This window comes from Kitasatospora sp. NPDC058243 (genome assembly GCF_042882025.1).
Taxonomy (GTDB): domain Bacteria; phylum Actinomycetota; class Actinomycetes; order Streptomycetales; family Streptomycetaceae; genus Kitasatospora.
The window spans coordinates 1-44,835 of record NZ_JBHVWW010000008.1; the positions used below are offsets into that span (position 1 = coordinate 1).

Annotated in this window: 38 protein-coding genes, 1 tRNA gene and 2 pseudogenes; 21 read left to right on the forward strand and 20 right to left on the reverse strand. The window is 73.7% G+C overall.

Going from position 1 to position 44,835, the window contains the following annotated elements:
* From ACFVX9_RS08090 to ACFVX9_RS08130, 9 genes and pseudogenes are all read left to right on the forward strand, one after another.
* Window positions 1-763: pseudogene (locus tag ACFVX9_RS08090) on the forward strand (DNA polymerase III subunit gamma and tau); the annotation flags it as partial.
* Window positions 764-884: 121 nt separating this feature from the next.
* Entirely contained in the window at window positions 885-1,223 is a 339-nt protein-coding gene (locus tag ACFVX9_RS08095) for a YbaB/EbfC family nucleoid-associated protein (RefSeq protein ID WP_063348649.1), read from the forward strand.
* A 181-nt stretch (window positions 1,224-1,404) separates the two neighbouring features.
* Window positions 1,405-2,004 carry a recombination mediator RecR gene (gene recR / locus ACFVX9_RS08100; RefSeq protein ID WP_063348650.1) on the forward strand — a complete coding sequence of 200 codons (600 nt, stop codon included), beginning with the start codon at window positions 1,405-1,407 and terminating at the stop codon, window positions 2,002-2,004.
* Window positions 1,997-2,746: a DUF5063 domain-containing protein gene (locus ACFVX9_RS08105; protein WP_244293422.1), complete on the forward strand. Its 750-nt coding sequence runs from the start codon at window positions 1,997-1,999 to the stop codon at window positions 2,744-2,746. The genes recR and ACFVX9_RS08105 overlap by 8 nt, the downstream gene beginning before the upstream one ends.
* A 390-nt stretch (window positions 2,747-3,136) precedes the next feature.
* Window positions 3,137-4,417, forward strand: coding sequence for an aspartate kinase (locus tag ACFVX9_RS08110; protein WP_063348651.1), 1,281 nt, complete (start codon window positions 3,137-3,139; stop codon window positions 4,415-4,417).
* A complete protein-coding gene (locus ACFVX9_RS08115) occupies window positions 4,414-5,493 on the forward strand; it encodes an aspartate-semialdehyde dehydrogenase (RefSeq protein ID WP_380479282.1) in 1,080 nt (359 codons plus the stop codon). The genes ACFVX9_RS08110 and ACFVX9_RS08115 overlap by 4 nt, the downstream gene beginning before the upstream one ends.
* A gap of 344 nt (window positions 5,494-5,837) precedes the next feature.
* Complete coding sequence (locus ACFVX9_RS08120; RefSeq protein WP_063348653.1) at window positions 5,838-6,383, forward strand: SigE family RNA polymerase sigma factor; 546 nt, start codon at window positions 5,838-5,840, stop codon at window positions 6,381-6,383.
* Window positions 6,376-7,563 carry a hypothetical protein gene (locus ACFVX9_RS08125; protein WP_387980980.1) on the forward strand — a complete coding sequence of 396 codons (1,188 nt, stop codon included), beginning with the start codon at window positions 6,376-6,378 and terminating at the stop codon, window positions 7,561-7,563. Before ACFVX9_RS08120 ends, ACFVX9_RS08125 begins: the two co-directional genes overlap by 8 nt.
* A gap of 188 nt (window positions 7,564-7,751) precedes the next feature.
* Entirely contained in the window at window positions 7,752-8,543 is a 792-nt protein-coding gene (locus ACFVX9_RS08130) for an SURF1 family protein (protein WP_380377262.1), read from the forward strand.
* Between the two features lie 52 nt (window positions 8,544-8,595).
* Here the strand turns inward: ACFVX9_RS08130 and ACFVX9_RS08135 are convergent, their stop codons facing one another.
* The 4 genes from ACFVX9_RS08135 to ACFVX9_RS08150 form a co-directional block, all read right to left on the reverse strand.
* A complete protein-coding gene (locus tag ACFVX9_RS08135; protein ID WP_387980982.1) occupies window positions 8,596-9,156 on the reverse strand; it encodes a hypothetical protein in 561 nt (186 codons plus the stop codon).
* Window positions 9,153-11,126 (reverse strand): S9 family peptidase, encoded by a 1,974-nt coding sequence (locus ACFVX9_RS08140; protein WP_387980984.1) that lies wholly within the window; start codon window positions 11,124-11,126, stop codon window positions 9,153-9,155. Before ACFVX9_RS08140 ends, ACFVX9_RS08135 begins: the two co-directional genes overlap by 4 nt.
* Window positions 11,127-11,299: 173 nt before the next feature.
* A complete protein-coding gene (locus ACFVX9_RS08145; protein WP_387980986.1) occupies window positions 11,300-12,856 on the reverse strand; it encodes an MFS transporter in 1,557 nt (518 codons plus the stop codon).
* 77 nt (window positions 12,857-12,933) lie between these two features.
* On the reverse strand, window positions 12,934-13,311 hold the full coding sequence (locus tag ACFVX9_RS08150) for a nuclear transport factor 2 family protein (RefSeq protein ID WP_350881950.1): 378 nt from the start codon (window positions 13,309-13,311) through the stop codon (window positions 12,934-12,936).
* Between the two features lie 192 nt (window positions 13,312-13,503).
* Here ACFVX9_RS08150 and ACFVX9_RS08155 point away from each other — a divergent pair, with 192 nt between their 5' ends.
* Window positions 13,504-16,242 (forward strand): AAA family ATPase, encoded by a 2,739-nt coding sequence (locus ACFVX9_RS08155; protein ID WP_387980988.1) that lies wholly within the window; start codon window positions 13,504-13,506, stop codon window positions 16,240-16,242.
* A gap of 238 nt (window positions 16,243-16,480) precedes the next feature.
* On the opposite strand, the gene ACFVX9_RS08160 is transcribed toward ACFVX9_RS08155, so the two are convergent.
* Both ACFVX9_RS08160 and ACFVX9_RS08165 read right to left on the reverse strand, forming a co-directional pair.
* Window positions 16,481-16,554: transfer RNA gene (locus ACFVX9_RS08160), tRNA-Pro, on the reverse strand.
* A 100-nt stretch (window positions 16,555-16,654) separates the two neighbouring features.
* Window positions 16,655-17,599 carry a metallophosphoesterase gene (locus ACFVX9_RS08165; RefSeq protein WP_063348659.1) on the reverse strand — a complete coding sequence of 315 codons (945 nt, stop codon included), beginning with the start codon at window positions 17,597-17,599 and terminating at the stop codon, window positions 16,655-16,657.
* A 180-nt stretch (window positions 17,600-17,779) separates the two neighbouring features.
* Between ACFVX9_RS08165 and ACFVX9_RS08170 the strand changes: the two genes are divergently transcribed.
* The gene (locus tag ACFVX9_RS08170) at window positions 17,780-18,235 is read left to right on the forward strand and encodes a GatB/YqeY domain-containing protein (RefSeq protein ID WP_063348660.1); all 456 of its coding nucleotides are present in this window, start codon (window positions 17,780-17,782) and stop codon (window positions 18,233-18,235) included.
* 157 nt (window positions 18,236-18,392) lie between these two features.
* On the opposite strand, the gene ACFVX9_RS08175 is transcribed toward ACFVX9_RS08170, so the two are convergent.
* On the reverse strand, window positions 18,393-20,819 hold the full coding sequence (locus ACFVX9_RS08175; RefSeq protein ID WP_079135766.1) for a transglycosylase domain-containing protein: 2,427 nt from the start codon (window positions 20,817-20,819) through the stop codon (window positions 18,393-18,395).
* A 423-nt stretch (window positions 20,820-21,242) separates the two neighbouring features.
* Between ACFVX9_RS08175 and ACFVX9_RS08180 the strand changes: the two genes are divergently transcribed.
* Window positions 21,243-21,566, forward strand: a complete 324-nt coding sequence (locus ACFVX9_RS08180; protein WP_030240986.1) for a WhiB family transcriptional regulator — start codon at window positions 21,243-21,245, stop codon at window positions 21,564-21,566.
* Window positions 21,567-21,754: 188 nt separating this feature from the next.
* Here the strand turns inward: ACFVX9_RS08180 and ACFVX9_RS08185 are convergent, their stop codons facing one another.
* Together ACFVX9_RS08185 and ACFVX9_RS08190 are read right to left on the reverse strand one after the other, a co-directional pair.
* Window positions 21,755-23,008, reverse strand: coding sequence for an ArsA family ATPase (locus ACFVX9_RS08185; RefSeq protein ID WP_380377251.1), 1,254 nt, complete (start codon window positions 23,006-23,008; stop codon window positions 21,755-21,757).
* The gene (locus tag ACFVX9_RS08190) at window positions 23,005-24,087 is read right to left on the reverse strand and encodes an ArsA-related P-loop ATPase (protein ID WP_063348661.1); all 1,083 of its coding nucleotides are present in this window, start codon (window positions 24,085-24,087) and stop codon (window positions 23,005-23,007) included. The genes ACFVX9_RS08185 and ACFVX9_RS08190 overlap by 4 nt, the downstream gene beginning before the upstream one ends.
* Window positions 24,088-24,295: 208 nt before the next feature.
* On the opposite strand from ACFVX9_RS08190, the gene ACFVX9_RS08195 reads away from it, so the two are divergent.
* The 5 genes from ACFVX9_RS08195 (at window position 24,296) to ACFVX9_RS08215 (ending at window position 26,939) form a co-directional block, all read left to right on the forward strand.
* Window positions 24,296-24,454 carry a DUF4177 domain-containing protein gene (locus tag ACFVX9_RS08195; RefSeq protein WP_167745864.1) on the forward strand — a complete coding sequence of 53 codons (159 nt, stop codon included), beginning with the start codon at window positions 24,296-24,298 and terminating at the stop codon, window positions 24,452-24,454.
* Window positions 24,451-24,918 carry a RidA family protein gene (locus tag ACFVX9_RS08200; RefSeq protein ID WP_350881963.1) on the forward strand — a complete coding sequence of 156 codons (468 nt, stop codon included), beginning with the start codon at window positions 24,451-24,453 and terminating at the stop codon, window positions 24,916-24,918. The genes ACFVX9_RS08195 and ACFVX9_RS08200 overlap by 4 nt, the downstream gene beginning before the upstream one ends.
* Before the next feature lie 64 nt (window positions 24,919-24,982).
* Window positions 24,983-25,849 carry an NUDIX hydrolase gene (locus tag ACFVX9_RS08205; RefSeq protein WP_380479269.1) on the forward strand — a complete coding sequence of 289 codons (867 nt, stop codon included), beginning with the start codon at window positions 24,983-24,985 and terminating at the stop codon, window positions 25,847-25,849.
* Window positions 25,850-25,935: 86 nt separating this feature from the next.
* Window positions 25,936-26,109, forward strand: a complete 174-nt coding sequence (locus ACFVX9_RS08210; protein ID WP_159398479.1) for a hypothetical protein — start codon at window positions 25,936-25,938, stop codon at window positions 26,107-26,109.
* A complete protein-coding gene (locus tag ACFVX9_RS08215) occupies window positions 26,106-26,939 on the forward strand; it encodes an MBL fold metallo-hydrolase (RefSeq protein ID WP_387980992.1) in 834 nt (277 codons plus the stop codon). Before ACFVX9_RS08210 ends, ACFVX9_RS08215 begins: the two co-directional genes overlap by 4 nt.
* Window positions 26,940-27,053: 114 nt before the next feature.
* Here ACFVX9_RS08215 and ACFVX9_RS08220 read toward each other — a convergent pair whose 3' ends face one another.
* The 5 genes and pseudogenes from ACFVX9_RS08220 to ACFVX9_RS08240 all read right to left on the reverse strand — a co-directional run bounded on the left by ACFVX9_RS08220 (window position 27,054) and on the right by ACFVX9_RS08240 (window position 31,821).
* A complete protein-coding gene (locus ACFVX9_RS08220; protein WP_030240972.1) occupies window positions 27,054-27,728 on the reverse strand; it encodes a Crp/Fnr family transcriptional regulator in 675 nt (224 codons plus the stop codon).
* Window positions 27,729-27,880: 152 nt separating this feature from the next.
* A pseudogene (locus tag ACFVX9_RS08225) lies at window positions 27,881-28,069 on the reverse strand (transcriptional regulator); the annotation flags it as partial.
* Window positions 28,070-28,134: 65 nt separating this feature from the next.
* Window positions 28,135-28,752 (reverse strand): RraA family protein, encoded by a 618-nt coding sequence (locus tag ACFVX9_RS08230; protein WP_380479263.1) that lies wholly within the window; start codon window positions 28,750-28,752, stop codon window positions 28,135-28,137.
* A gap of 130 nt (window positions 28,753-28,882) precedes the next feature.
* Window positions 28,883-30,286 carry a glutamate-cysteine ligase family protein gene (locus ACFVX9_RS08235; RefSeq protein WP_063348666.1) on the reverse strand — a complete coding sequence of 468 codons (1,404 nt, stop codon included), beginning with the start codon at window positions 30,284-30,286 and terminating at the stop codon, window positions 28,883-28,885.
* Window positions 30,283-31,821 carry a flavin monoamine oxidase family protein gene (locus tag ACFVX9_RS08240; protein WP_380377244.1) on the reverse strand — a complete coding sequence of 513 codons (1,539 nt, stop codon included), beginning with the start codon at window positions 31,819-31,821 and terminating at the stop codon, window positions 30,283-30,285. The genes ACFVX9_RS08235 and ACFVX9_RS08240 overlap by 4 nt, the downstream gene beginning before the upstream one ends.
* A gap of 147 nt (window positions 31,822-31,968) precedes the next feature.
* Here ACFVX9_RS08240 and nth point away from each other — a divergent pair, with 147 nt between their 5' ends.
* The 4 genes from nth to ACFVX9_RS08260 all read left to right on the forward strand — a co-directional run bounded on the left by nth (window position 31,969) and on the right by ACFVX9_RS08260 (window position 35,691).
* A complete protein-coding gene (gene nth, locus ACFVX9_RS08245) occupies window positions 31,969-32,844 on the forward strand; it encodes an endonuclease III (protein WP_380377243.1) in 876 nt (291 codons plus the stop codon).
* Window positions 32,841-33,608 (forward strand): CoA pyrophosphatase, encoded by a 768-nt coding sequence (locus ACFVX9_RS08250; protein WP_063348669.1) that lies wholly within the window; start codon window positions 32,841-32,843, stop codon window positions 33,606-33,608. The genes nth and ACFVX9_RS08250 overlap by 4 nt, the downstream gene beginning before the upstream one ends.
* Before the next feature lie 46 nt (window positions 33,609-33,654).
* Complete coding sequence (locus tag ACFVX9_RS08255; RefSeq protein ID WP_063348670.1) at window positions 33,655-34,839, forward strand: MarP family serine protease; 1,185 nt, start codon at window positions 33,655-33,657, stop codon at window positions 34,837-34,839.
* A gap of 150 nt (window positions 34,840-34,989) precedes the next feature.
* Entirely contained in the window at window positions 34,990-35,691 is a 702-nt protein-coding gene (locus tag ACFVX9_RS08260; protein WP_063348671.1) for a metal-dependent hydrolase, read from the forward strand.
* Window positions 35,692-35,800: 109 nt separating this feature from the next.
* Here ACFVX9_RS08260 and ACFVX9_RS08265 read toward each other — a convergent pair whose 3' ends face one another.
* From ACFVX9_RS08265 to ACFVX9_RS08290, 6 genes are all read right to left on the reverse strand, one after another.
* Entirely contained in the window at window positions 35,801-36,010 is a 210-nt protein-coding gene (locus ACFVX9_RS08265; protein WP_387980996.1) for a hypothetical protein, read from the reverse strand.
* 144 nt (window positions 36,011-36,154) lie between these two features.
* Window positions 36,155-37,174, reverse strand: coding sequence for an alpha/beta hydrolase (locus tag ACFVX9_RS08270; RefSeq protein ID WP_363370492.1), 1,020 nt, complete (start codon window positions 37,172-37,174; stop codon window positions 36,155-36,157).
* Window positions 37,175-37,268: 94 nt separating this feature from the next.
* Window positions 37,269-37,745, reverse strand: a complete 477-nt coding sequence (locus tag ACFVX9_RS08275) for a phage holin family protein (protein WP_063348673.1) — start codon at window positions 37,743-37,745, stop codon at window positions 37,269-37,271.
* A gap of 187 nt (window positions 37,746-37,932) precedes the next feature.
* Complete coding sequence (gene nhaA / locus ACFVX9_RS08280) at window positions 37,933-39,309, reverse strand: Na+/H+ antiporter NhaA (protein ID WP_079135771.1); 1,377 nt, start codon at window positions 39,307-39,309, stop codon at window positions 37,933-37,935.
* Window positions 39,310-39,712: 403 nt separating this feature from the next.
* On the reverse strand, window positions 39,713-41,668 hold the full coding sequence (acs, locus tag ACFVX9_RS08285; RefSeq protein ID WP_063348674.1) for an acetate--CoA ligase: 1,956 nt from the start codon (window positions 41,666-41,668) through the stop codon (window positions 39,713-39,715).
* A gap of 242 nt (window positions 41,669-41,910) precedes the next feature.
* Window positions 41,911-44,340: a SulP family inorganic anion transporter gene (locus ACFVX9_RS08290; protein ID WP_387980999.1), complete on the reverse strand. Its 2,430-nt coding sequence runs from the start codon at window positions 44,338-44,340 to the stop codon at window positions 41,911-41,913.
* Between the last annotated feature and the right edge of the window lie 495 nt (window positions 44,341-44,835).

The window sequence follows — 44,835 nt, forward strand, 5'->3', positions numbered from 1 at the left end:
GCCGCCGGCCCAGGCCGCCGAGGCCGTCGAGGCCACCCCGGCCCCGGTGTCCGCCCCCGCTCCCGCTCCTGCCCCCGCGGCGCCCGCGCCCGCCCCGGCCGGGCAGCCCGCCGGGCCGGCTTCGGCCGCCGCGCAACAGGGCGCGGCGCAGGTCCGGCAGCTGTGGCCGCAGATTCTGGAGGCGGTGAAGAACCGCCGCCGCTTCACCTGGATCCTGCTCAGCCAGAACGGCCAGGTGGCCGGGTTCGACGGCAGCGTGCTCCAGGTGTCCTTCATCAACGCGGGCGCCCGGGACAGCTTCGTCGGCAGCAACAGCGACGACGTGCTGCGCCAGGCGCTGACGGACGCGCTGGGTGTGGACTGGCGGATCGAGTGCATCGTCGACCCGTCCGGGGGCGGTTCCCTCGGCGGCGGTACGGCCGTCGGCGGCGGTGGTCTGGGCGGTGCCGCCCCGAGCGGTGGCGGTTGGGGGGCCCCGGCCCGTCCGGCGGCCGCCGCGCCGCCGGCTCCGGCTCCGGTGCCCGCACCGGTCCGGTCGCAGCCGTCCCCGCAGGTGCAGGCCGCCCCGGCGCCCGCGCCGGTCCAGGCCCCGCCGCCGGTGGCCGCGCCGCCGGCCCGTCCGGTGCGCGCGGTGGCGCCGGAGGACGACGTCCCGGAGGAGGACGACCCGGACCTCAACGAGGAGGCGTTCTCCGGTCAGGAGCTGATCATCCGGGAGCTGGGCGCGACGGTTCTGGAGGAGATCCACCACCGCGGCAACTGAGCGACGGCCCGCCCCGGCAGCACGTAGGCTCGGCCGTGACGACGCGAGCGGGACTGCAAACGGACGTGACCGCAGGCAGGACGGCGACGCAGGACAGCAAGCACGAAGCGAGGAGTGAGCCGTGTTCCCCGGTGGTGGCCAGCCCAACATGCAGCAGCTGCTGAAGCAGGCGCAGAAGATGCAGCAGGATCTCGCGCAGGCGCAGCAGGAGCTGGCGGAGACGAAGGTGAGCGGTTCGGCGGGCGGTGGCCTGGTCGAGGCCACGGTGACCGGTGCCGGTGAGCTGGTGGCGCTGACCATCGCCCCGGCGGCCGTCGACCCGGAGGACACCGAGACCCTGGCCGACCTGGTCCTGGCGGCCGTGCGGGACGCCAACCAGTCGGCGCAGAAGATGCAGGCCGAGCGCATGGGCCCGCTGACCCAGGGCCTGGGCGGGGGCATCCCCGGTCTGCCGTTCTGACCTGGGGGAGCCCCTGGACAGGGGTTCCGACCAGGCAGGTCTGAGGTCCTGAAGTTCTGAAGTTCAGACAACGGACCCATGTGATTTATGTGGGAGTCGGGCGTCGGGCGGTGTGTCCGACGCCCGATTCGTTGGATGATGGCACCGGAGCACCACCGACCATCCGAGGGAAGGCGCGACGTTGTACGAGGGCGTGGTTCAGGACCTGATCGACGAACTGGGCAGGCTGCCCGGCGTCGGGCCCAAGAGCGCCCAGCGGATCGCCTTCCACATCCTGCAGTCCGACCCGACCGACGTGCGCCGTCTCGCGCACGCGCTGCTGGAGGTCAAGGACAAGGTCCGCTTCTGCGCGGTCTGCGGCAACGTCGCAGAGGCCGAGCAGTGCCGGGTCTGCCTGGACCCGCGCCGCGACCTCGGCGTCATCTGCGTGGTCGAGGAGTCCAAGGACGTCGTCGCCATCGAGCGCACCCGCGAGTTCCGCGGCCGCTACCACGTGCTGGGCGGCGCGATCAGCCCCATCGAGGGCGTCGGCCCGGACGACCTGCGGATCCGCGAGCTGCTGGCGCGCCTCGCGGACGGCACGGTCACCGAGCTGATCCTGGCCACCGACCCCAACCTGGAGGGGGAGGCGACCGCCACCTATCTGGCCCGGCTCTGCAAGCCGATGGGCCTGAGGGTGACCCGGCTGGCGAGCGGCCTGCCCGTCGGCGGGGATCTGGAGTACGCGGACGAGGTCACCCTCGGTCGTGCCTTCGAAGGGAGACGACTGCTCGATGTCTGACCGGACGCTCAACCAGCAGCCCCACACGCCCCACCAGCCGTCCCACGGGCAGGCCCACCAGCCGGCCCCCGGACAGCCGCACGGGGAGCCGCAGAGCCACCCCCCGCACATCCATGCGCACGGTTCGGAGCCGGACGACTTCGCCGTGCAGATCGCCGACTCGGTGGAGAGCTTCGTGCTCGCCGTCACCGAGGTCGCCAAGGGCGACGAGCCGGGCAGCGCGGTCTCGCTGCTGCTCCTGGAGGTCTCGCAGCTGCTGCTGGCCGGTGGCCGGCTGGGCGCCATCGAGGACGTCGTCCCGGAGGACCGCTTCGAGCCCGACGCCGGGCCGGAGCCGGACGGCGAGCAGCTGCGCGAGCGGCTGGCCGAGCTGCTCGCGCCGATCGACGTCTACCACGAGGTCTTCGACCCGTACGGTCCGCCGGAGAAGCCGAACGCCTTCCGGATCTCGGACGACCTGGCCGGCGTGGTCGGCGAGCTGCAGCACGGGCTGACCCACTACCGCGAGGGCCGGGTCAGCGAGGCGCTGTGGTGGTGGCAGTTCTCGTACCTCTCCAACTGGGGCACGACCTGCACGGCGGTGCTGCGGGCGCTGCAGTCGCTGATCGCGCACGTCCGGCTGGACAGTCCGATCGGCGCGGTGCCGGACGGCGCCGACACCGACGACGACGGGCTCACCGACGAGCAGCTGGAGCAGCAGGCCGGCGACCTGATGGCGGCCGAGCTGGGCCTCGGGCGGTAGCACCGCCCTCCGGTGCCCGTGCCCTTCCGGCACGTCCGTGCGATTCCGGCACGCCTGAACGTCGCCCCGGCGCGCGCCGGTTTTCGGTGCGCCCCCGGCAGTCATCGGCTGATTGTGACGAATGCCTCAGCATTCCGCGCGGAAAAGAAATCCCGACGGATCGCCGTCCGTTGATCCGCCGATTCTTCGGGGCGGTGGCGAATTGCCCGCAGACCTGCCGGTGGTGCCGCCCGTTTCGCCGACCACCTGCTGAAACGGGCGTCTCATCATATGGAAAGCGCCGGTTGTGGCACCCCTGCTCGGTAGACTGGCGCCGACCGCACAGCCCCTTTTCCCCGGGGGTGCGGGGGCCTGGTGCCCCCGGAAGACGACACAAGTCGAGGAGCGCACGTGGGCCTTGTCGTGCAGAAGTACGGCGGCTCATCCGTTGCGGATGCCGAAGGCATCAAGCGCGTTGCCCGCCGAATCGTTGACGCCAAGAAGGCCGGCCATGAGGTCGTCGTCGTGGTGTCCGCAATGGGCGACACGACGGACGAGCTCATCGAACTCGCGGAGCAGGTGTCACCGCTTCCTGCCGGCCGTGAGTTCGACATGCTGCTGACCGCTGGAGAGCGCATCTCCATGGCGCTGCTGGCCATGGCGATCAAATCGCTGGGGCACGAGGCGCAGTCCTTCACGGGCAGCCAGGCCGGCGTCATCACCGACTCCGTCCACAACAAGGCGCGCATCATCGACGTGACGCCTGGTCGCATCCGCACCGCCCTGGACGAGGGCAACATCGCGATCGTGGCCGGCTTCCAGGGCGTGTCGCAGACCAGCAAGGACATCACCACGCTGGGCCGCGGCGGCTCGGACACCACCGCCGTCGCCCTCGCCGCCGCGCTCAAGGCCGAGGTCTGCGAGATCTACACCGACGTGGACGGCGTGTTCACCGCCGACCCGCGCGTGGTGGCGAAGGCCCGCAAGATCGACTGGATCGCGTACGAGGACATGCTGGAGCTGGCGTCGTCCGGCTCCAAGGTGCTGCTCGACCGCTGCGTGGAGTACGCCCGGCGCTACAACATCCCGATTCACGTACGCTCGTCCTTCTCGGGTCTTCCCGGGACGATCGTCAGCAACGAGAACCCGCACAAGCCCGAAGGGGGCGAGATGGAGCAGGCCATCATCTCCGGAGTCGCCCACGACACGTCCGAGGCCAAGGTCACGGTCGTCGGCGTGCCCGACAAGCCGGGCGAGGCGGCCCGCATCTTCCGCGCCATCGCGGATGCCGAGGTCAACATCGACATGGTGGTGCAGAACGTCTCCGCCGCGTCGACCGGGCTGACCGACATCTCCTTCACCCTGCCCAAGGCGGAGGGCCAGAAGGCCATCGACGCGCTCGGCCGGGTCAAGGAGGGCATCGGCTACGAGTCGCTGCGCTACGACGACGCGATCGGCAAGATCTCCCTGGTCGGCGCGGGCATGCGCTCCAACCCGGGCGTCACCGCCGCCTTCTTCGAGGCGCTGTCCGCCGCGGGCGTCAACATCGAGCTGATCTCCACCTCGGAGATCCGCATCTCGGTCGTCACCCGCGCCGAGGACGTGCCGGAGGCCGTCCGCGCCGTGCACAGCGCCTTCGGACTGGACAGCGAGACGGACGAGGCCGTCGTCTACGGAGGCACCGGGCGATGACCCGGCGGCCGAACCTCGCCGTCGTCGGCGCCACCGGCGCGGTCGGCGAGGTGCTGCTCGGCCTGCTCTCCCTGCGCCAGGACGTCTGGGGCGAGATCCGACTCGTCGCCTCCCCGCGTTCGGCCGGCCGCAAGCCGGTCGTGCGCGGGGTGCCGGTCGAGGTCGTCCCGCTGGCCGAGGAGGCCTTCGAGGGGATCGACGTCGCCGTGTTCGCCGTCCCCGACGAGGTCTCCGCCCAGTGGGCGCCGATCGCGGCCGCCAAGGGCGTCGTGGTGGTCGACGACTCCGCCGCCTTCCGTACCGCCGAGGACGTGCCGCTGGTCGTCCCCGAGGTCAACGCGGCCGCGCTGCGGCTGCGCGCCCGCGGCATCGTCGCCAGCCCCGCCAGCACCACCCTCGCGATGATCGCGGCCCTCGGCGCCCTGCACGCCGAGTACGGGCTCGTTCAACTCGTCGTCGCCTCCTACCAGGCCGCCTCCGGCGAAGGCCGGATCGGCGAGGCGGCGCTGCGCGAGCAGACCGCCCTGGTGGCCGGCACCGAGGTCGGCCGACAGGCGGGCGACCTGCGCGCGGTGATCGCCGACCACGGGCCGTTCGCCGCCCCGCTCGCGCTCAACGCGGTGCCCTGGACCGGCTCCCTGGTGGACGGCGGCTGGTCCTCCGAGGAGGTCGGCATCCGCGCCGAGGCCCGCAAGATCCTCGGCCTGCCCGGCCTCAAGGTCTCCGCGACCTGCGTCCGCATCCCGGTCGTCCGCACCCACGCGCTGGCCGTGCACGCGCTCTTCGAACGCGAGGTCACCCAGGAGCACGCGCAGCAGATCCTCCGCGACGCCCCCGGAGTCGTGCTGTACGACGACCCGGCGGCCGGCGAGTTCCCCACGCCGAACGACGTGGTCGGGACGGACCCGGTCTGGGTCGGGCGGGTGCGCCGGGCCCTCGACGAGCCGGCCGCGCTCGACCTCTTCCTCTGCGGCGACAACCTGCGCAAGGGCGCGGCGCTCAACCTGCTGCAGATCGCGGAACTGGTGGCCGGTGAGCTGACGGTGACACAGGAAGGCGCGCCGGAAGACGCGTAGGAGGAAGCACAGGGGAGGCCCGGGAAGAGGCCTGGCGGGGAGGCCCGGGAGAGACCCTGGAAGGCCTGGAGCCGCCCGCTCCCGGGCCCGTCCGGCCCCCGATCCGAGGAGGGCGTGTCCGCTCCTCGACACAATCTGTCCGGAATCCCGATGGAATCCCCTGGAGGCCTCTTCCGCCGATGCGGAAGAATGGCCCCCGGGCTGGGCAACCATGACAGGGGATCGAGTGTCCAACGGGCGTGGCGAACGTGATGGTGGGAGCAGGGGCGGGCATCCCGGCGAGATCCGTGGTGGCCTTCCCCTCGCGCGCCCCGTGGCCGGCGAGTAGGCCGGAAGACGACCAGATGACCGCGGTCGCACCCGGTGCGGCGGGCTCCGGTGCCGGTACCGACGCGGGTACCAGCGAGGACCTGCTCACCGAGACCTACCAGGCCCACTACGGCTCCCTGCTGCGGCTCGCCGCGCTGCTCCTGGACGACCTCTCGACCTGCGAGGACGTCGTCCAGGAGGCGTTCATCCGGGTGCACGCCGCCCGGCGCCGGGTCCGCGAGCCCGAGAAGACCCTGGCCTATCTGCGGCAGACCGTCGTCAACCTGTCCCGCTCGACCCTGCGCCGACGGATCCTCGGCCTGCGCCTGCTGCCCAAGCCCATGCCTGACATGGCCAGTGCAGAAGAAGGCGCTTACGATGCGCTGGAGCGCGACCAGTTGAAGGCCGCGCTGCGTGGTCTGCAACGCCGTCAGCGGGAGGTTCTGGTGCTGCGTTACTTCGTGGACATGACGGAGGCGCAGGTCGCCGAGACCCTCGGCATCTCGCTCGGATCGGTGAAGGCCTACGGTTCGCGCGGACTCGCCGCCCTGCGCACCCAGATGGAGGCCGGACATGGCTGACGGCGCCGGGCGGCGGCCCTCGGGCGGTGAGGGCGACGGGCTCTCCGCCGAGGAACGCAGCGTCCGCGACCTGATGCGCAGCGCCGTCGCCGGCATCCAGCCCGAACCCGGCGGCCTGCCGCGGATCCGGTACGCCGTACCCCGCCGCCGGGCGGCCCGGCGCGGAGCCTGGACCGGCGCCGTCGCCGTCGCCGTCGCCGTCGCCGTCGCCCTGCCCGCCCTGCACGACGGGGAGCACCTCGGCCTGTCCGGCGGCCCCGGCTCGGCCGACGCCAGCAGCCCGGCCGCCGCCGCCCCGACCGGCACCAGGACCGGCGGCGCCCCCGGCACCGGCACACCTTCGCGGCCCGGCCCCAGCGGCACCGGCGACACCGCGTCGCCCTCCGGCACCCCCACCGCCTCACCCAGCCCCGGCGCCAGCACCACCCGCGCCGACGGCACCACCGCCCCGCCCGTCCCCGCCGCCAGCACCGGCGACAGCCCGATCACCCCGCTCTGCACCCGGGCCGACCTCGGCCAGGGCGGCGCACAGGTCGGCCCGGCCGACGGCGACGGGCGGATCCACGGCTCGTTCACCGTGTACAACGTCTCCGGCCGCAGCTGCCGGCTCGGCGGCCCCGGCGCCGTCGCCGTCACGGCGGTGAGCGGCACCGACCGCAGCCGCGTGCGCACCGCCGACCACGCCGCCGGCGACCCGGCCGGCGACCTGCCCGCGATGGACGCGGAGCCCCCCGTCCTCGCCCCGCAGGCCGGCTACCGGGTGCCGTTCGCCTGGGTCCCCGACCGGACCTGCCCCACCCCCGGCGCCAGCACCGCCAGCACCGGGCCCACCAGCCAGGGCGGCGCCAACCCGGCCGTCGGCACCTCCCAGGCCCCCGCCGCCGCCACCGGTGCCGCCCCGGCGGCCTCGGACGCCTCGGCGGCCCCCAGCACCAACCCCCAGGCCAGCTCGTCCCCCAGCGCCGGGCCCACCAACGCCCCCAGCTCCACCCCCACCCCGACCGGCAGCCCCACCACCGCGCCGGCCACCGCCACCATCGCCCACACCCCCGCCCCCGGCAGCCCTGCCGTTGCCACCGCCACCTTCGCCGTGGCCTGCGGCGGCACCCTCTACCGCGGTGGCGTCCAGGCGGTGGGCGCACCGGCGCCGCAGCCGTCGGACGCGCCCCCGGCGGGCTGACGGGCTTCGCGCTCCGGCGGCGGGCGCTCCGGCGGTGGACGGTCGGGGTCGGGTGGCCGGGGTCGGACAGGCGGGGTCGGTCGGGCGGGGTCGGACGGGCGACCAGCCGGGCCGTCGTGGCCGATGGCGGACCCCTATGGCGGACCCCTGCGGCCGGGACGGGTGTGAGGAGTGGTTACCGTGGGGGTGTGTACCGGTTCCTCCTGACTCCGCGCTGGCTCGGCGGCACCGCGCTGGCCGTCGCGGCCGTGGCGGTGTGCGTCTGGCTGGGCTCCTGGCAGCTCGGCCGGTTCGAGGACCGGTTCTCGTCGCACCAGGAGACCAAGCAGACCGTCACCGCTTCGAGTGATGTGCGGCCGATCGACGACCTGCTCAACCAGGCCACCCCGCAGGTGACCACCGAGACCGTCGGCAAGCCCGTCACCGTGACCGGCAGCTACGACGCGGAGCACCAGCTCCTCGTCCCGAACCGGGTGGTCGACGGCAAACAGGGCTACTACGTGCTCACCCCGCTGCGCACCGCCGACGGCCGGTTCGCCGCCGTGGTTCGCGGCTGGGCGCCCGGCGCGCCCGCCGAGGGCGCGTCCGTGGCCGCGCCGCCGCCTCCCGGCCAGGTGACCGTCACCGGGCGGTTGCAGGCCGGTGAGTCCAGTGGCAGCAACGGCGCCGTGGCGGGCGGTCTGCCGGCCGGTCAGCTCGGCACGGTCAACCGGGCGGCGCTGCTCAACACGCTCGCGTACGACGGCTGGTACGACGGCTGGGTGGCCGCCGACGCGGTGTCGGCCGGGCTGACCCCGGTGCCGACGGTCCAGCCGCAGGGCGGCGACGGGCTCACCCTGCGGGCGTTCCAGAACCTCGGCTACACCCTGGAGTGGTTCGTCTTCGGGGGCTTCGTCATCTTCATGTGGTTCCGCCTGGTGCGCCGCGAGGGGGAGGCGGAGCAGGACCGGGCCCTCGGACTGGACCCGGTCCTGGACTGACCTCCGCGGTTCGGCGCCCCTGCTCGGCCTGCCCCCGCTCGGTCGGCCCGCCTCAGCGGGTTGGCTTGCCGGGGGCGGACGGGGCGGACGGCAGGGCCGGGACGACCGGTGCGGTCGTCGGCTTCCCGGGCGCCGTCGGGGAGGACGGCACCGGTGTCGGCGACCCGGTGAACGCCGGCTCGTCGTGGCAGCGGCCGTGGCCGCCGCTCACGTCGTCGTTCGAGTCGTAGTGGTCGATGTGGTGGTGCACGGTGCGCCCGGTCTTCGTCCCCTTGGAGCCGGAGCCCTTCGAGCCGGACGAGCCCTTCGACCCGCTGGATCCCTTGGCGAGCTGGACCGCGTCCTCGCCCGCCGCAGGCGCGTACGCCGCTCGGGCGACGGCGGCCCCCGGCCCCGCCGCGCTCGGCCCCGCCGCGCTCGCGCGGGTCGCGGTGGCGGCCGGTGCGGTTGGCGCGGCTGCTGGGGTCGGCGCGGCCGTGGTCGGCGTGGGGCTGGGCACCGCGGGGCCGGCCGGGGGGGGGGAGGGGGGCTCGGCGCCGTGCCCGCCCGAGCAGCCGGTGAGCACCAGGGCCCCGGCCACCGCCACTCCCGCGAGCGTCAGCAGACGCCTCACACCGTCTCCCCGTCGCCGGCCCTGTCGTCAGCCCCGGTTCCGGTTCCGGCCTCGGTTCCGGTCCCGGCCTCCGACGCCGCGGCGAGGTGCCGTCGGACGAAGTCGATCTCCAGCCGCAGCTGCTTGATCCGCTCCTCCACCACCAGCGACCCGTGCCCGGCGTCGTACCGGTAGACCTCGTGCGGCTTGCCCGACTGCTCCAGCCGCTCGACGTAGTTCTCGATCTGCCGGATCGGGCAGCGCGGGTCGTTGACCCCGGCGCTGATGTAGACCGGCACCCGCACCTGCTCGACGTAGCTGAGCGGCGAGGAGGCGGTGAAGCGCTCCGGGACCTCCTCCGGGGTGCCGCCGAAGAGGGTGCGGTCCAGCGACTTGAGCGCCTCCATCTCGTCGGCGTACGCGGTGTGGTAGTCCGCGACGGGTACGGCGGCGACGCCCAGCGTCCAGCTGTCCGGCTGGACGCCGATGCCCAGCAGGGTCAGGTAGCCGCCCCAGCTGCCGCCGGTGAGCACCAGCCGGCGCGGGTCGGCGAGGCCGCCGGCGACCGCCCACTCCCGGACGGCCGCGATGTCCTCCAGCTCGATCAGGCCGACCCGCTCGTGCAGGGCGTCGGTCCAGGCCTGGCCGTAGCCGGTGGAGCCGCGGTAGTTGACCCGGACCACCGCGAAGCCGTGGTCCAGCCAGGCGGCCGGGCCGGCGGCGAAGGAGTCGCTGTCGTGGTGGGTGGGGCCGCCGTGGATCTCGAACACGGTCGGGAAGGGGCCCTCGCCCGCCCCGGCCGGACGCTGCACCAGGGCGTGCACCCGCCCGCCGGGCCCGTCCACCCAGACGTCCTCGACCGGGACGGAGCCGGGCGGCACCGCACCGGGCGCCCGCAGCACGACCGTCCCGGCGGTGGAGCGGACGGCGGAGGGCTCGGCGGCGGAGGACCACAGGTACTCGACGGTGCCGTCCGGACGGGCGGTGGCGCCGCCGACGGTGCCGCGCGGGGTGTCCAGCCGGGTCAGCCGACCGTCGGCGAGCGTGTACGAGAACAGTTCGCTGCGCGCCTCGTACTCGTGCTCGACGAGCAGCGTCTCGGCGCCGGGGCACCACTGCGCGGAGACGTCGCCGGGCAGCTCGCGCCCCTGCTCGTCGCGCAGCGGCAGCGCGGTCTCGGCGCCGGTGACGACGTCCCAGATCATCGGCTCCCAGCGGCCGGTGCGCTGGTGGGCCACCAGCAGCCGGGTGTCGCCGTCGACCGGGGCGAAGCCGAGGCAGGCGACGCCGCGCGGCTCGTCCCGGCCGGTCACCTCGTCGAGTTCGGCGACGGTTTCGACGGTTTCGGCGGGCTCTACGGGCGCTACGGGCGTGCTCGTCGTGCCGCTCGTGCCGTCGGAGAGGCGGACGATCCGGATCGCGGAGTGCATCGCGTCGCCGTGCTCGGTGTGGTCGATGGCGAGCAGCGTGCCGTCGTAGCTGAGGTCGCCGACGCCGCCGTACTCCGCGTGCCGGTAGATCTCGACGGCCTCGGCCGCGCCGGGGCGGCGCAGGTGCAGGGTGGTGCCGTCCTCGTCGGTGGAACGTCCGACGACCACCGTGCCGTCGCGGCCGAGCGCCAGGCCGGCCGAGTAGGAGGGGGCGAGGCCGGGCACGGCCTCCTCGTCGGGGGTGCCGGCGCTGCGGTCCGCGGGCCCGCCGGCGAAGGGCTGGCGGCGCCAGACGCCGAACTCGTCGCCGTCGTGGTCGTCGAACCACCACACCCAGGAGCCGTCGGGGGACAGCTCGGCGTCGGTGGTGCCGTTCGGCCGGTCGGTGACCTGCCGGTGGGTGCCGGTGACCCGGTCCCAGGCGTAGACCTCGTAGGTGCCGGTCGCGTTGGACACGTACAGCGCCCGGTCGGGGGCGTCCTCGGCCCAGTCGGGGAGTGACACCCGTGCTGCCCTGAACCGCTGCTCCCACGCCGGTACGGCGCTCTTCTCCTCGCTCATCCGACCATCCAACCCGATCGGGGGGACAGAACGGAACGGGCGGGGGACGGAACGGGGCGGGCGGGTGGCCGCAGCTCACCCGCCCACCCCACTCGCCCCGTCCCTCCCGCCCGTTCCCGGGAGCCCGTCCGCTCCTGTGAGCCCGCCTGCTCCTGCGCGCCCGCTCGGTCCCGCTAGCCCTTCCGCGGCAGCAGCCGGACCAGGCCCACCAGCACCAGCTCCAGCACCGCCAGCGCCGTCACGCTGCGGCCGAACGCGGCCGCCGGGTCGCCCCCGCCGTAGTAGAGCAGGCCGATCAGCGCGATGCCCAGCGCCCCGCCGACCTGCTGCACGGTGGCCAGCACCCCGGCGGCCGAGCCGACCAGCTGGGGCTCGACCCCGGCCAGCACCACGGAGGTCACCGGGGCGATCACCAGGCCCATCCCCAGGCCGTCCACGAACAGCCCCGGTGTCAGCCACCACACGCTCCCGCCCGGCGCGCCGTACACCGCGAGGGCGAGCAGGCCCAGCCCGACGGCCATCAGCAGCCCGCCGACGCCGATCGTCCGGGCCCCGCCGAGCCGGGCGGCGACGCGGTGGGTGGCGTTGGAGGTGAGCAGGTAGCCGAGGCCGATCGCCGTGAACACCAGCCCGGCGCCGAGCGCGTCCAGGCCGCGGCCCAGCTGGAGGTACAGGGCGAGCACCAGGAAGAAGGACGCCTGGCCGAGCCAGAAGGCGAGCTGGGCGAGCAGACCGGCGCCGAAGGCCCTGGTCCGGAACAACCGGGTGTCGACCAGCGGGGCGGCGGAGCCGGAGCCGGAGCCGAAGTCGCTGCCGGAGCCGGAGCCGGAGCCGGTGGCGGTGGCGGTGGCGCGGGTCCGGGTGCGGTGCTGATGCACCACGAAGCCGGCCAGCAGGGCGACCGCGCCGCCCAGGCAGAGCCAGGTCCACAACGGCCAGCCCTGTGCGGGGCCCTGGATCAGCGGCAGCACCAGGGCGGTCAGCGCGGTGGTGACCAGCAGCACGCCCACCGGGTCCAGGCCCGGCCGTTGCGGGGCGCGCGACTCCGGCAAGCAGCGGCGGACCAGGGCCAGGGCGGCCAGACCGATCGGCAGGTTGATCAGGAAGCAACTGCGCCAGCCGAGGCCGAAGAGGTCCGCCCGGATCAGCAGCCCGCCGATCAACTGGCCGAACACCGCGCCGACGCCCATGGTCAGCCCGTACCGGGCGAAGGCCCGCGCCTGCGCCGCGCCGCTGAACGCCGTCCGCAGGATCGCCAGCACCTGCGGGCCCATCAGCGCCGCCGCCAGGCCCTGCACCACCCGGGCGCCGACCAGTGCGGCGGCGGTGGGGGCGAGGCCGCAGCCCGCGGAGGCGAGGGTGAACAGGGCCAGGCCGAGCCCGAACACCCGGCGCCGACCGTACCGGTCGCCGAGCCGGCCGGCGGTGACCAGGCCGGCGGCGAGGGCCAGGCTGAACCCGGCGATCACCCACTGGACGGCGGCCGGTCCGGCGCCCAGGTCGGCCTGGACGGACGGGACGGCGACGTTGACGACGAAGAAGTCGAGGGCGGTCATGAAGGTGGCGGTCAGGACGACCGCCAGCAGGCCGCGCGGGGCGCCTGCCGCCGCCTCGGCCTCGGGCGCGGTGGTGCTCGCAGTGTTGCTCGCGGCGCCGGGCGCATTGTCGGTTGCATTGCCGGTCGCGGTCGCGGTCGCGGTCGAGGGGCGGGCGGTCAGGGCGGAGCTCATCTCGGCTTCTCCTCAGTGGGGTTGGAGGGAGTGGGTCGGGGGCGGTGGGGGTCGCCCCCGACCCGTCCGGCCTGCCGTCAGGCGCCCGGGACGCGGTCCAGGAATCCGTACACCGAGCCGATCCGCCCGTCCGGCGAGGCCACCAGGACGTCGAAGCCGATCACCACCGGCTCGGCGCCGGCCGGCCCGAGGTTCCAGGTGAACCGGGCGATGTCGTGGTGCGCGTCCACCGGTCCGAGGGTGAACTCCAGCCCGGGGAACTGGGCCTGGGCCGCGCCGATCAGCGCGTCGATCGCGTCCCGGCCGGCGACGGCGGCCAGCGGGTCGGTGTACCGGCCGTCCACGGCCCACACCTCGTCGATCAACTTGCGGCGGGCGGCCGGGTCGGTCTCGTTCCAGACCGCGAGGTAGCGCTCGGCGAGCTGCTGGAGGGCGGTGGCGGTGATCTCGGTCATGGTCTTCTCCCGTGTCCCGGTGGGTGGTTGAGCGGCTCGTTCCCGCTGCTCACCAAGGTAGGGACGGGCCGGCGCGGGCGAATCAGTCACGTATCGGCATGGGGGTACGTAGCGTCCGGCGGTGGGTACGTAGGTGTGCTCGGCGGGCCCGCCCGTACCTGCGGCCGGGAGGGCCTCGGTAGGGTCGGGGGCATGCTGTACGGGAGGGAACACGAACAGTCCGTCGTGGCGGGACTGGTGGACGCGGCACGTGAAGGCCGCAGCGGGGTGCTGCTGCTCCGGGGCGAGCCCGGGATCGGCAAGACCGCGCTGCTGGACCACGCCGTCGGGCGGGCGGGCGAGGCGTTCCGGGTGGTCCGGGCGGCAGGCGTCGAGTACGAGGCGGAACTGCCCTTCGCCGGGCTGAGCCTGCTGCTCGCACCCGGCCTCGACCGGCTGCACGCCCTGCCCGGGCCGCAACGGCGTGCCCTGGAGGCGGCGTTCGGGCTCGCCGAGGAACGCGCCCCGGCCGACCGGCTGCTGGTCGGGCTCGCCACCCTCGGACTGCTCGCCGAACTCGCCGCCGAACAGCCCCTGTTGTGCATCGTCGACGACGCGCAGTGGCTGGACGACGCCTCCCTCGACGCCCTGCTGCTGGCCGCCCGCCGGCTCCAGGCCGAAGGAGTCGCCCTGCTGCTCGCCGCCCGCACCGGCGGCGCCGCACCGGAACTCCCGACCACGGGCTTCCCCGAGCTCCGACTGACCGGCCTGCCCGAGCCCGACGCCGCCCGGCTCCTGGACCACCGGGCCGGCCCCGACCTGCCCGCCGCCGTCCGCGAGCGGCTGCTCGTCGAGGCGGCCGGCAACCCGCTCGCCCTCACCGAACTCCCCATCGCCACCGGGGCACAGGCGAACACCCCCGGCTCGCCGGCGCCCGCGCCCGGCGGCCTGCCGCTCACCAGCCGGCTGCTGATCGCCTTCCACGGCCAGGTCACCGGCCTGCCCCCGGCCACCCAGACCCTCCTGCTGGTCGCCGCCGCCGAGGAGACCGGCGAACTCGACGTCGTCCTGCCCGCCGCGGCCGCCCTCGGCGTCCCCGCCGAACACCTCGGCCCCGCCGAGGAATCGGGCCTGGCGAGCGTCACCCCCGACCGCCGGATCGCCTTCCGCCACCCGCTCCTGCGCACCGCCATCCTGCAACGCGCCCCGCACCACCAGCGACTGACGATCCATCACGCCATTGCCGGAGCGCTGCCGGACGGCGACCGCCGCACCTGGCACCAGGCCCACGCCGCCACCGCCCCCGACGCCGCCCTCGCCGACGCGCTGGAACGCACCGCCGTCCGCGCCGAGGCCCGCGGCGCCCACGGCGGCGCCGCCGCCGCGTACGAGCGGGCCGCCCGGCTCACCCCGGACCGCGACACCGCCACCCGCCGCCTCGTCCTGGCCGCCGAAGCCGCCACCGAAGAAGGGAAGTTGGCGCAGGCCGAGACGCTCGCCGACGAGGCCGGGGCCCGCACCGACAACCCCCTGGCACACGCCCTGCTCGACCAGGTCCGGGCCACCGCGCACTTCTGGCGCGGCTCCTACCCGACCGCCTACCGGCTGCTGCTCGACGCCGCCGGCACCGCCATCGAGGCGCCGCACGCCGCCCGGATGCTGTTCCAGGCCTTCCACACCGCCTGGTACGCGGGCGAGGAACCGGTGATCGCCGTCCTCGACCGGCTGGCCGCGCTACCGCTCGCCGACGACAACCCGCTCACCCCGCTCGCCCGCCACCTGCCCGCCGCCGTACTCCCCGCCCTCGGCCGGCCCGCACCGCAGCCCCCCGCCGCCCGCGACACCGCCGCGGCAGCCCGCAAGGCCGGCGCCGAAACCCCCGTCGACCTCGTCCAACTCTGCGGCGCCACCCTCATCCTCGGCCGCGACGACGAGACCGCCGAACTCGGCGGCGAACTCGTCGCCGAAGCCCGCGCCAAGGGCACCATCGGCGTGATGCCCACCCTCCAGTTCTTCCTCGCCGAGGCCGAACTCTTCCACGGCCGCCACCGCGACGCCGAAGTCACCGCCACCGAAGCCCTCGCCCTCGCCCGCGACACCGGCCAGCACCAGTGGACCAGCCAACTCACCGCGCTCCTCGCCTACCTGGCCGCCCTCGACGGTGACACCGACCGCTGCACCCGGCTCACCGCCGAATCCCTCGCCACCACCGGCCCGCAGACCGCCGCCCCCGCCGCCGGCCGCCCCTGGGCCCACTGGGCACTGGCCCTGCTCGACCTCGGCCACGGCCGCGCCGGCGACGCCGCCGACCGGCTGCACACCCTCACCACAGGCCCCCACCGGCACCACGTCAGCGCCACCCGGGCCGTCCCCGACCTGGTCGAAGCCGCCGTCCGGTTCGGCACCCCCGAACGCTCCGCCGAACCCTACGAACGCTTCGCCCGCTGGAGCGCCGCCGCCGACCGCCCCTGGACCGAAGCGCTCCGGCTCCGCTGCCAGGCCCTGCTCGGCCCCGACGAGCTCGCCGAACCGGCCTACCGCGCCGCCCTCGACCTCCACGAAGGCACCCACCGCCCCTTCGAGCAGGCCCGCACCGCCCTCCTCTACGGCGAATGGCTGCGCCGCTCCCGCCGCCGCACCGACGCCCGCCCCCACCTGCGCGCCGCCCTCGAAACCTTCGAACGCCTCGCCGCCCACCCCTGGGCCGCCCGCGCCCGCACCGAACTCACCGCCACCGGCACCCCGGCCCCCACCACCAGCCCCACCGGCACCCCCGACTCCCCCCTCACCCCCCAGGAACTCCAGATCACCCGCCTGGCCGCCCAAGGCCTCACCAACCGCGAGATCGCCGCCCAACTCTTCCTCAGCCCCCGCACCATCGCCCACCACCTCTACAAGGCGTACCCCAAACTCCACATCACCTCCCGCACCGACCTCCCCACCACCCTCTGACACCCCCACCCACACCAAAGGGCCCTCCCGAAACACCTCCGGCAGGGCCCTGATCTCCACTCGCGGGGGCTGCCCCAACCTTCGCCGTCGGCCCAGATCCCGGGAAACTCCGCACGGGCTGCGGCACAGGCGGGCGCTCCACACTGAGGCTCGGTCACTCAGTCGGTCACGTACAACGTCGGTCGCGCACAACGCCAGAGGGCCCACCGGATTTCTCCGATGGGCCCTCTGTACTGGGTCGGGGTGGCGGGATTTGAACCCACGGCCTCTTCGTCCCGAACGAAGCGCGCTACCAAGCTGCGCCACACCCCGGTCCTGCGGTTTGTTGCTCCGTCTCCTTCGCAACGAGTAGAACTCTACCGGACGCTCGCCGAGACACGAAATCCGGTTCTTGGCGGGCGTCCGGTGCAGGTCAGCGGGGGGCCGGGGTGAGGGTGAGGAGGGTGGCCTCGGGGGGGCAGGCGAAGCGGACGGGGGTGTAGCGGTTGGTGCCGCAGCCGGCGGAGACGTGGAGGTAGGAGCGGCGGCCGCCGGCCTGGTGGGTGGAGAGGCCCTTGACCCGTCGGGCGTCGAGGTCGCAGTTGGTGACCAGGGCGCCGTAGAAGGGGATGCAGAGCTGGCCGCCGTGGGTGTGGCCGGCCAGGATCAGCGGGTAGCGGTCGGCGGTGAAGGCGTCGAGGACGCGCAGGTAGGGGGCGTGGACGACGGCGAGGGAGAGGTCGGCGTCGGGGGAGGGGCCGCCGGCGACCTCGCTGTAGCGGTCGCGGCGGATGTGCGGGTCGTCGAGGCCGGTGAATTCGAGGTCGAGGCCGTCGATGGTGAGCCGGCCGCGGGTGTTGGTGAGGTCGAGCCAGCCGGCCGCGTCGAAGCCGTCGCGGAGCTTCTCCCACGGGTTGTGGACGGCGTCGGTGATGCCGCGGCGGCCGGTGCCGTCGGCGTTGTTGAGGCCGTGGGCGCCGCTGCGCATCGCCTGGAGGTAGCGGGCCGGGTTCTTGCGGGCCGGGCCGTAGTAGTCGTTGGAGCCGAAGACGTAGACGCCGGGGAAGTCCATGAGGGGCCCGAGCGCGTCCAGGGCGGCGGGGACGCCGAGGGGGTCGGAGAGGTTGTCGCCGGTGTTGACGACGAGGTCGGGGCGCAGGCCGGCGAGGCTCTGCAGCCAGCGCTGCTTCTTGCCCTGCCCGCTCACCATGTGGATGTCGGAGACCTGCAGTACCCGGATGGGCCGGGCGCCGTGGGGCAGGACGGGGACCTCGACCCGGCGGAGCCGGAAGGAACGGACCTCGTACCCGACGGAGTAGGCGAGGCAGGCGGCGCCGGCGGCGGCGAAGCCGAGGGGAACGGAGTACAGCGGTCGCATCGCTCCATGCTCTCAGACGGTGGATCAGCCGGTGAACGTCCGGTGGCCGTGCGCGGATGCGGGGCCACCGGCGGGTCGGCCACGTGCCGGCGGGTCCGCTGCGTGCCGGTGGCCCCGGTGTCTGCCGATGGGCCGGTTAATGGCAAGCGACCGAACGCCGCAGGTGGGAGACTCGGGGCCATGACGACGCTCAAGGCGAAGCTGCACGAGGACCTCACGGCCGCGATCAGGGACCGGGACGAGCTGCGCTCGTCCACCATCCGGCTCACGCTGGCCGCCGTCACCAGCGAGGAGGTGGCGGGTAAGGCGAAGCGCGAGCTGTCCGATGACGAGGTGCTGAAGGTGATCGGCCGCGAGGCGAAGAAGCGCCGGGAGGCGGCGGAGGCGTTCGACACCGCGGGCCGGGTGGAGCAGGCGGCCCGGGAGCGCTTGGAGGGCGAGGTGCTGGCGGGGTACCTGCCCAAGCAGCTCTCCGACGAGGAGCTGACCGCGATCGTGGCGGCCGCCGTCGCCGAGAGCGGGGCGGCCGGTCCGCAGGCGATGGGCGCCGTGATGAAGCTGGTGAAGCCGAAGGTGGACGGCCTGGCGGAGGGCGGCCGGGTGGCCGCCGCGGTGAGGGCGGCGCTGACGGGCTGAGCCCCGCCGCCAGGCCCGAAGGCCCGAAGGGTGCCGGTGGCCAGGGCCCGAAGGTCCAGGGCCCGGCTGGCACCGTCGGCCAAGCCCGAAGGGGCGCCCTCCGAGAGTGATCTCGGAGGGCGCCCCTTCGTCGTGTCGTGCCCGGACCGGGGGCCGGTCAGCCGTTGTTGCCGCCGTGCTTGCCGCCGTTGCCGTTTCCACCGTTGCCGCCGTTGTTCCCGCCGATGACGCCCGGCGGGAAGGTGAACCCGCCGCCGATCATCCCGCCGGCGTTGTTGCTGCCGCCGCCCGGGTTGCCGCCGCCGGGGTTCCCACCCGGGTTCCCGCCCGGGTTGCCACCGGGGCTCCCCGCGGGGTTCCCGCCCTGGGGCGGCGGGTTGCCGCCGGGCTGCTGCTGGGCGTTGGGGTCGGCCGGCGGCGTGGCCCCGCCGCTCTGGTTGGCGTTGGGGTCGGTCTTGGGCGCCGGGTCCGGGATGTTGATGGTCTGGATCTGCTCCGGCGACGAGCCCTTGAGGGCCTGGTTCATCGCCAGCTGCCAGATCGGACCGGGGCCGTCGGCGCCGAACACCTCGTCGAAGTGCTTGCCGCCGATGTTGATGTTCTTCATCTTGACGCCGCCGGCCGGGCCGCCGAGCCAGACGGAGGTGGCCAGCGACGGGGTGTAGCCGCTGAACCAGGCGGCCTTCTTCTCGTCGGTGGTACCGGTCTTGCCGGCGATCTGCCGGCCGTCGTCGAGCTTGAGCGCGGCCGCGGTGCCCTTCTCGGTCACGTTGAGCAGGACGGTGTTGAGGGCGTCCGCGGTCTGCTCGGAGAAGGCCTGGCTGCAGGTGGTCTGCGGGACCTTGACCTCCTTGCCGTCGACCGTGCTGATCTTGTTGATCGCGACCGGGGTGCAGTACTTGCCGCGGGCCGCGAAGGTCGCGTAGACGTTCGACATGGTCAGCGGGCTGAGCTCCAGGGTGCCGAGGACCATCGAGGGGACCTCCTGGAAGGCGTCGCCCTTGGCGGACTGGGTGATGCCCAGCTTGTTGGCCATCTGCTTCATCGCGCAGAGGCCGACCTGCTGCTCCATCTGCACGAAGTAGGTGTTGACCGAGAGGGCCATGGCCTGCTTGAGCTCGTACGGGCCGACCTCGCCGGTCGACTCGTTCTTCACCGTGGCCTTGGGCTTGTCGGTGTTCCTCCAGGTACCCGTGCAGGTGGTCATCTGCGGGTAGTCGATCTTGTTCTCGGAGGGGAACGGCTGGGTGGGCGACAGGCCCGACTCCAGGGCCGCCGCGGCGAGGATCGGCTTGAACGTCGAGCCGGTCTGGAAGCCGTTGCCGCCGCCCATCGCGGAGTCGACGTTGAGGTTGACGACGGTCTGGTTCTTGTTCGGGTCCAGGCCGTACGGGCGGGTCTGGGCCATGGCCAGGATCTTGCCGGTGCCGGGCTCCATCATGGTCGCGGCGGCCGAGACCGTGTCCGTCACGTTGACCTTCTTGGTGACGGCGTTCTGGGCGGCGGCCTGCTTGTCCGGGTCCAGCGTGGTGTAGATGTTCAGGCCGCCGGTGTCCCACAGCTTCTTGCGGTCGGCGACGCTCTTGCCGAACGCCGGGTCCTGCTTGACCACGTGGCGCACGTAGTCGCAGAAGAAGCCCATGCCGGCCTGGGCGGTGATGCAGCCGTTCTGCGGGTCCTTGAACTTCAGGCCCAGCGGGGCGGCCTTGGCCTCCTTGGCCTGGTCCGCGGTGATGTGCTTGTTCTCGAGCATCTTGTCGATCACGACGTTGCGGCGCTTGACCGTGTTGTCGGGGTAGCGCACCGGGTCGTAGGACGACGGGTTCTGCACCATGCCGGCCAGGGTGGCGGCCTCGGCGACGGTCAGGTCCTTGTTGCTCTTGCTGAAGTAGCGCTGGGAGGCGGCTTCGATGCCGTAGGCCTGGTGGCCGTAGAAGGTGATGTTGAGGTAGTTGGTGAGGATCTGGTCCTTCGACAGGTCCTCCTCCAGCTTGATCGCGACCTTGAGCTCCTGGATCTTGCGACCCAGGGTCTTGCGCTGCGCTTCCAGCACCGCGGCCTGGTCGTCGCCGGCCTTCTCGACGTTGACGTTCTTCACGTACTGCTGGGTCAGCGTCGAGGCGCCCTGCGAGGTGGTGCCGCTCTCGGCGTTCTTGCCGATGGCGCGGAGCACGCCCTTGAGGTCGACGGCGCCGTGCTCGTAGAAGCGGGCGTCCTCGATGTCGACCTGGGCGTGCCGCATGAACGGTGACATCTGGTCGGCGGTGAGGACGGTGCGGTCGCGCTCGTACACCTTGGCGATCAGGCCGCCCTTGGCGTCGAAGATCTGCGTCGCCTGGGTGAGCGGCGGGGTCTTGAAGTCATCGGAGATGTTGGAGAAGCTCTCCGCCGTGTCCTTGGCGGTCAGCCCGATGGCGCCGACGGCGGGCAGGGCGAGGCCTGCCAGCAGGACTCCGGAGAGCACGCTGACGCCCAGGAACTTCACTCCGTGTCCCGCGATGTCGAGCGGCGACTCGCGGCGCTTATCGCGCGGAGCTCCGGTGTTGCCTGGGGGCTGGGATGCCTGGGGGCGCTTCGGTGCCATGAGGAGAACCCTACGTCCCGGAATCCCGCCCATAGGGGCAGGTGTTCCCCTACGCTTGTCACAAGCTTGCGACAGCTTCGGTGCGTCAACACCATTCACTCTTGTGAGTGCAGAGACTTGCCCGAATTGCCCGATATTAGAGGGTTTTTGAGGCGGCTGCGGCCTGCTGTACCCGTGTAAACGGTAGCGCTCCGTGATGACGCGCGTGGCGAGAGTTGCTACGTCGCGATTGACAAGGCTTGCGACCTGCGATCACTCCAACGAGTGAGCTGACCGGTACCCATAGTCCAATCGGGTCATGCGAGATTGAGCCCGGAGGGGCTGTTGCTCGCTGTCGTTCTTCCGTAACGTCCTCAACTGGCAACGGTGAATATGCCGTTGCCGCCGTGGGGGAGCCTCGATACGGGAGAGGACGGCGCCGGGATGGGCTGGGTTGACGACTGGAGTGCGCAGGCCGCCTGCCGCACGAGTGATCCGGACGAGTTGTTCGTCCAGGGGGCGGCGCAGAATCGCGCCAAGGCGGTGTGCAGCGGTTGCCCCGTCCGCACGGAGTGCCTGGCGGACGCACTGGACAACCGGGTCGAGTTCGGGGTCTGGGGCGGGATGACGGAGCGCGAGCGCCGGGCGCTGCTGCGCCGCCGCCCGACGGTCATCTCGTGGCGGAGGCTGCTGGAGACGGCCCGCACCGAGTACGAGGAGTCCCTCGCGACCGGCGTGATACTGACGGACTACGCCCAGGCGGGCTGAGCACACCGGCGCGGTGCGGATCCGCGCCGTGGCAGACCGGTGCCGGGGGGCCATCGGGCTGAGGACATCGGTGCCTGGCGCACCCGTGTCCGGCGCACCCGCGCCGAGGACGTTCACGCTGAGGACATCCGCATCGAGGACGTTCGCGCCGGGCGCACCGGTGCCGGGCGCGCGGGCCGGGCCGGTGCCTACGCGGTGCCGCTGAGCCGGTCCCCGATGGCGCGCAGCCCGTCCAGGTCGTGCACGTCGCCCGGCAGCGCGGCGACCTCCACGATCGGCACGTCCGGGTACACGGAGACGAAGCGGTCGCGGGTGCGGCGCTCCCGCCCCATGATCTGCATCCGTTCGGCGTGCAGCCTCAGCAGCCCGGCCGCGAGCAGTTCGGCCTCGGGCGAGGCGTGCTCCGAGCCGTTCTCCTCCAGTGCCTCGGCGGCCGCCAGCGCCCGTTCCGCGGTGAGCTGCGGCGCGCCCGAGCCGTGCACCCGGTTGAGCACCAGACCGGCCAGCGGCATCCGGTCCGCGGCGAGCCGGTCGACGAAGTACGCCGCCTCGCGCAGCGCGTCCCGCTCCGGCGCGGCCACCACCAGGAACGCCGTGCCCGGCGCCTTGAGCAGCTGGTACGTGCGGTCGGCGCGCTCGCGGAAGCCGCCGAACATGGAGTCCATCGCGCTGACGAAGGTCTGCACGTCGGTGAGCAGCTGGGCGCCGAAGATCTTGCCCAGGGTGCCGGTGATCAGGCCCATGCCGGCGTTGAGGAACCTCATCGCGCTGCGGCCGCCGACCTTGGCGGGGGCGGTCAGGATCCGGATCACCCGGCCGTCGAGGAAGGAGCCGAGCCGGTTGGGCGCGTCCAGGAAGTCCAGCGCGGAGCGGGACGGCGGGGTGTCGACGACGATCAGGTCCCATTCCTCGGCGTCGCGCAGCTGCCCGAGCTTCTCCATCGCCATGTACTCCTGCGTGCCCGCGAAGCCGGCCGACAGGGACTGGTAGAACGGGTTCTCCATGATCGCCTTGGCCCGTTCGGGCTCGGCGTGGGCGAGCACGACCTCGTCGAAGGTCCGCTTCATGTCGAGCATCATGGCCTGCAGCTCGCCGTCGCCGGTGACCCCCTTGACGACCCGGGGGGTGTTGTCCAGCTCGGTGAGGCCCATCGACTGGGCGAGCCGGCGGGCCGGGTCGATGGTCAGAACGACGACCTTGCGGCCGCGTTCGGCGGCCCGCAGGCCGATCGCCGCGGCGGTGGTGGTCTTGCCGACGCCGCCGGAGCCGCAGCAGACGATGATCCTGGTCCTCGGGTCGTCGATCAGCCTGTCGACGGCGAGCCGGCTGCCGGCGGCCCGGACACCGCTGCCGCCGTTGCCGACCCCGCCGCTGCTACCGCCGCCGTGGGCCCGGCCGGCCCCGCCGTTCCCGCCGGCTCCGCTGGTTCCGTTGGTGGTCACGCCGCCCCCTGCCGCTTCAGTTCGCCCGCCAGCCGGTACAGCCCGCCGAGGTCCACGCCCTCGCCCAGCAGTGGCAGTTCGTACGTGGGGAGCCGCAGTTGCTGGAGGTCGGCGCGCTGCTCGCGCTCCAGCTCGACCCGCTCGGCGTGCTCCCTGGCCTGTTCCAGCAGCGGGTCGAGCAGCGGCTCCACCGCCGCCCGGACCGTCTCCGGCTTGCGCGAGCGTCCGCCGAGCCCGGCCTCGCCGAGGGCCAGGGCGACCTCCTCGCGGTGGTTCCCGTCCACCGCGGCCACCGCCGCGGCGTCCAGCACCGGCGGCCGGACCATGTTGACCATCACCCCGCCCACCGGGAGCCTGGCCTCGCGCAGCTCGGCGAAGCCGTCGACCGTCTCCTGCACCGGCATCTCCTCCAGCAGGGTGACCAGGTGCACCGCGGTCTCCGGCGATTTCAGCACCCGCATCACGGCCTGCGCCTGGGTGTGTATCGGCCCGATCCGGGCCAGCCCGGCGACCTCGGCGTTCACGTTCAGGAACCGGGTGAGCCGCCCGGTCGGCGGCGCGTCCATCACGACCGCGTCGTAGCGGCGGCGGCCGTCGGGGCCCTTGCGCCGGGCCGCCTCGCAGGCCTTGCCGGTGAGCAGGACGTCCCGTACGCCGGGCGCGATGGTGGTCGCGAAGTCGACGAAGCCGACCTTCTGCAGCGCCTTGCCGGCCCGGCCGAGCTTGTAGAACATCTCCAGGTACTCGAGCAGCGCCTGCTCGGGGTCGATGGCCAGCGCGAACACCTCGCCGCCGCCCCCGCCGCCCCCGTCGTCGGGGGGCAGGCCCAGCTGGGCGCGGGAGACCGCGGCGATCCGGCGCTCCTCGTACGGGAGGGCGGCGATGCCGAACAGTTCGGCGATGCCCTGGCGCCCCTCGACCTCGATCAGCAGCACCCGGCCGCCGTCGGCGGCGAGCGCCAGCGCCAGCGCGGCGGCCAGCGTGGTCTTCCCGGTGCCGCCCTTGCCGCTGACCACGTGCAGCCGGACGCCCTCCCAGTCGGGGTCGCGCCGGGCCGCCTGGCCGGGGGTGCGTGCCACGCTCCGTCTCCGTCCGTCTCGTGGGCCGGGGCCGCTCCGTCGGCCGGCCCGAACTACCGGTGCCCTCTCGCGAGGGTAACCAGGGAGCGCGCCGGATGCCCGGAGCACCAGGGGGGCCGGGCCTGAATCATGCCCCCTTTGTGGGCCACCTCACACGCCGGTCCGTGGGCGGCGCCGATCGCGGTGGCCGCTCGTCTAGAGTCTGGCCATGACCAAGTGGGAATACATGACGGCGCCTCTGCTCGTGCACGCCACCAAGCAGATCCTGGACAACTTCGGCTCGGACGGCTGGGAGCTCGTCCAGGTCGTGCCGGGCCCGAACCCGGAGCAGCTGGTGGCCTACTTCAAGCGGGAGAAGAACGCATGAGCAAGGTCGAGGCCAAGCTCGCCGACCTGGGGCTGACCCTGCCGCCGGTGGCCGCTCCGGTCGCCGCGTACGTGCCGGCCCTGCGCTCGGGCGAGTTCGTGTTCACCTCCGGCCAGCTGCCGGTCGTCGGCGGCAAGCTGCCGAGCACCGGCAAGGTCGGCGCCGAGGTCTCCCCGGAGGAGGCCAAGGAGCTCGCGCAGACCTGCGCGCTGAACGCGCTGGCCGCGATTAAGTCGGTGATCGGTGACCTGGACCAGATCGAGCGGGTCGTGAAGGTGGTCGGCTTCGTCGCCTCCGCCCCCGACTTCACCGGTCAGCCGGGCGTGATCAACGGTGCCAGCGAGCTGCTCGGCAAGGTGCTGGGCGAGGCCGGGGTGCACGCCCGCAGTGCGGTCGGCGTCGCGGTGCTGCCGCTGGACGCCCCGGTCGAGGTCGAGCTCCAGGTGCGCGTCAAGAGCAGCTGAGTGTGATCGCGAAAGGCGGGGTTGGGCCTGTCCAACCCCGCCTTCGTACGCTTAGCATCCGGGCATGGACCATCGAGCGACGACGCTCCCGATGCCGCCCGGTTGGCCCGCCCGGATCCGGGCGGTCGACTCCGGCGTGCTGACCCCGCCGGTGCCCAGGCTCGCCGCGACGGTCGTGCTGCTGCGCGACGCGGCCGCCGGGCCGCAGGCGTACCTGCTGCGCCGGCGCACCTCGATGGCCTTCGCGGCCGGCATGTACGCCTACCCGGGCGGCGGGGTGGATCCGCGCGACGCCGAGGTGGAGACGGGCTGGGCCGGACCGGCGCCCGAGGAGTGGGCGCGGCGGCTCGGGGTGGACGCCCGGACGGCGCGGGCGGTGGTCTGCGCGGCCGTCCGCGAGACCTTCGAGGAAGCCGGCGTCCTGCTGGCCGGCCCGGACGCGGACAGCGTCGCCGCGCCGCGCGACTGGAGCGCCGAGCGGGCGGCGCTGGAGGCGCACGAGCTGTCCTTCGCCGAGTTCCTCCGCGACCACGCCCTGGTGCTGCGCAGCGACCTGCTGGGCGGCTGGGCCCGCTGGGTCACCCCGGAGTTCGAGGAGCGCCGCTACGACACCTGGTTCTTCGTCGCGGCGCTGCCGGCCGGGCAGAGCGCGGCCCTGGAGGTCGGCGAGGCCGACCGGGTGGCCTGGCTGACGCCCGCCGAGGCCGTTCTCGGCTACCGGGAGGGCCGGTTCGGGATGCTGCCGCCGACCGTGACGGTGCTGCGCGAGCTGGCGCCGGTGCGCACCGCCGCGGAGGCGCTGGACGCGGCCGCCGGGCGGTCGCTGGAGCCGGTGCTGGGCCGGGCCGAGGTCCGGGGCGACCGGATGACGGTCCGCTGGCCCGGGTACGACGAACTGACCATCGACGGGGACTTCCCCGAGGACGCCTGACCGCACCGGCCCCGCCCTCGTCGGCGCTGTCGCCGACGACGCCGCCGAACAGACTCGAAACAGAGAACAGAGAGGACCGACGCCCGATGACCCACAACGCCGTGGCTCGCCGGACGGCACCCGAGCTGCCCGCCCGCCGCCTGATCCCCCGTACCCCGGCCTGCGAGAGTCAGGTCCCGTTCGTCGAGACGGCCCAGCGGCCGCTCGTCCGGGTCCTGCCGCTCAGGGCCCTGCACCGGCCCCGCGGGGACAACCGGTGAGCGGGCTCCTGCCGGGCGACCCGGCCGCCACCATCGACGGCGAGGCCACGCCCCGGGCGCTGTGCGTGCTGGCGCCGAACCCGTCGCCGATGACGCTGGACGGCACCAACACCTGGCTGCTCTCCGAGCCCGGCTCGGACCTCGCCGTGGTGGTCGACCCCGGCCCGCTGCACGAGGGCCACCTGCGCCGAGTGGTCGACCTCGCGGAACAGCGGGGCAAACGCATCGCGCTGACCCTGCTCACCCACGGCCACGCCGACCACTCCGAGGGCGCGGCCCGCTTCGCCGGACTCACCGGCACCGAGGTGCGCGCCCTGGACCCGGCGCACCGGCTGGGCTCCGAGGGCCTGGTCAACGGCCAGCGGCTGGACGTCGGCGGCCTCGACCTGCAGGTGGTCGCCACCCCCGGCCACACCTCGGACTCGCTGACCTTCCACCTGCCCGCCGACGGCGCGATCCTCACCGGCGACACCGTCCTCGGCCGCGGCACCACGATGGTCGCCCACCCCGACGGCCGGCTCGGCGACTACCTGGACTCGCTGCGCCACCTGCACACGATGGCCTCCGCGCACGGCGTGCGGACGGTGCTGCCAGGCCACGGTCCGGCGCTCGCGGACGCGCTCGGCGCCGTCGACTACTACCTCGCCCACCGGGCCAACCGGCTCGCCCAGGTGGAGACCGCGGTCGAGGCCGGCTGCCGGACCGCGGACGAGGTGGTGGCCCGGGTCTATGTCGACGTCGACCGGGCGCTCTGGCCGGCCGCCGAGCTCTCGGTCCGGGCGCAGCTGGAGTACCTGGAGGAGCACGGGCTGATCCCGGGCCTCGACTGATCCCGTCGCGCGCGGGGCGGGCAACGGAACGCCGAAGGGCCCGTCCGCGCGGACGGGCCCTTCGGCGGTTACGGCGTGAAGACGTAAAGGCGTGAAGACGTGAGCGCGCCGAGGTCAGCGCGAGCGGCGGGACAGCCGCTCGACGTCCATCAGCACCACCGCGCGCGCCTCCAGCTTCAGCCAGCCGCGGCCGGCGAAGTCGGCGAGCGCCTTGTTGACCGTCTCGCGGGAGGCGCCGACCAACTGGGCCAGCTCCTCCTGGGTGAGGTCGTGGGCGACGTGGATGCCCTCCTCGGACTGCACGCCGAAGCGGCGGGAGAGGTCCAGCAGGGCCTTGGCGACGCGGCCGGGCACGTCGGAGAAGACCAGGTCGGACATCACGTCGTTGGTCCGGCGCAGGCGGCGGGCGATGGCCCGCAGCAGCGCGATGGAGACCTCGGGGCGGGCGTGCAGCCAGGGCTGCAGGTCGCCGTGGCCCAGGCCGAGCAGCTTGACCTCGGTCAGCGCGCTGGCGGTCGCGGTGCGCGGGCCCGGGTCGAACAGCGACAGCTCGCCGATCATCTCGCTGGGGCCGAGGACGGCGAGCATGTTCTCGCGTCCGTCCGGCGAGGCGCGGTGCAGCTTGACCTTGCCCTCGGCGACGACGTACAGCCGGTCGCCTGGGTCGCCCTCGTGGAACAGCGACTCACCACGGGCGAGGGTCACCTCGGTCATGGAAGCGCGCAGCTCGCCGGCCTGTTCGTCGTCGAGTGCCGCGAAGAGTGCGGCGCGCCGCAGAACGTCGTCCACGTGCTTCCTCCTTCTCGGCCGTTCGGCGGGTGGGCCGTCCGGCGCAAGTTCCGTACCGTGCTCTGCATCACCAAGCATGGCGCATGTCGCTCCGATCATATGAGGAGGGGGTGTGCCGAGGTGTGCCGTGCGGGGCCATTCGTACCGGCGGGTCACCGGGTGGGGCGTCGCGGGGGCGGCGCCGGGTCGAGCGCCTGCTCGGGCGGTTCGAACAATGAATCGCCCACCGCCGTACGGGCGTAGAGGACGCCGTGGCCGGCCCGGTGGGCGCTGGTCGGACCCGCCGCGCGCAGGGCGGTCAGGTGCTGCGATACGCCGGCGGCGGACAAACCGGTGCGGCGGGTCGGCCAGGGCCGAGGCCTCGCCGGGGCGGCCGCTCGGCCCGTTCAGCCGGACCGGGCCGGGTTCAGCCGGTGAAGCCCAGCTCGCCGAGGGTCTTCTCGATCCGGGTGCGGTGCGCCGCCTCCCAGTCGTCCAGCGTCTCGGCGGCCTCCTTGGCCAGCTTGGCGCGGGCCGCCGCCAGGGCCTCGGCGCGCCGGTCGGCGGGCACCACCACGACCCCCTCCTCGTCGGCCACCACGACGTCACCGGCCGCCACCGGCACGCCGCCGCAACGCACCCGGGCGCCGTGTGTGCCGAGCTCCCGCTTGGCCCCCGGGATCGGGATCACGCCGCGGGCGAAGACCGGGAAGCCCAGCTCCCGCACCTCGCCCAGATCCCGGATCAGGCCGTCGGCGACGAACGCCGCGACGCCCCGGCGCTGCGCGACGGCGCACACGTTGCCGCCGGCCAGCGCGTAGTCCAGGTCGCCCGACTCGACGACGATCACGGCGCCCGGCTCGGCCCGGTAGATCGCCGCGTGCAGCATCAGGTTGTCGCCGGGCGGGCACTGCACGGTGAACGCCGGGCCGGCCACCCGCGGCGCCCCCGCCCACAACGGACGGATGCCGATGTCCATGACCTGGGCGCGCCCGAGCACGTCGGCCAGGGTGGTGGTGGGGATGTCCTTGAAGTCCTGGTCCATGCTTCCTCGTTCTCCGGTGGGCGGGCGGCGGCCGGCCGCCGCCGGTCACGCTAACCCGCGACGGTTCGGGCGAGGAAGGCCCTTCGGCCGGAGAACTCCACGGCTCGGGCGGGAAGGTCGGGCGTGGGGTTCAGACGCGGAAGGCCGCGACGTAGCGGCGGGGGTCGCGGCGGAGGTCGGTGTCCCAGCGGGCCGTGGTCTGTTCGGCGAAGGTCTGCCCGGTGCGCAGCACTTCGTCGAGCGGGTCGAGGTAGTCGAGCACCTTCGGCTGTTCCAGGCCGGCGCGGACCCGGGCCCGCAGGCCTGCCCGGGCGAGCCGGACGAGTTCCGCCGCGAGTTCGCGGACCCGGTCGCCGCCGAGCATGGTGTCCAGGCCGTCGGCGGGGAGCCTGGCCTTCGCCGCGCGGTGCTCCGCCACGCCGTGGTGGCGCAGCAGTTCCCAGGCCGCCGTCCGCGAGGGCGGGTGGTAGGCGAGCCCCGCCCACAGCGCCGGTACGGCCGGGATGTGCCGGTACGGCGGGCCGTCCCCGGCCCGCAGTTCCAGGGTCCGGCGGACCCTGACGTCCGTCCAGATCTGCGACATGTGGGAGACCCAGTGGTCGAAGGTCGGCATGGTGCCGTCGTCGAAGCCCTGCCGCAGGATCTCGGCGAACGGCCGGTCGGGGGCGGGCCGGTACCGTCCGTCCGGGCCGCGGTAGTAGATCATCGGGATCCCCAGCGCCCAGTCGATGACGTCGTCGGCGTTCACGTCGGGCCGCAGCGCGGGCGGCAGGACGCCGCAGCGGCGCGGGTCCATCCGCAGCCAGTTCTGCGACCTGTGCGAGAGCAGCCCGTTCGACCGGCCGCCCTGCAGCGGCGAGTTGACGAGCAGTGCGGCGACCACCGGGGACGCGGCGGTCAGCATCCGCAGCTTCTGGGTGAAGTCCTCGTCGGACAGGTAGTCCAGGTGCACCTGGGTGGACAGCGACATCGACATGATCTTCGGGGCCCCGCTGCCGGCCTCGCCGATCCGGTCGAAGAAGTCGCGCATGACGGCACCGCGGAGCATCGGCACCCAGGAGACGGTGTCGAGCCGGTCGAAGGGGAGGTTGCCGCCGGGCAGGAGGGCCAGGCCGAAGCGCCCGACGAGTTCCGCGAGGCGCTCCATCGTGGCCCGCATGTCGTCCACGGCCGTGGCCAGGTCGGCGGCCGGGACGGAGGAGTACTCGACCTGGCCGCCGTGTTCGAGCGTGATCTGGGCGGTGTCCGCCAGGTCCACGCCGGTCAGCCGGCCGTTGTCGCGCCGGTCCGTGCCGCCCCATTCGGCGAGGACGGCCTCCAGGACGGCCCGGACGCCGTTCTTCCCCTCGTAGGGGGCGGCCCGCCCGGTCTCCGGGTCGACGATGCCGTTCTCGATCTCCAGCCCGATCCGCTCGGTCGCGGCCGCGGCCGGGGCGAGCAGCGGTCCGAGGTCGTCGCGGTGCAGCGCCGCTCCCGCCGCCGGGCCGCCGCTCTGCTCGCCGGTTCGGCGCCGGGGCGCCGGTGCCGCGCTCACCCGGCCCGCAGCCGCGCGGTGTCGTCGGCGTGCTGCCCCCGGTCGATCACCTGGCCCACCACGGCCAGGGCCGACTGGGCGGCGCCCTGCATCCAGGCGTGCGCTCCGGACAGGTGCTCTCCGGCGAAGAAGATCCTCGGGTCGTCGGTCGGGTGCGGGGCGCCGAGCCCGGTCAGGTACCGGGTGTGCTCGCCGGGCGCGAGGTGGGCGAAGGCGCCGCCGCCCATGCCGACCTGGTCGTCCCAGTTCCAGTGCACGATGTCGTCCGCGTCGCGGAGGATGCCGGGGTGCAGCCGTTCCAGGCACTTCAGGACCAGCAGGTCGCGGTCGGCCGGCGGCAGGGTGGTGAAGCGGCGGGCGTTGGCCCCCCACAGGTAGGCGCCGACGAGCACCGCGGGCTCGTGGGAGCGCTGCGGGTCCCGGGCGGCCCAGCGCCGCCTGCCGACGGTGCTCCCGTTGGTCCGGCCGTCGACGGGCCGGGCGTTGTCCGACGGGTACCAGCACTGCTGGATCGGCATGTCGGTGAAGCTGCCGCCGCCGAAGATCCGGTCGTCCAGTTCCCAGCCGCGCCGCTTGGTGTGCACGAGCGTCTTCGTGCTGCTGGCGTAGCTGATGCCGCGGATCGCGTGGCGCTGGTGGTGGGGCAGGCCGGGCCGGAAGCTGATCTGGTCGAGGGCGGGGACGGGGACGCAGCAGACGACGAAGTCGACGTCCTCGGTGATCGTGCCGCCGAGGCGCCGCCCGTGCACCCGGACGCCCCGGCGGGTCAGCGAGAGCTCGTCGATCTGGGTGGACAGCTGGAGGGTCCTCGGCCGCAGCCGGCGTACGAACGCGTGCACCAGGCGGTCGGTGCCGTCGACCAGTTCCACCTGGCCCGCGTGGAACAGGCCGAAGTAGTCGACGAGGACCTCCAGCAGGGAGGACTGCTCGTAGTGGACCAGGCCGCTGGCGTGGCCGAGGAGGTCCCAGGCGTCCTGCGACAGGTGCTCGTGGACGTACTGCCACAGCGACACCGAGACGAGCCGGTCGAGCGCCGGGTCGTCCCAGTGGCCGTCCAGCACCCGCCGGCGCTGGTCGGGGGTGAGCGTCTCCCAGGCGGCCGTCAGCAGCCGGTCCAGGATCCGCCGCGGGTCCTGCTTCTCGGCGGCGCGCAGCGCGAACGCCGGGTGCAGCGCGTGCACCTCCTGGACGCGGGCGCGGTGGCCGCGCAGGTGGTAGTAGGCGTCCGGGTTGAAGTTGACGAACGGCCTGGTCCGCAGGCCGAACTGGGACACGTAGTGGAGGACGCAGTGGTGGTTCCCGGGGATGCGCATGGCGCCCAGGTCGGCGTGCGTGCCGTCCCAGAAGCGGTGCGTGCGCACCCGTCCGCCGGGTTGGTTCGACCGCTCGTACAGGACGATGCCGAAGCCCCGGCGCTGGAGCTCGTAGGCGGCGACGAGGCCCGCCACCCCGGCCCCGATCACCGCGACCCGCCCGGTGGCGCCGGTCACCGGGCGCAGCAGGCTGCTGGGAAAGGCGAAGCTCTCGTCGAACATGGGCACCTCGCGTCGTCGTAGCCCTCAGCCTGGGGCAGCCCGTCGTCGCGAGCCACCAGACGGCGCCCATCCGAACGTCGGTCCGCGGCTGCCGCGGGCTCCGGTGATCCGCTGCCCGCCGTGGGCCGTTCGGCGTAGCCTTCGTGCATGGCAGAGAGCAAGGTCCGGGCGGCGGCGGCACCGAAGGCGAAGGCCGTGCCGGGGGTGAAGCCGGGGAAGCCGGAGTCGCACCTGGCGATGGTGCGGCGGGCGCGGCGGATCAACCGCGAGTTGACGGAGCTGTACCCGTACGCGCATCCGGAACTGGACTTCGAGAACCCGTTCCAGCTGCTGGTGGCGACCGTGCTGTCGGCGCAGACGACGGACCTGCGGGTGAACCAGACGACGCCGGCGCTGTTCGCGAAGTACCCGACGCCGGAGGACATGGCGGCGGCGAACCCGGAGGAGCTGGAGGAGGTCATCCGCCCGACCGGGTTCTTCCGGAACAAGGCGAAGTCGCTGATCGGCCTCTCGATCGCCCTGCGCGACGACTTCGGCGGCGAGGTCCCGGGCCGCCTGGACGACCTGGTGAAGCTGCCGGGCGTGGGCCGCAAGACCGCCAACGTGGTCCTCGGCAACGCCTTCGGGGTGCCCGGGATCACCGTGGACACGCATTTCGGGCGGCTGGCCCGGCGGTTCGGCTGGACCGCCGAGGAGGACCCGGTGAAGGTCGAGGCGGCCGTCGCCGAGATCTTCCCGAAGTCGGAGTGGACGATGCTGTCGCACCGGGTGGTCTTCCACGGCCGCCGGATCTGCCACTCCCGCAAGCCCGCCTGCGGCGCCTGCCCGGTCGCGCCGCTCTGCCCGTCGTACGGGGAGGGCGAGACCGACCCGGAGAAGGCGCGCAAGCTGCTCAAGTACGAGCTGGGCGGGCAGCCCGGGCAGCGGCTGAGGCCGCCGGGGGACTTCCCCGGGGAGGCCGCCGCCCGGGCCGACGCCGCCGGGCACCAGGGGCGGATCGCGGACCTGGCGGTGGGCGAGTGACCCGCGAGGCACGGCGGGCGCCGGAGCCGTCGGCGGTGCGGGTGGTCGAGGGGGACGGCCTGCCGGCCTGGCTGGAGCCGGTGCGGGAGGCGGCCGAGCGGGTGCTGCCGGAGCAGCTGAGCCGCTTCCTGCCGCCGGTGGAGGGCGGCCGGGCGGCGGCGGTGCTGATGCTGTTCGGCGAGGGCCCGGACGGGCCGGACCTGCTGCTGATCGAGCGGGCCCGCTCGCTGCGCTCGCACGCCGGGCAGCCGTCCTTCCCGGGCGGCGCGCTGGATCCGGAGGACGGTGACCCGGACGGCCCGGGCCCGGTCGCGGCGGCGCTGCGCGAGGCCTGGGAGGAGACCGGGCTGGACCCGGCCGGGGTGCAGGTGTTCGCGGTGCTGCCGGCGCTGTACATCCCGGTCAGCCGGTTCGTGGTGACCCCGGTGCTGGGCTGGTGGCGCGAGGAGTCGCCGGTGCGGCCGGTGGACCAGGGGGAGACCGGCGCGGTGTTCCGGGTGCCGGTCGCCGATCTGGCCGACCCGGCGAACCGGGTGCGGCTGCGCCACCCGTCCGGGCACGTGGGGCCGGCCTTCGCGGTGGCCGGGCGGCTGGTCTGGGGGTTCACGGCCGGGGTGATCGACCGGGTGCTGCACCACGGCGGGCTGGAGCTGCCCTGGGACCCGTCCCGGATCGTCGACCTCTCGGACGAGGCGCTGGCCCTGGTGCAGGGCGATCTCGACCACTCCCGGGCGCTGCCGGGCGGCGACGCCGGTCCCACGTGAGGGGCCGTCTGCGCGGCCGGGCCGCGGGCCGTGGGAGGGTGTCCGGGTGAACGTCCTGGATGTGCTGCTGATCGCCGCTGCCGTGGCATTCGCCGTGTCGGGCTACCGGCAGGGCTTCGTGGTGGGTGTCCTGTCCCTGGTCGGCTTCCTGGGCGGCGGCCTGCTGGCCGTCCAGCTGCTGCCGCTGCTGCTCGACCACCTCAGCCCGGGCACCACGGCCTCGGTGGTGGCCGTGGTGGTGGTGATCGTGTGCGCCGCGATCGGCCAGGCGGTGACCGCGCACTTCGGCTGGAAGCTCCGGGGCCACATCGGCCGCCGTCCGGCGCGGGTGCTGGACGCGACCGGCGGCGCGGCCGTGAACGTGGTCTCGATGCTGCTGGTGGCCTGGCTGATCGGCTCGGCGCTGGCCGGGGCGTCGCTGCCGACGGTGTCCAAGCAGGTCCGCTCCTCGGCGATCCTCGGCGGCGTGCAGAACGCGCTGCCCGACGACGCGCCGAACTGGTTCTCGGACTTCTCCAAGGTGCTGGCCCGCAACGGCTTCCCGCAGGTCTTCAACCCCTTCGAGCACGAGCCGATCACCCAGGTCGACACCCCCGACCCGGCGCTGGCCGGCAGCCCGGCGGTGGCGCGGGCCAAGCAGAGCCTGGTCAAGGTGGTCGGCACCGCCACCTCCTGCAGCAAGACCCTGGAGGGCAGCGGTTTCGTCTTCGCCCCGCACCGGGTGATGACCAACGCCCACGTGGTCGGCGGGGTCGACGAGCCGACCGTGCAGATCGGCGGGGTCGGCCAGCTGTACGACGCGACGGTGGTCCGCTACGACTGGCAGCGCGACATCGCCGTCCTGGACGTCCCCAAGCTGAACGCGCCCCCGCTGGCGTTCGCGGGCGAGGCGAAGACCAATGACAGCGCGATCGTGGCGGGTTTCCCGGAGAACGGCGCCTTCAACGTCCAGCCGGCCCGTATCCGCGGCCGGATCCAGGCCAACGGCCCGGACATCTACCACCGCGGCCAGGTGGTCCGCGACGTCTACTCGGTCCGCTCGCTGGTCCGCCAGGGCAACAGCGGCGGCCCGCTGCTCACCCCGGACGGCCAGGTCTACGGCGTGGTGTTCGCCAAGTCGCTGGACAGCGCCGACACCGGGTACGTGCTGACCGCGGCCGAGGTGCGGGAGGACGCGGAGAGGGGCAGCACCGCGAGCACCCCGGTGGACACCCAGGGCTGCGCGCTCTGACCGGGCCGCGGGGCGGTCCGACGCGCCGGGTCCGACGATCCGATATCCGTCACACCGTCAGTCCGCCCTGGTAGCCTCTGCCGCGCTCACCCGTTCGGCTCAACCGGGCGCCGTCCCGGAGTGAGTCTTACGGGAGGTCGTGGTAGTCCGATGATGGGTCACTCGCACGCGGTCAGTGGGGCGATGCTGTACGCCGCCTCCGCGCCGTTCCTGCCCCCGCTGCTGCTGCACACCACGCTGCAGCCGGCGGACATACTGATGGGCACGGTGCTGTGCGCGGGGGCGGCCCTGCTGCCGGACCTCGACCACCACGACGGCTCGATCGCCAACTTCCTGGGGCCGATCTCCAAGGCGCTCTGCCGCTTCGTGGCCTGGGCCTCCGGCGGGCACCGGCACGCCACCCACTCGCTGCTGTTCGTCGCGCTGATGGGCGCCGGCACCTGGGCGGGCGTCACCTACCTGGGCCGCAACTTCACCCTGGTGCTGACGTTCTTCCTGATCGCGCTCGCGATCCGGGCGCTGCGGCTCTGCCCGCCGGGGGACGGCCCGGAGAGCTGGATCACCGTCATCGGGCTGTCCGCGCTCGGAACCTTCGGGATGAACACCTGGATGCCGAACTCGCCGGGCTGGCTGCCGTACGCGGTGGCGCTGGGCACCCTGGCGCACCTGCTGGGCGACTGCCTGACCAAGAAGGGCGCGCCGCTGCTCTGGCCGCACAAGGAGCGCTACGAGGTGGTGCTGATCAAGCGCAGCGGCAACAACGTCGAGACCAAGGTGCTGGTGCCGATCATGTCGGTGGCGACCTTCGTCCTGCTCTGGTTCACCGCGGTGTCGCCGACGCTCGTGAACTGACCGGCGGGACTGGCCGGCCAGCCGACCCGACCGGCGGGACCGACCGGCCGAACCGATTGGTCGGCCGGAACCGGTCCGCCGGACCGGCCGGACGACGCGGCGCGAGGCCTCAGGTCTCGCGCCGCAGTCGTGCGCCGACCCAGCGGGCGCGTCGGCCGAGGATGCGGGGGATGCCGAGCTGCCGCTGCGCCGGGCGTGGACGGCGGTCGGGGCCGTCGTAGCCGAGGTCGTCCGCCCAGTCGGAGCGGTGGGCGGAGCGCTGGGAGCTGTTGTGGCGTCGGGCGCGCGGGGCGCCGCCGCGATCGGGCATCCAGGTCATACCGGAATGGATGCCCCTGGGCCGGTGGGGGTAACCGCCGGGCGCGCGTCGAAAATGGCCTATGCGGTTGTCATATGTGCGTCAGATCAAGGGAGTTGGGACCAAGGGCCCTTCCCTCCCGGCCCCTTCGCCGCTCCTGCGCCATCACTCCTTGTGACGGCCGACCCAGTCCAGCAGCTCCGCGGTGAACTGCTCCGGGGCCTCCTCGTGCGGGAAGTGCCCGACCCCCGGCATCAGCCGCCAGCGGTACGGCGCCGCCACGTACTCGCCGCCGCCCAGCGCGGTGTGCGACAGCAGCACCGGGTCCGCCGCGCCCTGGACGTGCAGGGTCGGCGCCGTGATCGGCTTCTTCATCCGCCGGGCGAACTGGATGCCGTCCGGGCGCGCCATCGAGCGCAGCAGCCAGCGGTACGGCTCGATCGAGCAGTGCGCCGTGCTGGGGATCTGGATGGCCTGCCGGTACGCGTGCACCGCCTCCTCGTCCAGCCGGTTCGGACCGGCCCAGGCGTCCAGGTAGCGGCCGACCAGCGCGGCGTCGTCGGCCACCAGACGGCGTTCCGGTATCCACGGCCGCTGGAAGCCCAGCACGTGCTCGAAGGCGGCCGCCTGGCGGCGGTCGGTCAGCAGGGCCCGGCGCAGGTCCCGGGGGTGCGCGGCGGAGACCACGGTGAGGCTCTGGATCACCGACGGGCGCATCACCGCCGCCACCCAGGCCAGCGTGCCGCCGGCGGCGTGCCCGACCAGGTGCGCCCGGCGCTCGCCGAGCGAGCGGATCACCCCGGTGATGTCCAGGGCGAGGTTGCCCGGGTCGTACCCGCGCGGGGTGCGGTCGCTGCCGCCGACACCCCGCAGGTCGAGCGCCACCGCCCGGTAGCCGGCCTCGGCGAGCGCGGTCAGCTGGTGGCGCCAGGCCCACCAGTACTCGGGCCAGCCGTGCACCAGCAGCACCAGCGGGCCCGAGCCCAGCTCGGCGATGTGGAACCGGGCGCCGTTGGCCGCGAGGTCGCGGTGCGTCCACGGGCCGCTCTGCCGGACGCTCCAGGCCTCGGCGCCGCCGTCGGGGGTGGTGCCGGGGGCCTCATCGGCGGGCTCCCCCCCGGGTGCCAGGTCGGGTCCGGAGTCGGCGGACGGCTGCGCGGATACGGGCTTCTGGTCAAGCGGCATACCGAGAGCGTGTCACATCCGTGCGCCGGACGGCGCCCGGCACTCGCTCCCGGCGGGTCCGGGCGGGCGGCGTGCACCGCCACCGGACGGACGGTTACGGGATGCGGCCCAGGGCCCGGTCGATCTCCTCCTTGGTGGCCGGGCGCGGCCGGGCGTTCTTCAGCACGTCGGCGGTCTTCTGGGCGCCCTCGATGGTGCGGTGCGGCTTCTCGATCCGCTTGAACGAGCGCCAGGCCATCAGCCCGAGCAGCACCGCGAGCAGCAGGTAGGCGCCGGCCACGATGAGGAACGACCAGCCGAGCGACAGGCCCAGCGCGTGGATGCCGAAGGCCGCCGCGGCGCTCAGCATCGGGACGGCGGCCAGCGCCACCACGGCGGCGACGCCCAGCGAGACGCCCCCGGAGACGCCGCGCTTGACGTCCGCCCGGATCTCGGCCTTGGCGAGCGCGATCTCGTCGTGGACGAGTGCGGACAGGTCGGCGGTGGCCGCCGCGAACAGCTGCCCCACCGAACGCTCGCCCTCGTAGGGCGCCCGGCCGTTGCTGGACGGGTCTGCGGCTCCTGCGGGCATCAGCGGTTCTCCTCTGCGGCTGTGCGGCGTGACGCCGCCGCGTGGTGCGGTTCGGGGGGCCGGAGGGGCCCGGAGGCGTCAGTGGACTGTCGACAGCTCAGAATCATGCCCCTACCGGTCAGTCGCACACCACTCCGGGGCCCCGCCGGGGGGACGTGTCCGGGCTCTGCCGGGCCGCCGGCGGGCCTCAGCGGGGCTTCTCCGGCCCCTCGCCGTCGGGTCGCGGGGCGAGCCCGGCGGCCCGGGCCCGCCAGGCCGGGTCGTCCTCCTGGTAGACGTCCGGGACGCCGTCGCCGTCCACGTCCCGGTCCTCCTCCTCGCACAGCTCGCGGTAGTGCCGGTTGCGGAGCTTGAGCAGCACGGTGGCCACCGTCGCGCAGAGCAGCGAGCCGACCAGGACGGCCGTCTTGGAGAGGTCGGCGAGGGCCAGGTCGTCGCGGAACGCCAGTTCGCTGATCAGCAGCGAGACGGTGAAGCCGATGCCCGCGAGCACCGAGACCGCGAACATGTCGGCCCACCTGAGCTTCGGGTTCAGCTCGGCCCGGGTGAACCGGGCGGCCAGCCAGGTGCCGCCGAATATGCCCACCGTCTTGCCGACCAGCAGGCCGATGACGATGCCGAGCGGCGTGGCCTGGGTGAACACCTCGCGCAGCGACGGGCCGGAGATCGTCACCCCGGCGGCGAACAGTGCGAACACCGGGACGGCCAGGCCGGCCGAGAGCGGGCGGACCAGGTGCTCGATGTGCTCGCCGGGGGAGTGCTGCTCGTCGCCCTCCCGGTGGCAGCGCAGCATCAGGCCCATCGCGACGCCCGCGACCGTGGCGTGGATGCCGCTCTCGTGCATCAGCGCCCAGTTCACGACGGCCAGCGGTACGAACAGGTACCAGCCGTGCACCCCGCGCCGGTGCAGGAACCAGAACAGCACCAGGCCGGCGAAGGCCAGGCCGAGCGCCCAGAACCTGATGCCGGAGCTGTAGAAGACCGCGATGATCAGGATCGCGATCAGGTCGTCCACCACGGCGAGGGTGAGCAGGAAGGCGCGCAGGGCGGACGGCAGGTGGCTGCCGACCACGGCCAGCACGCCGAGCGCGAAGGCGATGTCGGTGGCGGTCGGGATGGCCCAACCGCTGGGGTGACCGCCGCTGCCCGAGTTGACGAGCGCGAAGAGGATCGCCGGCAGCGCGACGCCGCAGACGGCGGCCACCACCGGGAGCAGCGCGGCGCTCGGGGTGCGCAGCTCGCCCGCGACGAACTCGCGCTTGAGCTCGATCCCGGCCACGAAGAAGAAGATCGTCAGCAGGCCGTCCTTGGCCCAGTTGCCGAGGGTGAGGTCGAGGTGCAGCGGGGCGGAGGGCCCGACGGTGTAGTCGAGGACGCTCTCGTAGGCGTGCGGCCAGACGTTGGCCCAGACCAGCGCGGCCACGGCGGCTAGCAGCAGCAGCACGCCGCCGACCGTCTCGGTGCGCAGGGCGTCGGTGATGAACGTCCGCTCGGGCAGGGACAGTCGGCCGAGCAGCTGCCGGCGGCGGGTCGTCGGCTCGTGGACGGGCGGCTGGTCGGTCACGAGGACCTCCTGAGGGGCTGGGAGCGGCAACGGATGCACGTGTGGTGCAGTTGCCGACCAGACTTCCCGGCGCGCCCTGTGACGCTCGGACTCCCGTTCAGGGATCTTGATGCGTCGTTAACAGTCTAGGGGATCGTTCGGGTGACATCCGGATTGTCCTATTCAAGGACTTAAGCCCTACGGGTGGGTTCTGCACTCCGGAGGAGCAGCGGCACGGCACCCGAATGGCCCAGGCCGCTCGCAGACGGGTGAACGCGTCACCGTCGGTCGCGGGGCACCGCCCGCTCCCGGCCGCCCCGCTGTACACCCCGGCGGCCGACCGGAAGGGGGCTTCAGACCCGCGGCATGGCTGTGCCCCGGGCGGTGACCACCGCCCGGGGCACGCTTCACCGTGTCGGCCGGCTCAGCCGTTGCCACCCGCCGGCGGCAGCTGGGCCTGGATCTGGCTCATCACCGTGCTGTCGGCGAGGGTGGTGGTGTCACCGACCTCGCGGCCCTCGGCGATGTCGCGCAGCAGACGGCGCATGATCTTGCCGGAGCGGGTCTTCGGCAGCTCGCCGACCACCTTGACCTGCTTCGGCTTGGCGATCGGGCCGAGCGTGCGGCCGACGTGCGCGCGCAGCTCCTCGACCAGCTCCGGGCTCTCGGTGGCGCCGCCGCGCAGGATCACGAAGGCGACGATGGCCTGGCCGGTGGTGGCGTCCGTGGCGCCGACCACGGCGGACTCGGCCACCGACGGGTGGCCGACCAGGGCCGACTCGACCTCGGTGGTGGAGATGTTGTGGCCCGAGACGAGCATGACGTCGTCGACCCGGCCGAGCAGCCAGATGTCGCCGTCCTCGTCCTTCTTGGCGCCGTCACCGGCGAAGTAGCGGCCCGCGAAGCGCGACCAGTAGGTGTCGATGTAGCGCTGGTCGTCGCCCCAGATGGTGCGCAGCATGGACGGCCACGGCTCGGTGAGCACCAGGTAGCCGCCGGAGCCGTTCGGGACCTCGTTGGCCTCGTCGTCGACCACGGTGGCCGCGATGCCCGGCAGGGCGCGCTGGGCCGAGCCCGGCTTGGTCTCGGTGACGCCCGGCAGCGGGCTGATCATCATGGCGCCGGTCTCGGTCTGCCACCAGGTGTCCACGATCGGGGTCTTGCCGGCGCCGATGTGCTCGCGGTACCAGATCCAGGCCTCGGGGTTGATCGGCTCGCCGACGCTGCCCAGCACCCGCAGCGAGGACAGGTCGAACTTCGCGGGGATGTCGTCGCCCCACTTCATGAAGGTGCGGATCGCGGTCGGCGCGGTGTAGAGGATCGTCACGCCGTACTTCTGGACGATCTCCCAGAACCGGCCCTGGTGCGGGGTGTCCGGGGTGCCCTCGTAGATGACCTGGGTGGCGCCGTTGGAGAGCGGGCCGTAGACGATGTACGAGTGGCCGGTGACCCAGCCGATGTCGGCGGTGCACCAGTAGACGTCGGTCTCCGGCTTGAGGTCGAAGACCGCGTGGTGGGTGTAGCTGGCCTGGGTGAGGTAGCCGCCCGAGGTGTGCAGGATGCCCTTGGGCTTACCGGTGGTGCCCGAGGTGTAGAGGATGAACAGCGGGTGCTCGGCGTCGTGCGCCTCGGGGGCGTGCTCGGTGGACTGGCGCGCGGTGATCTCGTGCCACCAGACGTCACGGCCCTCGGTCCAGGAGATCTCCTGCCCGGTGCGGCGGATCACCAGGACGTGCTCGACGCCGTCGACCTTGGTGAGCGCCTCGTCGATGGCCGGCTTGAGCGCGGACGGCTTGCCGCGGCGGTAGCCGCCGTCGGCGGTGATGACGAGCTTGGCCTGGGCGTCCTCGATGCGGGAGGCGACGGCGTCGGCGGAGAAGCCGCCGAAGACCACCGAGTGGGTGGCGCCGATCCGGGCGCAGGCGAGCATCGCGACGACCGCCTCGGCGATCATCGGCAGGTAGACCGCGACCCGGTCGCCCTTGCGGACGCCGAGCTCCAGCAGCGCGTTGGCGGCCTGCGAGACCTCGTCCTTGAGCTGGGCGTAGGTGATCGAGCGGCTGTCGCCGGGCTCGCCCTCGAAGTGGATCGCGACCCGGTCGCCGAGACCGGCCTCGACGTGGCGGTCGACGCAGTTGTAGGCCACGTTGAGCTTGCCGTCGGCGAACCACTTGGCGAAGGGCGGGTTGGACCAGTCCAGCGTCTCGGTCGGCTCGACGGCCCAGCTGAGGCGGCGGGCCTGCTCGGCCCAGAAGCCCAGGCGGTCCTCGGAGGCCTGCGCGTACGCGGCCGCGGTGACGTTGGCGGCGGCGGCGAGCTCTGCCGGCGGGGCGAATCGCCGCTCCTCCTTGAGCAGGTTGGCCAGGCTCTCGTTGCTCAACGCGCACTCCTCATCGAGTCATGATCGGAGACGATCCCGTGCGTGGGGATTGTCCCGTGTGTCCCAGCGCACAGCTCACCAGGCGAATGGGGCACTTGACAAGAGCCTCCGGGTAATTGGTGTAGACCTTTGACCGACAGTCGAACGGACCATCGTACGGCGCACCGCCTCGGGGCGGTGCGCCGTACGACGGCCGGAGGGCCCGTGCCCCGGCCCGCCCGGCGGGGACACGGGCCCGGCTCTCAGGCGGCCAGCCAGGGGCCGTCCTCGGTGCCGCCGGTGGGAACCCGGCCGTCCTCATTCACCCGTTCGGGCGTGTCGCCCGCCACCGGCCCGGCCGGCGGTGTCCTCGGCGCTGCCGGGCCGGCCGCGGTTGCGGCCGCTGCCGTCCCGATGCGCGCCTCGATCGGACTGAACGTCCCCTCGGCCCGGTCGAGCACGTAGGCCTGGGCGGTCGCGAAGTCGAAGTACATCCCGACCAGCCGCAGGGTGCCCTCCTCCACCCGGCGCTCCACGGCCGGGTTGGCCAGCAGCTGGTCCAGCTGCTGGACCACGTTGGTGATGCAGAGCTGCTCCACCAGGTCCACCACCGGCCGCGCGTCGAACCCGGCGGGGACCCGGCGGAGCCGGTCCAGCGAGCCGCGGCCGTTGCGCAGCCAGCGGGCCAGCGGGGTGGGCGGCCCGGGGCGCTCGTGCACGCCGTCCAGCAGGGCCTTCATCGCGCCGCAGCCGGAGTGGCCGCAGACCGTGATCGAGCCGACCTCCAGGACCTCGACCGCGTACTGCACCGCGGCCGCCACCGAGTCGTCGGCCGCGCCGGGCTCGTACGGGGCCGGTACCAGGTTGCCGACGTTGCGGACGGTGAACAGGTCCCCCGGGCCGCTGTTGGTGATCATGCTGGTGACCATCCGGGAGTCCGCGCAGGTCAGGAACAGCTGGGAGGGTGTCTGCCCCTCCCGGGCCAGCCGGGCGAGTTCGGGCCGGATCAGCGGGGCGGTGTGCTGCTGGAACACCCGGACGCCGTCCAGCAGCCGGCCGTGCGGATCCTCCTGCTGCTCGATGCAGTGGTGGCCGACCCAGGGCGTCCAGGCCCGGCAGCGGTGCGGGCCGGGTGAACTGCCCGCCCGGACGGTGCCGTCGGGGTCGAGCACCTCGTCGTCCCTGCGGCGCGTCACCATCGAGACCCGTCCGCCCGCGGCCTGGTGGCCCGTCCGCCAGCTGTGCAGCGTCTCGTACGCGGCGTGGTCCAGGAAGGAGCCGTCGTGGACCACGGTGACCTCGGCGCCGGAGGGGATCCCGGCCAGCGCCCGGCTCAGCCGGGGTACGGCGGTGAAGGTGAGCGGCCCGTGCGTCTGGACGGTGACCGCGCCGGCCGGGCCGGCCAGCACGTCCACGTGGGCGCGGGTCAGCCGGTAGAGCGCGAGCAGCACGGCGGTGCCGGCGCCGAGCGCGACGCCCCACAGCACGCCGAGAGCCACCACGCCGAGCACGGTGGTCAGGTAGACCGGGAACTCGCGGTGCCGGTGCACGTTGCGGATGTGCGCGAAGCTCACCATCTGCAGCCCGACCACCAGCACCAGCGCGGCCAGCGCGGCCAGCGGGATCCGGCGCAGCCCGCCGGTCAGCGCCAGTGCGGCGGCGAGCACCCAGACGCCGTGCAGCACCGAGGACCACCTGGTCTGGCCGCCGGCCCGCACGTTGGCGGTGCTGCGGACGGCGCCGCCGGCGACGGGCAGCCCGCCGACCAGCCCGCTGACGATGTTGGCCAGGCCCTGGCCGCGCAGTTCGCGGTCGAGGTCGCCGGTACGGCGGGACATCCGGTCGACCGCGACGGCGGACAGCAGCGACTCCACGCCGGCGACGGCGGTGACGGTCAGGACGGCGGCCAGCACCCCGGCCAGCGGGCCGTGCGGCAGTGCGGGCACGAGGGCGTGCGGCTGCCAGGCGGGCAGCCCGATGTGGGCGAGCCGCAGGTCCAGGGCCAGGGCGAGCGCGGTCGCGGTGGCGACGGCGGCCAGCGGGCCCGGCACCTTGGCCAGCCTGGCGCCGAACTCGCCCGCGCGGCCGGGGAGCCGGCCGAGTCGGGGCCAGCCCAGCAGGACGGCCACGGTCACCGAGCCGGCCAGCAGCGCGGGCGGGTGCGGCCCGGCCAACTGGCCTGGCAGCGCGAGGAGGTTGGCGATCGCGGAGCTCTGCGGGGAGCCGCCGAGGACGACGTGCAGCTGCGCGATGGCGATGGTGAGCCCGACCCCGGCCAGCATGCCGTGCACGATGGCGGGCGAGACGGCGAGCGCGGTCCGGGCCACCCGGCGCAGGCCGAGCAGGAGTTGGAGCAGCCCGGCGGCCAGGGTGATGGCGCAGGTGGCCCGCCACCCGTACTGGACGATCAGTCCGGCGGTGATCACGGTCAGCGCGGCCGAGGGGCCGCTGACCTGGAGCGGGGTGCCGCCGAACAGTCCGACGACGATGCCACCGACGGCCGCGGCGGCGAGGCCGGCGGTGAGCGGGGCACCGGTGGCGAGCGCGATGCCGAGGGAGAACGGCACGGCGATCAGGAAGACCACCAGGGAGGCGGAGAGGTCCTGGGCCCAGCGGGCCTTGGTGCCGGGGCCCGGTGGTGCGTGGTCGGTGGTGTCGGAGGCGATGGGGGCGCTGGAGATGTCGAGGGTCATTGTCTTCCCGTCTGTCCGGGGGAACGAACGCAGTCAGGTCCGGCGGTGGGTGGGGCTCCGGGGCGGATCGGCTGTCGTGGGTCGCGACGGTGTGGCGGGATGGCGTGGGCGCGGCGGGGAGTGCGGGTGTCACCGGCCGGACCTTGACCATCAGGGCCCGCCAGGGGCCTGGGCGAGGTGCGGGACGTCTCGCCGAGGGCCGTCGGGACGGACCATCAAGACTCGGTAAACCGAGGGTAATGAAAGCTTTGCACAGCGTCATTCCGGGAGGGAAGGGGAAAACCCCCTGATTCACCCCATTGGGTGGTGTTCGAACCGCTGGGGATCTGCTGGCGGCGCCGGGCGGTCCGGACATGCGGAACGGGCCGTGGGGCCCCCCCGGGGGGGGGGGGGGGGAGCGGGCCGTTTTTGTGGAGCCGCGTCCGGCCTTTCTCCCCCCCCAGGGGGGCCTCCCCCCCCCCCCCCCCCCACCCCCCCCCCCCCCACCCCCCCCCC

Bases quoted from the DNA above. Each gene is read 5' to 3' on its own strand.
- ACFVX9_RS08105 (WP_244293422.1), top strand. From the start codon at position 1,997: ATGTCTGACCGGACGCTCAACCAGCAGCCCCACACGCCCCACCAGCCG.
- ACFVX9_RS08115 (WP_380479282.1), top strand. From the start codon at position 4,414: ATGACCCGGCGGCCGAACCTCGCCGTCGTCGGCGCCACCGGCGCGGTC.
- ACFVX9_RS08120 (WP_063348653.1), top strand. From the start codon at position 5,838: ATGACCGCGGTCGCACCCGGTGCGGCGGGCTCCGGTGCCGGTACCGAC.
- ACFVX9_RS08125 (WP_387980980.1), top strand. From the start codon at position 6,376: ATGGCTGACGGCGCCGGGCGGCGGCCCTCGGGCGGTGAGGGCGACGGG.
- ACFVX9_RS08140 (WP_387980984.1), bottom strand. From the start codon at position 11,126: ATGAGCGAGGAGAAGAGCGCCGTACCGGCGTGGGAGCAGCGGTTCAGG.
- ACFVX9_RS08145 (WP_387980986.1), bottom strand. From the start codon at position 12,856: ATGAGCTCCGCCCTGACCGCCCGCCCCTCGACCGCGACCGCGACCGCG.
- ACFVX9_RS08150 (WP_350881950.1), bottom strand. From the start codon at position 13,311: ATGACCGAGATCACCGCCACCGCCCTCCAGCAGCTCGCCGAGCGCTAC.
- ACFVX9_RS08155 (WP_387980988.1), top strand. From the start codon at position 13,504: ATGCTGTACGGGAGGGAACACGAACAGTCCGTCGTGGCGGGACTGGTG.
- ACFVX9_RS08165 (WP_063348659.1), bottom strand. From the start codon at position 17,599: ATGCGACCGCTGTACTCCGTTCCCCTCGGCTTCGCCGCCGCCGGCGCC.
- ACFVX9_RS08170 (WP_063348660.1), top strand. From the start codon at position 17,780: ATGACGACGCTCAAGGCGAAGCTGCACGAGGACCTCACGGCCGCGATC.
- ACFVX9_RS08175 (WP_079135766.1), bottom strand. From the start codon at position 20,819: ATGGCACCGAAGCGCCCCCAGGCATCCCAGCCCCCAGGCAACACCGGA.
- ACFVX9_RS08180 (WP_030240986.1), top strand. From the start codon at position 21,243: ATGGGCTGGGTTGACGACTGGAGTGCGCAGGCCGCCTGCCGCACGAGT.
- ACFVX9_RS08195 (WP_167745864.1), top strand. From the start codon at position 24,296: ATGACCAAGTGGGAATACATGACGGCGCCTCTGCTCGTGCACGCCACC.
- ACFVX9_RS08200 (WP_350881963.1), top strand. From the start codon at position 24,451: ATGAGCAAGGTCGAGGCCAAGCTCGCCGACCTGGGGCTGACCCTGCCG.
- ACFVX9_RS08205 (WP_380479269.1), top strand. From the start codon at position 24,983: ATGGACCATCGAGCGACGACGCTCCCGATGCCGCCCGGTTGGCCCGCC.
- ACFVX9_RS08210 (WP_159398479.1), top strand. From the start codon at position 25,936: ATGACCCACAACGCCGTGGCTCGCCGGACGGCACCCGAGCTGCCCGCC.
- ACFVX9_RS08230 (WP_380479263.1), bottom strand. From the start codon at position 28,752: ATGGACCAGGACTTCAAGGACATCCCCACCACCACCCTGGCCGACGTG.
- ACFVX9_RS08240 (WP_380377244.1), bottom strand. From the start codon at position 31,821: ATGTTCGACGAGAGCTTCGCCTTTCCCAGCAGCCTGCTGCGCCCGGTG.
- nth (WP_380377243.1), top strand. From the start codon at position 31,969: ATGGCAGAGAGCAAGGTCCGGGCGGCGGCGGCACCGAAGGCGAAGGCC.
- ACFVX9_RS08260 (WP_063348671.1), top strand. From the start codon at position 34,990: ATGATGGGTCACTCGCACGCGGTCAGTGGGGCGATGCTGTACGCCGCC.
- ACFVX9_RS08265 (WP_387980996.1), bottom strand. From the start codon at position 36,010: ATGACCTGGATGCCCGATCGCGGCGGCGCCCCGCGCGCCCGACGCCAC.
- ACFVX9_RS08270 (WP_363370492.1), bottom strand. From the start codon at position 37,174: ATGCCGCTTGACCAGAAGCCCGTATCCGCGCAGCCGTCCGCCGACTCC.
- ACFVX9_RS08275 (WP_063348673.1), bottom strand. From the start codon at position 37,745: ATGCCCGCAGGAGCCGCAGACCCGTCCAGCAACGGCCGGGCGCCCTAC.
- ACFVX9_RS08290 (WP_387980999.1), bottom strand. From the start codon at position 44,340: ATGACCCTCGACATCTCCAGCGCCCCCATCGCCTCCGACACCACCGAC.